The organism is Streptomyces shenzhenensis, from assembly GCF_021462265.1.
Lineage (GTDB): Bacteria > Actinomycetota > Actinomycetes > Streptomycetales > Streptomycetaceae > Streptomyces > Streptomyces shenzhenensis.
On sequence record NZ_JAJONF010000054.1, the window covers coordinates 1 to 54,916 of the forward strand.

Annotated in this window: 52 protein-coding genes and 6 pseudogenes (1 of these 58 cut by a window edge); 36 read left to right on the forward strand and 22 right to left on the reverse strand. The window is 70.2% G+C overall.

Annotated elements, in window-relative coordinates:
* Window positions 1-482, reverse strand: a pseudogene (locus LQ326_RS40510) (amino acid transporter); the annotation flags it as partial.
* A gap of 619 nt (window positions 483-1,101) precedes the next feature.
* On the opposite strand from LQ326_RS40510, the gene LQ326_RS40515 reads away from it, so the two are divergent.
* From LQ326_RS40515 to LQ326_RS40540, 6 genes are all read left to right on the forward strand, one after another.
* Complete coding sequence (locus tag LQ326_RS40515; protein WP_234544080.1) at window positions 1,102-2,904, forward strand: potassium channel family protein; 1,803 nt, start codon at window positions 1,102-1,104, stop codon at window positions 2,902-2,904.
* 175 nt (window positions 2,905-3,079) lie between these two features.
* Window positions 3,080-4,594, forward strand: a complete 1,515-nt coding sequence (locus LQ326_RS40520) for a glycoside hydrolase family 43 protein (protein WP_234544081.1) — start codon at window positions 3,080-3,082, stop codon at window positions 4,592-4,594.
* Window positions 4,595-4,742: 148 nt separating this feature from the next.
* Window positions 4,743-6,041: an extracellular solute-binding protein gene (locus tag LQ326_RS40525; protein ID WP_234544082.1), complete on the forward strand. Its 1,299-nt coding sequence runs from the start codon at window positions 4,743-4,745 to the stop codon at window positions 6,039-6,041.
* Between the two features lie 8 nt (window positions 6,042-6,049).
* A complete protein-coding gene (locus tag LQ326_RS40530) occupies window positions 6,050-7,045 on the forward strand; it encodes a carbohydrate ABC transporter permease (protein WP_234544083.1) in 996 nt (331 codons plus the stop codon).
* Entirely contained in the window at window positions 7,042-7,887 is an 846-nt protein-coding gene (locus LQ326_RS40535; RefSeq protein WP_181807332.1) for a carbohydrate ABC transporter permease, read from the forward strand. The genes LQ326_RS40530 and LQ326_RS40535 overlap by 4 nt, the downstream gene beginning before the upstream one ends.
* A 63-nt stretch (window positions 7,888-7,950) precedes the next feature.
* Window positions 7,951-9,003, forward strand: a complete 1,053-nt coding sequence (locus LQ326_RS40540; protein ID WP_234544084.1) for an endo-1,4-beta-xylanase — start codon at window positions 7,951-7,953, stop codon at window positions 9,001-9,003.
* 108 nt (window positions 9,004-9,111) lie between these two features.
* On the opposite strand, the gene LQ326_RS40545 is transcribed toward LQ326_RS40540, so the two are convergent.
* Window positions 9,112-9,318 carry a DUF5999 family protein gene (locus LQ326_RS40545; RefSeq protein ID WP_181807334.1) on the reverse strand — a complete coding sequence of 69 codons (207 nt, stop codon included), beginning with the start codon at window positions 9,316-9,318 and terminating at the stop codon, window positions 9,112-9,114.
* Window positions 9,319-9,665: 347 nt separating this feature from the next.
* Entirely contained in the window at window positions 9,666-10,250 is a 585-nt protein-coding gene (locus LQ326_RS40550) for a hypothetical protein (protein ID WP_234544085.1), read from the reverse strand.
* A 557-nt stretch (window positions 10,251-10,807) separates the two neighbouring features.
* Here LQ326_RS40550 and LQ326_RS40555 point away from each other — a divergent pair.
* On the forward strand, window positions 10,808-12,328 hold the full coding sequence (locus LQ326_RS40555) for a glutamate-cysteine ligase family protein (RefSeq protein WP_234544086.1): 1,521 nt from the start codon (window positions 10,808-10,810) through the stop codon (window positions 12,326-12,328).
* A gap of 195 nt (window positions 12,329-12,523) precedes the next feature.
* Window positions 12,524-13,324, forward strand: coding sequence for a CPBP family intramembrane glutamic endopeptidase (locus LQ326_RS40560; protein ID WP_234544087.1), 801 nt, complete (start codon window positions 12,524-12,526; stop codon window positions 13,322-13,324).
* On the opposite strand, the gene LQ326_RS40565 is transcribed toward LQ326_RS40560, so the two are convergent.
* Together LQ326_RS40565 and argG are read right to left on the reverse strand one after the other, a co-directional pair.
* Window positions 13,314-14,126 carry a PhzF family phenazine biosynthesis protein gene (locus LQ326_RS40565; protein ID WP_234544088.1) on the reverse strand — a complete coding sequence of 271 codons (813 nt, stop codon included), beginning with the start codon at window positions 14,124-14,126 and terminating at the stop codon, window positions 13,314-13,316. The genes LQ326_RS40560 and LQ326_RS40565 overlap by 11 nt on opposite strands.
* A gap of 447 nt (window positions 14,127-14,573) precedes the next feature.
* Window positions 14,574-16,022, reverse strand: coding sequence for an argininosuccinate synthase (gene argG, locus LQ326_RS40570; protein ID WP_234544089.1), 1,449 nt, complete (start codon window positions 16,020-16,022; stop codon window positions 14,574-14,576).
* 157 nt (window positions 16,023-16,179) lie between these two features.
* Between argG and LQ326_RS40575 the strand changes: the two genes are divergently transcribed.
* Window positions 16,180-16,815: a PadR family transcriptional regulator gene (locus LQ326_RS40575; RefSeq protein ID WP_234544090.1), complete on the forward strand. Its 636-nt coding sequence runs from the start codon at window positions 16,180-16,182 to the stop codon at window positions 16,813-16,815.
* A gap of 84 nt (window positions 16,816-16,899) precedes the next feature.
* On the opposite strand, the gene LQ326_RS40580 is transcribed toward LQ326_RS40575, so the two are convergent.
* Window positions 16,900-17,328, reverse strand: coding sequence for a type II toxin-antitoxin system Rv0910 family toxin (locus LQ326_RS40580; RefSeq protein ID WP_234544091.1), 429 nt, complete (start codon window positions 17,326-17,328; stop codon window positions 16,900-16,902).
* A gap of 288 nt (window positions 17,329-17,616) precedes the next feature.
* Between LQ326_RS40580 and LQ326_RS40585 the strand changes: the two genes are divergently transcribed.
* Both LQ326_RS40585 and LQ326_RS40590 read left to right on the forward strand, forming a co-directional pair.
* Window positions 17,617-18,231, forward strand: a complete 615-nt coding sequence (locus tag LQ326_RS40585; RefSeq protein WP_234544092.1) for a Clp protease N-terminal domain-containing protein — start codon at window positions 17,617-17,619, stop codon at window positions 18,229-18,231.
* A 10-nt stretch (window positions 18,232-18,241) separates the two neighbouring features.
* On the forward strand, window positions 18,242-19,252 hold the full coding sequence (locus LQ326_RS40590) for an EamA family transporter (RefSeq protein ID WP_234544093.1): 1,011 nt from the start codon (window positions 18,242-18,244) through the stop codon (window positions 19,250-19,252).
* Between the two features lie 94 nt (window positions 19,253-19,346).
* Here LQ326_RS40590 and LQ326_RS40595 read toward each other — a convergent pair whose 3' ends face one another.
* Window positions 19,347-20,045 carry a pyridoxamine 5'-phosphate oxidase family protein gene (locus LQ326_RS40595; protein WP_234544094.1) on the reverse strand — a complete coding sequence of 233 codons (699 nt, stop codon included), beginning with the start codon at window positions 20,043-20,045 and terminating at the stop codon, window positions 19,347-19,349.
* 36 nt (window positions 20,046-20,081) lie between these two features.
* Between LQ326_RS40595 and LQ326_RS40600 the strand changes: the two genes are divergently transcribed.
* A complete protein-coding gene (locus LQ326_RS40600) occupies window positions 20,082-21,416 on the forward strand; it encodes an aminotransferase class I/II-fold pyridoxal phosphate-dependent enzyme (protein WP_234544095.1) in 1,335 nt (444 codons plus the stop codon).
* 14 nt (window positions 21,417-21,430) lie between these two features.
* Here the strand turns inward: LQ326_RS40600 and LQ326_RS40605 are convergent.
* Window positions 21,431-22,386, reverse strand: a pseudogene (locus LQ326_RS40605) (DMT family transporter).
* 74 nt (window positions 22,387-22,460) lie between these two features.
* Between LQ326_RS40605 and LQ326_RS40610 the strand changes: the two are divergent.
* Window positions 22,461-23,363 carry a LysR family transcriptional regulator gene (locus tag LQ326_RS40610; RefSeq protein ID WP_234544096.1) on the forward strand — a complete coding sequence of 301 codons (903 nt, stop codon included), beginning with the start codon at window positions 22,461-22,463 and terminating at the stop codon, window positions 23,361-23,363.
* 6 nt (window positions 23,364-23,369) lie between these two features.
* Here LQ326_RS40610 and LQ326_RS40615 read toward each other — a convergent pair whose 3' ends face one another.
* Window positions 23,370-23,837 (reverse strand): pyridoxamine 5'-phosphate oxidase family protein, encoded by a 468-nt coding sequence (locus LQ326_RS40615; RefSeq protein WP_181807690.1) that lies wholly within the window; start codon window positions 23,835-23,837, stop codon window positions 23,370-23,372.
* Between the two features lie 81 nt (window positions 23,838-23,918).
* Between LQ326_RS40615 and LQ326_RS40620 the strand changes: the two genes are divergently transcribed.
* Window positions 23,919-24,566 (forward strand): cysteine hydrolase family protein, encoded by a 648-nt coding sequence (locus tag LQ326_RS40620; RefSeq protein WP_234544097.1) that lies wholly within the window; start codon window positions 23,919-23,921, stop codon window positions 24,564-24,566.
* 3 nt (window positions 24,567-24,569) lie between these two features.
* On the opposite strand, the gene LQ326_RS40625 is transcribed toward LQ326_RS40620, so the two are convergent.
* Window positions 24,570-25,049, reverse strand: a complete 480-nt coding sequence (locus tag LQ326_RS40625) for a Rieske (2Fe-2S) protein (protein WP_234544098.1) — start codon at window positions 25,047-25,049, stop codon at window positions 24,570-24,572.
* 200 nt (window positions 25,050-25,249) lie between these two features.
* On the opposite strand from LQ326_RS40625, the pseudogene LQ326_RS49185 reads away from it, so the two are divergent.
* Window positions 25,250-25,336, forward strand: a pseudogene (locus tag LQ326_RS49185) (HipA family kinase); the annotation flags it as partial.
* Between the two features lie 59 nt (window positions 25,337-25,395).
* Here LQ326_RS49185 and LQ326_RS40630 read toward each other — a convergent pair.
* Window positions 25,396-26,151, reverse strand: a complete 756-nt coding sequence (locus LQ326_RS40630; protein ID WP_372497079.1) for an EamA family transporter — start codon at window positions 26,149-26,151, stop codon at window positions 25,396-25,398.
* Between the two features lie 286 nt (window positions 26,152-26,437).
* Here LQ326_RS40630 and LQ326_RS40635 point away from each other — a divergent pair, with 286 nt between their 5' ends.
* From LQ326_RS40635 to LQ326_RS40665, 7 genes are all read left to right on the forward strand, one after another.
* Window positions 26,438-27,202: a HipA family kinase gene (locus tag LQ326_RS40635; protein ID WP_234544100.1), complete on the forward strand. Its 765-nt coding sequence runs from the start codon at window positions 26,438-26,440 to the stop codon at window positions 27,200-27,202.
* 29 nt (window positions 27,203-27,231) lie between these two features.
* Window positions 27,232-27,648 carry a DUF3037 domain-containing protein gene (locus LQ326_RS40640; protein ID WP_234544135.1) on the forward strand — a complete coding sequence of 139 codons (417 nt, stop codon included), beginning with the start codon at window positions 27,232-27,234 and terminating at the stop codon, window positions 27,646-27,648.
* Window positions 27,649-28,275: 627 nt separating this feature from the next.
* The gene (gene fabG, locus LQ326_RS40645; protein ID WP_234544101.1) at window positions 28,276-29,037 is read left to right on the forward strand and encodes a 3-oxoacyl-ACP reductase FabG; all 762 of its coding nucleotides are present in this window, start codon (window positions 28,276-28,278) and stop codon (window positions 29,035-29,037) included.
* A gap of 22 nt (window positions 29,038-29,059) precedes the next feature.
* Entirely contained in the window at window positions 29,060-29,821 is a 762-nt protein-coding gene (locus LQ326_RS40650; RefSeq protein ID WP_234544102.1) for an SDR family oxidoreductase, read from the forward strand.
* Window positions 29,822-30,050: 229 nt separating this feature from the next.
* Window positions 30,051-31,625: an ABC transporter substrate-binding protein gene (locus LQ326_RS40655; RefSeq protein ID WP_234544103.1), complete on the forward strand. Its 1,575-nt coding sequence runs from the start codon at window positions 30,051-30,053 to the stop codon at window positions 31,623-31,625.
* A gap of 93 nt (window positions 31,626-31,718) precedes the next feature.
* Complete coding sequence (gene ung, locus LQ326_RS40660) at window positions 31,719-32,405, forward strand: uracil-DNA glycosylase (protein ID WP_234544104.1); 687 nt, start codon at window positions 31,719-31,721, stop codon at window positions 32,403-32,405.
* A 228-nt stretch (window positions 32,406-32,633) separates the two neighbouring features.
* A complete protein-coding gene (locus tag LQ326_RS40665; protein WP_234544105.1) occupies window positions 32,634-33,179 on the forward strand; it encodes a hypothetical protein in 546 nt (181 codons plus the stop codon).
* 15 nt (window positions 33,180-33,194) lie between these two features.
* On the opposite strand, the gene LQ326_RS40670 is transcribed toward LQ326_RS40665, so the two are convergent.
* On the reverse strand, window positions 33,195-33,677 hold the full coding sequence (locus LQ326_RS40670; RefSeq protein ID WP_234544106.1) for a hypothetical protein: 483 nt from the start codon (window positions 33,675-33,677) through the stop codon (window positions 33,195-33,197).
* A 112-nt stretch (window positions 33,678-33,789) separates the two neighbouring features.
* The gene (locus LQ326_RS40675) at window positions 33,790-34,302 is read right to left on the reverse strand and encodes a DinB family protein (protein ID WP_234544107.1); all 513 of its coding nucleotides are present in this window, start codon (window positions 34,300-34,302) and stop codon (window positions 33,790-33,792) included.
* A 110-nt stretch (window positions 34,303-34,412) separates the two neighbouring features.
* Here LQ326_RS40675 and LQ326_RS40680 point away from each other — a divergent pair, with 110 nt between their 5' ends.
* Complete coding sequence (locus LQ326_RS40680; RefSeq protein ID WP_234544108.1) at window positions 34,413-35,324, forward strand: Gfo/Idh/MocA family protein; 912 nt, start codon at window positions 34,413-34,415, stop codon at window positions 35,322-35,324.
* Here LQ326_RS40680 and lnt read toward each other — a convergent pair.
* Both lnt and LQ326_RS40690 read right to left on the reverse strand, forming a co-directional pair.
* Entirely contained in the window at window positions 35,242-36,816 is a 1,575-nt protein-coding gene (gene lnt, locus LQ326_RS40685) for an apolipoprotein N-acyltransferase (protein WP_234544109.1), read from the reverse strand. The genes LQ326_RS40680 and lnt overlap by 83 nt on opposite strands.
* 76 nt (window positions 36,817-36,892) lie before the next feature.
* The gene (locus tag LQ326_RS40690; RefSeq protein WP_234544110.1) at window positions 36,893-37,378 is read right to left on the reverse strand and encodes a nuclear transport factor 2 family protein; all 486 of its coding nucleotides are present in this window, start codon (window positions 37,376-37,378) and stop codon (window positions 36,893-36,895) included.
* A 158-nt stretch (window positions 37,379-37,536) separates the two neighbouring features.
* Between LQ326_RS40690 and LQ326_RS40695 the strand changes: the two genes are divergently transcribed.
* Window positions 37,537-38,745 carry an RNA-guided endonuclease InsQ/TnpB family protein gene (locus LQ326_RS40695; protein ID WP_234544111.1) on the forward strand — a complete coding sequence of 403 codons (1,209 nt, stop codon included), beginning with the start codon at window positions 37,537-37,539 and terminating at the stop codon, window positions 38,743-38,745.
* A 106-nt stretch (window positions 38,746-38,851) separates the two neighbouring features.
* A pseudogene (locus LQ326_RS40700) lies at window positions 38,852-39,013 on the forward strand (DUF4291 family protein); the annotation flags it as partial.
* 64 nt (window positions 39,014-39,077) lie between these two features.
* Here LQ326_RS40700 and LQ326_RS40705 read toward each other — a convergent pair.
* Window positions 39,078-39,767 carry an HAD family hydrolase gene (locus LQ326_RS40705; RefSeq protein WP_234544112.1) on the reverse strand — a complete coding sequence of 230 codons (690 nt, stop codon included), beginning with the start codon at window positions 39,765-39,767 and terminating at the stop codon, window positions 39,078-39,080.
* A gap of 276 nt (window positions 39,768-40,043) precedes the next feature.
* Between LQ326_RS40705 and LQ326_RS40710 the strand changes: the two are divergent.
* Window positions 40,044-40,694, forward strand: a pseudogene (locus tag LQ326_RS40710) (hypothetical protein).
* 647 nt (window positions 40,695-41,341) lie between these two features.
* Here LQ326_RS40710 and LQ326_RS40715 read toward each other — a convergent pair.
* Complete coding sequence (locus LQ326_RS40715) at window positions 41,342-41,935, reverse strand: DUF4291 domain-containing protein (RefSeq protein ID WP_234544113.1); 594 nt, start codon at window positions 41,933-41,935, stop codon at window positions 41,342-41,344.
* A gap of 434 nt (window positions 41,936-42,369) precedes the next feature.
* On the reverse strand, window positions 42,370-43,233 hold the full coding sequence (locus LQ326_RS40720) for an NAD(P)H-binding protein (protein ID WP_234544114.1): 864 nt from the start codon (window positions 43,231-43,233) through the stop codon (window positions 42,370-42,372).
* 136 nt (window positions 43,234-43,369) lie between these two features.
* Here LQ326_RS40720 and LQ326_RS40725 point away from each other — a divergent pair, with 136 nt between their 5' ends.
* Both LQ326_RS40725 and LQ326_RS40730 read left to right on the forward strand, forming a co-directional pair.
* Entirely contained in the window at window positions 43,370-43,813 is a 444-nt protein-coding gene (locus LQ326_RS40725) for a MarR family winged helix-turn-helix transcriptional regulator (protein ID WP_234544115.1), read from the forward strand.
* 418 nt (window positions 43,814-44,231) lie between these two features.
* A complete protein-coding gene (locus tag LQ326_RS40730; protein WP_234544116.1) occupies window positions 44,232-45,848 on the forward strand; it encodes a M48 family metallopeptidase in 1,617 nt (538 codons plus the stop codon).
* Window positions 45,849-46,219: 371 nt separating this feature from the next.
* On the opposite strand, the gene LQ326_RS40735 is transcribed toward LQ326_RS40730, so the two are convergent.
* Both LQ326_RS40735 and LQ326_RS40740 read right to left on the reverse strand, forming a co-directional pair.
* Window positions 46,220-46,864: a class I SAM-dependent DNA methyltransferase gene (locus tag LQ326_RS40735; protein WP_234544136.1), complete on the reverse strand. Its 645-nt coding sequence runs from the start codon at window positions 46,862-46,864 to the stop codon at window positions 46,220-46,222.
* 113 nt (window positions 46,865-46,977) lie between these two features.
* Window positions 46,978-47,265, reverse strand: coding sequence for a hypothetical protein (locus tag LQ326_RS40740; RefSeq protein WP_234544117.1), 288 nt, complete (start codon window positions 47,263-47,265; stop codon window positions 46,978-46,980).
* Window positions 47,266-47,375: 110 nt separating this feature from the next.
* Between LQ326_RS40740 and LQ326_RS40745 the strand changes: the two genes are divergently transcribed.
* From LQ326_RS40745 to LQ326_RS40760, 4 genes are all read left to right on the forward strand, one after another.
* Window positions 47,376-47,522 carry a hypothetical protein gene (locus tag LQ326_RS40745; protein ID WP_234544118.1) on the forward strand — a complete coding sequence of 49 codons (147 nt, stop codon included), beginning with the start codon at window positions 47,376-47,378 and terminating at the stop codon, window positions 47,520-47,522.
* A gap of 198 nt (window positions 47,523-47,720) precedes the next feature.
* Window positions 47,721-48,029, forward strand: a complete 309-nt coding sequence (locus tag LQ326_RS40750; protein ID WP_234544119.1) for an immunity protein CdiI family protein — start codon at window positions 47,721-47,723, stop codon at window positions 48,027-48,029.
* Between the two features lie 291 nt (window positions 48,030-48,320).
* Window positions 48,321-48,947 (forward strand): hypothetical protein, encoded by a 627-nt coding sequence (locus tag LQ326_RS40755; RefSeq protein WP_234544120.1) that lies wholly within the window; start codon window positions 48,321-48,323, stop codon window positions 48,945-48,947.
* Between the two features lie 171 nt (window positions 48,948-49,118).
* Entirely contained in the window at window positions 49,119-49,775 is a 657-nt protein-coding gene (locus tag LQ326_RS40760; protein ID WP_234544121.1) for a hypothetical protein, read from the forward strand.
* Between the two features lie 86 nt (window positions 49,776-49,861).
* On the opposite strand, the gene LQ326_RS40765 is transcribed toward LQ326_RS40760, so the two are convergent.
* Window positions 49,862-50,314: a hypothetical protein gene (locus LQ326_RS40765; RefSeq protein WP_234544122.1), complete on the reverse strand. Its 453-nt coding sequence runs from the start codon at window positions 50,312-50,314 to the stop codon at window positions 49,862-49,864.
* Here LQ326_RS40765 and LQ326_RS40770 point away from each other — a divergent pair.
* The 3 genes and pseudogenes from LQ326_RS40770 to LQ326_RS40780 all read left to right on the forward strand — a co-directional run bounded on the left by LQ326_RS40770 (window position 50,289) and on the right by LQ326_RS40780 (window position 53,430).
* Window positions 50,289-50,875 (forward strand): annotated as a pseudogene (locus LQ326_RS40770) (DUF4291 domain-containing protein). The gene LQ326_RS40765 and the pseudogene LQ326_RS40770 sit on opposite strands and share 26 nt — an antisense overlap.
* Window positions 50,876-51,212: 337 nt before the next feature.
* Window positions 51,213-51,767 (forward strand): L,D-transpeptidase family protein, encoded by a 555-nt coding sequence (locus LQ326_RS40775; RefSeq protein WP_308402141.1) that lies wholly within the window; start codon window positions 51,213-51,215, stop codon window positions 51,765-51,767.
* A gap of 865 nt (window positions 51,768-52,632) precedes the next feature.
* Window positions 52,633-53,430: a hypothetical protein gene (locus tag LQ326_RS40780; protein WP_234544124.1), complete on the forward strand. Its 798-nt coding sequence runs from the start codon at window positions 52,633-52,635 to the stop codon at window positions 53,428-53,430.
* Between the two features lie 175 nt (window positions 53,431-53,605).
* Here the strand turns inward: LQ326_RS40780 and LQ326_RS40785 are convergent, their stop codons facing one another.
* Entirely contained in the window at window positions 53,606-53,959 is a 354-nt protein-coding gene (locus LQ326_RS40785) for a hypothetical protein (protein ID WP_234544125.1), read from the reverse strand.
* Between the two features lie 302 nt (window positions 53,960-54,261).
* Here LQ326_RS40785 and LQ326_RS40790 point away from each other — a divergent pair, with 302 nt between their 5' ends.
* Window positions 54,262-54,916 carry the 5' portion of an SDR family oxidoreductase gene (locus tag LQ326_RS40790; protein WP_234544126.1) on the forward strand. It continues 152 nt past the right edge of the window, so only the first 655 of its 807 coding nucleotides appear in the window; its start codon is at window positions 54,262-54,264; the stop codon falls past the right edge of the window.

The window sequence follows — 54,916 nt, forward strand, 5'->3', positions numbered from 1 at the left end:
TGCAGGAAGTCGGTCAGGTGCGGGTTCTCGACCAGGTGGGTGGAGGCGTCCGCGGCCGACAGGGTGATGGTGATCAGGAAGTCGGTGGCGGCGAAGCCGAGCAGGGTCAGCACGAAGAGCTTGCCCTGCCAGAAGGAGAGCAGCCGCTCCAGCATGGCGATGGAGCCCTCGCCGTGCGGGCTCTCCTCGGCGACGCGGCGGTAGACCGGCAGGGCGCCGGCCAGGGTGACGACGACGAGCACGATGGTCGCGACCGGCGACAGCAGGCCGGCGGCGAGCGCCGCGATGCCCGGCTGGTAGCCGAGGGTCGAGAAGTAGTCGACACCGGTCAGGCACATCACCCGCCACCAGCGCTGGCCCTGGTGCGCGGGCTCGGGCTGCGCGTGGGGTCCGGTGTGGCCGCCGCTCCTGCCCATGTCGGACAGCCCCTCCAGCATCCAGGCGCGCAGGCGACTGGAAGGGGGGTGCTCGGTCGTGGCCATGGGGTCGGCTCCTGGTGTCCGGCGCGGTGTGGTGCGGCGCAGTTCGATTCCGGCCATCACGCGGACGGCGGCACCAGCGTATGCAGAGAGTGACGTGTGGGCCCATGGATCAGCGGGCTCTGGGCGTCAAGCTTGCGTTAAGAATGCCCTGGCCGGGCTGGGGTCGCACGTCAGGTAACGGTGGTCCGGAGACCGCGGGGGAGCTTGCGCTGTACGGGGGACGGCGGGCGGACGCGGGAGATCGGACACCGAGCGTTATCCCGCACGGCGCCCCTACGACATCCGCCCCGCGGCCGGGACCGGGAGCCGGGCGACGCGGCGGGCCCGGTTCGGCCGGACCACCGGACGGGCGCCGTGCGACCGCCTGAACGGTCGTCAGGAGCGCACGACTGCTGTCGGCCGGAGGCGGTCGGGGGCTGTTCTCCAGCAGGAACACCACCGTGCGCGTGCGACCGCAGCCTGATCCGGACGTCGGACCCCCGCCCTTGACATGCTCTTGACGGAATTTTGAACGGTGGGCAGCGGCCCGGCCGGAACCGGCGTCATGGCCGGTGCCGTTCAGGCTGATGTGACGTCGACCCTTCCTGTACCAGCGGCTTCCGGTGAGAGAACCGGGCACATGGTGATCTGCGGCGACGACGGCCTCGCCCACCGGCTCGCCGTCGAACTGGACGCCGTGTGCGGTGAGGTCGTCACCGTGGTCCTGCCGTCCGCCGACGACGAGCACGGCGCCCGGGTCGGCGCCCTGCACCGCGATCCGACGTCCGCCGTCCACCTGCACATCTCGGCCCGCCCGGACGAGGCCACCCTGCGCGCGGCCGGTGTGGCACGGGCCGCCGCGCTCGCCCTGACCTACCGCGACGACCAGGTCAACGTCACCGCGGCGCTGCTCGCCCGCACCGTCAACCCCTCCGTGCGGCTGGTCGTGCGGATGTTCAACCGGGAGCGCGGCAGTCATCTCGAACGGCTCCTGGACCGGGCGGCGGGCCTGTGCGACGCTCCCGCACCGGACACCTCCACCACCGTGCTCTCCGACGCCGACACCGCCGTACCGGAGCTGGTCGCGGCAGCCGCCGTGGGCCACGGCCACACCCTCCAGGTCGAGGGCAAGGTCTTCCGCGGTGTCGTACGGCCCGCGGGCACCCCCTCGCACGCCACCGACCTCGCCACCCTGGCCGTGCTCTCCGGCGCCCACGAGGACGACCCGGCCAGCCAGGACAGCGCCGAGACGGCCGGCGAGGACGGCACCCAGCTGCTGCCCGACGACCGGACGGCGTACCACCGGCAGTTCACGCACGGGCGGCTGATGCTGGAGGAGGTCGTCCACCTCGACGCGGCCGAACCGGCCCGCCGGGTCCGGCGGCTGCGGCCGGTGCGCTGGGCGCGGGCCCGGTTCGCCCATCTGCCCTGGCGGGTCTTCCGCTCCCGGCAACTGGCCGCGGTCTACGGCTCGTTGGCAGCCGTCGTGGTCGCCCTGTCCACCGCCACCGCGCTCTTCGCGGACGAGCATCCCTGGTGGAAGAACTTCTATCTGCCGCTGCTGGACATCTTCACGATGGGGGATCCGGCGACCGAGGAGTCCCCGGCCCGCCGCATACTCCAGCTCCTCGCCGGCTTCGTCGGGCTCGCCGTGCTGCCGCTCGTGGTCGCCGCGACCATGAACGCCACCGAGGCGTTCCGCACCGCCTCCGTGAACCATCCGCCCGACGACGACGTCAGCGGCCACATCGTCCTGGTCGGCCTCGGGATGGTCGGCACCCGGGTGCTCGACCGGCTGCGCACCACCGGCCACCAGGTGGTGGCCATCGAGCGGGACCCAGGCGCCCGGGGTGTCGCGCTCGCCCGGGAACTCGGCGTCCCGCTGGTCCTGGAAGACGCCGGCGCCCCCGGCGTCCTCGAACTCGCCCGGGTCCGGCAGTGCGGCTCCCTGCTCGTCCTCACCCGCGACGACGGCCAGAACCTCGACATCGTCATGGCCGTCCGGGAGGCCAACCCCGAGGTACGGGTGGTCACACGGCTGTACGACGACGCCTTCGCCGCGACCGTCCAGCGCACGTTGCGCGCGTCGTATCCGGACGCGCTCACCCGGAGCAGGAGCGTTTCAGCGCTGGCCGCGCCCTCTTTCGCGGCGGCGATGATGGGGCGGCACGTGCTGGGGGTGATGCCGGTGGAGCGGGGGTCGCTGCTGTTCACCTGCGTGGATGTGGCCGGGCATCCGGAACTGGAGGGGCGCTCGGTGCACCAGGCGTTCAGGCGCCGGGAGTGGCGGGTGCTGGCGGTGGGGCCGGTCGGCGGGAGCGCCTCGGGACAGGCGGCCTTCGACTGGCGGCCGGCGCAGGGGCGGGTGCTGGAGGCGGGGGACCGGGTGGTGATGGTCACCACCCGGCGCGGGCTCGACGTGCTGATGGCGGGGGTTCGGTGAGGCTGAGACCGGGGTCGGGGGATCCTCCGGAATCACGTCGTGGTGTGTGTGCTGCCGTACCGGTTGAAGCCGTAACGGCTGCCTTGTCCGGCCCCCAGCGGGCTTCTACAGTGCGCTCCGTAATGTTCGCCGACCTCGCCGAAACTTTCGGCGCGGCTTGGGGAGGGACACGCACATGCGGACGTACGACAACCCGGTCATCCCCGGCTTCCATCCCGACCCGAGCGTGTGCCGGGTCGGGGAGGACTACTACCTCGTCTGTTCCAGCTTCGAGTACTTCCCCGGCGTCCCGCTCTTCCACAGCCGGGACCTGGTGCACTGGCGGCAACTCGGCAACGTCCTCGACCGGCCGGGGCAGTTGACGCTGCCGGACGACACCCCGGCCTCTGGTGGCGTGTACGCGCCGACCATCCGGCACCACGACGGACTCTTCCACGTCATCACCACCAACGTCAGCGGTGGCGGCAACTTCCTCGTCACCGCCGAGCGGCCCGAGGGGCCCTGGTCCGACCCGGTGTGGATCGACGTACCCGGCATCGACCCGGACCTCGCCTGGGACGAGAACGGTGACTGCTGGTGTGCCGTCGCGGGGGTCGCGGTCGCCCGGATCGACACCCGGAGCGGGAAGGTGCTGGAGGGGCCGCTGCCGACGTGGTCGGGGACGGGGCTGCGGGACCCCGAGGCGCCGCACCTCTACCGGATCGGCGAGTGGTGGTACCTGCTGCTCGCCGAGGGCGGCACAGCGCTCGGGCACGGGGTCTCCGTGGCCCGCGCCCGTTCGCCGCGCGGCCCGTGGCAGCCCGCCCCCGGCAATCCGCTGGTCTCGCACCGGGGCACCCGGGAGCCCGTCCAGTGCACCGGGCACGCCGACCTCGTCCGGGCGGCCGACGGCAGCTGGTGGGCGGTGCTGCTCGGCACCCGGCCGCGCGGCTGGTTCCCCGAGTTCCACGTGCTCGGGCGGGAGACCTTCCTGGCCCCGGTGGAATGGGCGGACGGCTGGCCGCGCATGGGCCCGGTGCGGGAGCGGCACGAGGCGCCGGCCGCCTGGCACCCGGCCGAACAGCCGCCCGTACGGGACGACTTCACGGCGCCCGCCCTCGCGCCGTACTGGATCTCCCCGCGCAGCCGGCCGGACGGGTCCTGGTCACTGGCCGAGCGGCCCGGATGGCTGACGCTCACGGCCACCGGGGACAGCCTCGACCGCGCCGGGCACACCTTCGTCGGCCGCCGCCAGCAGCACGCCGACTGCCGGGCCGCCGCCCTGCTCGACCCCGGCCCGGGCCGCGCGGGCCTGTCGGTGCGCATCGACGAGGCCCACCACTACGACCTGGAGGTGAGCGGGGGAGTGGTGAGCGCGGTCGCCCGGATCGGTCCGCTTCGCCAACGGCTCGCCGAACGCGCGGTGCCGCCCGGTCCGTTGACCCTCGTGGTGGAGATCCGCACGACCCGGGTGCCGCCGCCCACCGGCACCGCACCGGGGCAGCACGACACGACCGGCGTCCGCCCCGCCGGCCCCGATGCCGTGACCCTTTCGGTGGAAACGCCCGACGGTGTCGTTCGGCTGGCCGAACTCGACGGCCGCTATCTCTCCACCGAGGTGGCCGGCGGGTTCACCGGCCGGGTCATCGGCATGTACGTCACCGAGGGGCGGGCCGCCTTCGACTGGTTCGCATACATGCCCAATACCTGATGCGCGACACCTTGACGCTCCTGATCCGCCTTCCTAGAGTCGCCGTTCGGAACGTTCGATGAATTTATCGAATGTTTCGAAGGCGGTGGCCTCAGAGCACCACCGAACCAGGACGGCGTCGGTCGTCCCGTACCCCAAGGAGCGCATCATGGGCGACCCGGCACTGTCCCGTCGCGGTTTCCTGGCGGCCACCGCGGCCGCCGGTCTGGGCATGACCGCCCTCAGCGGCTGCGGCTCAGGCTCGGACGGAGGGTCCTCGTCGTCGGGGAAGGTCACCGTCGAGTGGTGGAACATCTCCACCACCCAGCCGACGAAGAACGTCTGGGCCGGCCTGGCCAGGAAGTTCGAGGCCCAGAACCCGCATGTGAAGCTGAAGATCGTGCAGTTGGAGAACGACGCCTACAAATCCAAGATGACGGCGCTCATAGCCTCCGGCAAGCTCCCGGACATCTTCCACACCTGGGGCGGCGGCGTCCTCAAGCAGCAGGTCGACGCCGGCCTCGTCGAGGACCTCACCGACGCCACCAAGCCCTGGGCGGACGGGATGCTGTCGGTCGCCAAGCAGCCGTACCTCATCGACCAGAAGCTCTACGGCATTCCGTTCGACATCGGCATGATCGGCTTCTGGTACAACAAGGCACTCTTCAAGAAGGCGGGGATCAGCGAGCCTCCCACCACGTGGAGCGGCTTCCTCGACGCGGTGCAGAAGCTCAAGACCGCCGGCATCACCCCGCTCGCCCTCGCGGGCAAGGAGAGCTGGACGGGCATGTACTACTGGGCGTACCTGGCGATGCGCACGGCCGGGCTCGACGCCCTCCAGAAGGCCGACGACGACAAGGACTTCACCGGCAGCGGGTTCGTCCAGGCCGGACAGCATCTGAAGGACCTGGTCGCCCTCCAGCCGTTCCAGAAGGGCTTCCTCGGCGCCGCCTACTCCGCGCCCACCGGCCAGGCGGCCGCCGTCGGCAACGGCAAGGCGGCCATGGAACTGATGGGGCAGTGGGCCCCGGTGGTGGAGGCGGACGCGGGCAAGGGCCTCGGCTCGGACCTGGGCTTCTTCCCCTTCCCCGCGGTCGAGGGCGGCAAGGGTGCCATCACCGAGGTCTTCGGCGGTGGCGGCGGGCACGCCCTGCGCAAGGGCGCCCCCAAGGAAGCCGTCGACTTCCTGAAGTTCTTCGCCTCCGAGACCACCGACCTGGTGCTCGTGGAGAAGACCAACACCCTCCCGGTGGTCCCCGGTGCGGAGAAGGCGTTGAGCGACCCCAACACCAAGGCCGTACAGGCGCAGTTGAAGGCCGCCACCGGCTTCCAGCTCTACCTCGACCAGGCCTACGCGCCCGCCGTCGGCCAGCAGATCAACGACAGCGTCGCCGGGCTGATCGCCGGGTCCAAGTCGCCCGCGGACGTCACCCAGGCGGTCACCAAGACCGCGAAGGAAGAGCAGTAGGCCGCCCGATGACCTCGACCTACCTGCCCGGCACCCGGTCGGGACCGGAGGCCGCGCCACCGCCGCTGCCGGCCGCGGGCCGGGCGCGGCGGTGGCGCCGGCTGCTGCACTGGCTCACCGCGATGAGCTTCCAGCTGCCCGCGCTGGCGCTGTTCGGTGTCCTCGTCCTGCTGCCGATCCTGTTCGCGCTGTACGCCTCGTTCTTCCGCTGGGGCGGCTTCGGCATGCCCTCCGACTACACCGGCACTGACAACTTCACCCGGCTCTTCCAGGACGACGTCTTCCTCGGCGACCTGTGGCGCTGCCTGCTCCTCGTCGTGCTGTCGCTGGCACTGCAACTGCCGTTCGCGCTCGCCATGGCGGTCCTGCTCAACCAGCGGATCCGCGGCCGGGCCGTCTACCGGATGCTGTTCTTCGCGCCCTACGTGCTCTCCGAGGCGATCACCGGCGTGTTGTTCGGCATGATCTTCGCGCCCGACGACGGGCTCGCCGACCATCTCCTGAGCGACATCGGCCTCGGCGTGCTCGGCGGGAAGTGGTTCTCCGACCCCTCCACCGTCATGGCCACCCTCTTCCTGGTCATGACCTGGAAGTACTTCGGCTTCCACATGATGCTCTACCTGGCCGGACTCCAGTCCATCCCGGCCGAGTTGACGGAGGCCGCCACCGTCGACGGCGCCTCCCCCTGGCAGCGCTTCCGCCACGTCACCCTGCCGCTGCTCGCGCCCACCCTGCGCATCAGCGTCTTCCTGTCGGTGATCGGCTCCATCCAGCTCTTCGACCTGGTGTGGGTGGTCACCGCGGGCGGCCCCGACCACCACTCGGAGACCATGGCCGTGACCATGTTCCAGTACGGCTTCAAGCGCTACCAGGTCGGCTACGCCAGCGCGATCAGCGTGGCCATGTTCGCCATCAGCCTCGTCTTCGCCCTCGCCTACCAGCGGTTCGTGCTCCGCCGCGACCTGGAGGGCGCCACCACGAACATGAGGGGAGACGGCGCATGAGCGGCACGAACAGCCGCAGGACGACGGCCGTACGGAACCTGCCGCTGCACGTCATCCTGATCGTGGTCGGCGCGGTGATGGTCGTACCCCTGCTGTACGCCCTGCTGTCCGGGTTCAAGACGACCGACGAGCTGTCCCGCAACCCGGTCGGGCTGCCCGAGTCCTGGGTCACCTCCAACTACACCGGCATCCTCGGCTCCGGCACGTTCTGGCGGCTGGTCGGCAACAGCACGCTGATCGCGGTGGCCACCACCGTGCTCGTGGTCGCGGTGTCGGCGCTGGCGGCCTTCTCCTTCGCGCGGTTCGCGTTCCGCGGCCGGGAAGTCCTGTTCACCGTGTTCACGATGGGCCTGATGTTCCCCTTCGCGGTGGCCGCCCTGCCCCTCTTCCTGCTGCTGCGCTCGATGAACCTGCTGGACAACCCGCTGGGCGTGATCCTGCCGCAGGCCGCGTTCGGGCTGCCGATGACCATCATCATCCTGCGCGGCTTCTTCCGGGAGATCCCCGGTGAGCTGGAGGAGGCGGCCACGCTCGACGGCTGCGGTGCGTTCGGCTTCTTCTGGCGGATCCTGCTGCCCATGGCCCGGCCGGCGCTCGGCACGGTCTCGGTGCTCGCGGTCGTCACCAGCTGGAACAACTTCTTCCTGCCGCTGCTGGTGTTCACCGACTCCACCTGGTGGACGGTCCCCATCGGTGTCCAGCAGTTCCAGGGCCAGTACTCCGCCGACACCGCCCGGGTCTTCGCCTATCTGGTCCTCGCCATGGTTCCCGCCCTGGCCTTCTACTCGGTCGCCGAGCGCCAGCTGGTCGGCGGCCTGACCGCCGGCGCCACCAAGGGCTGATCCCGCACCGGTCGTCCCGCTGGTCATCCCCCGCTGGTCATCCCAACTGATCGGAGTCGCACGATGTCCCGCACACGTCTCGGACTCGCCGGTGCCCTCGCGGCCGTACTCGTGGCCGCCGGGGTCGCCACCGGCCCCGCCGCCCAGGCCCACGGCCGGCAGCCCACCCTCGCCGAACTGGCCCAGCGGCACGGCCGCTACTTCGGCAGCGCCACCGACAACCCCGAACTCACCGACACCGCCTACACCAGGCTGCTCGGCACCGAGTTCGACATGATCACGCCCGGCAACGGTATGAAGTGGTACGCCACCGAACCCCAGCAGGGCGTGTTCGACTGGACCGACGGCGACCAGATCGTGAACCTGGCGCGCAGGAACCACCAGCGGGTCCGCGCCCACACCCTGGTCTGGCACAGCCAGCTGCCCGACTGGCTCACCGCACGCGACTGGACGGCCACCGAGCTCCGGGCGGTACTCAAGAAGCACATCCAGACCGAGGTACGGCACTACCGGGGCAAGGTCTACTCCTGGGACGTCGTCAACGAGGCCTTCAACGAGGACGGCAGCTACCGCGAAACCCTCTGGTACAAGACGCTCGGCCCCGGCTACATCGCGGACGCGCTGCGCTGGGCCCACCAGGCCGACCCGCACGCCAGGCTCTACCTGAACGACTACAACATCGAGGGCCTCGGCGCGAAGAGCGACGCCTACTACGCGCTCGCCCGGCAACTGAAGGCCGAGGGCGTCCCGCTGGACGGCATCGGCCTCCAGGCCCACCTCGCCCTCCAGTACGGCTATCCGTCCACCCTGGAGGACAACCTCCGCCGCTTCTCCCGCCTCGGCCTGGACACCGCGCTCACCGAGGTGGACGTGCGGATGCAACTGCCCGCCACCGACGGGAAGCTGGCCGAGCAGGCCACCTGGTACGCCGATCTGACCAAGGCCTGCCTGGCGGTACGGCACTGCGTGGGCATCACGGTCTGGGACTACACGGACAAGTACTCGTGGATCCCGGCGTTCTTCCCCGGCGAGGGCGCGGCCCTGCCCTGGGACGAGCAACTCGCTCCCAAACCAGCCTACTTCGCGCTGCGCACAGCGCTCGGCTACCAAGGGTGACCGACCCCGGACACACGTCGGGGCCGGTGCGCACCAGGGGTGTGCGTCCGGCCCCTGCGGGTCACCGGGCGGAGCGACGGGGCCGCCCGGGGTGATGCGGCAGGTCTGTCAGGCGGCGGTCACCACGCGGCCGGCACCGAGCGGGCGGTGCGGCGCGATGATCTGGCCGTCGGGCAGGAGCTCACCGGTGTCCTCGAAGAGCAGAACGCCGTTGCACAGCAGGCTCCATCCCTGCTCCGGGTGGTGCGCCATGAGGCGGGCGGACTCCCGGTCGGCGGATTCGGCTGTCGGACACGGCGGCTGGTGCTGGCACATGGATAGGGTCTCTCGCTCGGTCGTGGTCATGTCGGTCCCCCGTGCTGATGAGTCGGTCGGAAACCAGTGTTGCCTTCCGGGCGTTGCTCCGCAGGGATTTCGCTGCACCGCTTCTCACAGGTTGGAGACGCGTCACCCGCGCGGACGGTTCATCCCGACAGGGCCGCCGATTCGGATGGTTTCACATGGCCGGATGGGGCTAGTCCGAACGGCGGGCCGGCGCAGGGCCAGGGCTGTTCCGGCTCTGGGGAGCGGCGAATTGCTCGGACGAGCGGAACGGGAAGAACAACGCGCGTACCCCGCCACTGACCGGGAGCGGCGGGGTACGGCGCGGTGGGGCGGCGGTGTCAGGCGGGCGTGATGAGCAGGGGCGCCGGGGTGATCCGGCCGGTCAGCACCGGGAGCAGTTCGGCGACCGGGTGCGGCCGGTGGGCCGCGACACCGGGCGGGGCGGGTGCCAGCGGCACGAGCAGGTCGGTGGCGGCGGGGTACCCCTCGGCGCCGTCGGCCGTGTGGTCGCCGTGCAGCCACAGGGCCAGCATGTACAGGCCGGGCAGGGACAACAGGCGGGGCTGGTAAGCCTGTTGGAGAGTCTCGGCCTGGTGCAGTGCCTGCTGGGTGGAGGCGATGTAGGGGCCCTCGAAGAAGTGCGAGAACGCCCAGCCGTCGGGGGTGAGCATCGTGTCGGCCGCGGCCACCGCCCGGTCGCCGCAGCGGATCAGGAAACGCCACCCGGCCAGCCGGGTGGCGGACCCGCCTTCCGGGGTGATCCGGTCCAGTACGTGCACGGGAAGCGGGAGTTCGGGGGTCACGGGTCCCTGCGCGGCGCGCAGGGAGGGGGTCCGGGCCTCACGGACCGCGGTGGGGGAACCCAGAGCGGTGAGGACGGAACGCAGTGCGGGCGCGGGGGCAGGAGGGACATGCAGCGGCATGGTGGCTCGCCTCTCATTCGACAGGCGCGGTGGCGCGAGGGCGGGGGGCGGACAGCGCTGTCAGCTCACAGGAGGTCAGAGAGGCGGGGCCCGGTGCGGTGAGGAGAGGTGCGGGCGTTGCCTGCCGCACGTCACTCGGGCGGCAGGAACCAGGACCGTGGGCGCCAGCCTTCTGCCTTGTTTGCGGAGTTTATACGACGCCTGTTCAGGTGGTGTTTCACCGGCCCGTTTCAGAGAACAGAACAAGGGGCAATTCGGTCGTTGATTTGCGTGGAATCCTCCCGTTTTCCTGCCCATCAGAACCCCGCTGACCTCGGATTACGAGGCTGTCGCGGTCGGCCGGATGCAGTCGGCGTTTTTCACGAGGGGAACGGGGAACCCGAAGTTGCGTGCGGCGCCATGCCTCGTGAATGTGCCGCGGGACACATTCCAACAGAGTAGCGGGTGCCGGTGCCGCGCGCGACGTTATCGATCGCGTCCGCTGGGCATCATCCCACCTGGACTCGGGACACCGGCGGCCGGAAGCCCGGCCCGCCCATTCGAGGAGGGACGCTTCGATGGGGGAGAAGGTCGTGGCGGGCCGGTTCGACCTGTCCGATCGCCGGCGCTACCGTGAAAAGCTCCGCGACTGTCTGACGGGGCTGGAGCGGCTGCTGGTGGAGAAGCGGTTCGACCGCCCCAAGAACCTCATGGGCGTCGAGATCGAATTGAATCTGGCCGGCGCCGACGGCATGCCGAAAATGCTGAACGGACAGGTTCTGGAACGTATCGCGAGCCGCGATTTCCAAACAGAACTCGCCATGTTCAATCTGGAAGTGAACATAGCCCCACACCGGCTGGAAGGCCGGGTTTTCGACCGGCTGGCCGAGGAACTGCGCACCTCCCTGGCGTACGCCGACCGCAAGGCGGGCGAGGTGGACGCCGGGATCGTGATGACGGGCATCCTGCCCACCCTGGAGCGCGACGACCTGGTCTCCGCGAACCTCTCCGAGGTGGACCGGTACACCTTGCTCAACGACCAGATCGTGGCAGCCCGGGGCGAGGACTTCCTGCTCGACATCGAGGGCGTCGAGCACCTCGTGTGCACGTCGAAGTCGATCGTTCCGGAGGCCGCCTGCACGTCCGTGCAGCTGCACCTGCAGATCACGCCGGCACGCTTCGCCGACGTGTGGAACGCGGCGCAGGCGGCGGTCGCCGCGCAGATCGCCGTGGGCGCGAACTCCCCGTTCCTCTTCGGCCGCGAACTGTGGCGCGAGTCCCGCCCCCCGCTCTTCCTCCAGGCCACCGACACCCGCCCACCGGAGCTCCAGGCGCAGGGCGTCCGGCCGCGCACCTGGTTCGGCGAACGCTGGATCAACTCGGCGTACGAGCTGTTCGAGGAGAACCTGCGCTTCTTCCCCGCCCTCCTGCCGATCTGCGACGAGGAGGACCCGCTGGCCGTGCTCGACGCGGGCGGGGTGCCGAAGCTCGCGGAACTCGTCCTGCACAACGGCACGGTGTACCGCTGGAACCGGCCGGTCTACGGCATCGCCGACGGCGTTCCCCATCTGCGCGTCGAGAACCGCGTACTGCCGGCCGGGCCCACCGTCACCGACGTCATCGCCAACGCGGCGTTCTACTACGGGCTGGTCCGTGCCCTCGCGGAGGAGTCCCGCCCGGTGTGGACACGGCTGCCGTTCGCCGCGGCAGAGGCGAACTTCGACGCGGCGTGCCGGGACGGCATCGACGCGCGTCTGGTCTGGCCGAGGCGGGCGCGCTACGGCGGCGGCACGGCGGAAGTGGACGCGGTCACCCTCGTCCGCGACGAGCTGCTGCCGCTGGCGGAGGCCGGGCTGGACGCGTGGGGCGTCGACACCGCCGACCGGGACTTGTATCTCGGCGTGATCGAGGAGCGCTGCCGGCGCCGGGTCAACGGGGCGTCCTGGCAGGCGGCGACCTTCCACCGGGCACGGGAACAGGGGCTGCCGAGGGACGCGGCGCTGGCGGCGATGACGCGGCGGTACGCGGAACTGATGAACGAGGGCGATCCGGTGCATACCTGGCCGGTGGGGTTACTGGAGCCGGTGCCGCTGGGGTGAGGCCGACGGGGCGCCGTGGGGGGTGGGGGGTGCGGTGGGGTGTCGGGTGCGGCGCCGTTGGGGCTGGTCGCGCAGTTCCCCGCGCCCCTTTCGGGGCGCGGTAGCGGGGGTCGGCTGCGTCTGCTTCGGGTCGATCGGGCAAGCTGTGGTGTCCCATGGGCATGGGGCGACGGGATTGCCCGACCGGAGGCAGGAGTGCAGGTGGAGGCGGAGCAGGTGGCCGGTGCTTACCCACTGGAGCGGCCCTCGCGGCGCGTGTTCAGGGACGAGACGCTGCTCGTTCTGGGGCTTTCGCTCGGTGCGAGTGGAGTGTCCGCCCTGATCAGCTTCATCGGATCGGTCACCAAACCGGGCGGCCTCAAGGACCAGGCGGCGACGATGAACGCCTCGGCCGCGCCGGGCCGCCCCTGGCTTGATCTCGCCTGGCAGCTCTTCGACATCGCGGCGGCACTCGTCCCCGTCCTCCTCGTCGCCCACCTGCTTCTCCGCGAGGGCGCGAGCCTGCGCTCGCTCGGGTTCGACCGCAGCCGCCCCTGGCCCGACCTCGGGCGCGGTGCGGCGATCGCCTCGGTGATCGGCAGCGCCGGAATCGCCTTCTACCTGGCCGCACGCGGCCTCGGCTTCAACCTCACGGTGGTCCCGGAGGCGCTGCCCGACGTGTGGTGGAAGTACCCCGTGCTGATCCTCTCCGCCATGCAGAACGCGATCCTCGAAGAGGTCATCGTGGTCGGCTATCTGCTGCGCCGGCTGGACCAGTTGGGGTGGAGCGCGGGGACGGCGCTGGTGGCCAGTTCCGTCCTGCGCGGCTCGTACCACCTTTACCAGGGGATCGGCGGCTTCGTCGGCAACATGGTGATGGGCGTGGTCTTCGTCTACCTGTACCGGCGGTGGGGCCGGGTCGGTCCCCTGGTGGTGGCGCACTCCCTGCTCGACATCGGCGCGTTCGTCGGGTACGCCCTGCTGGCCGGCAAGGTGGGCTGGCTGCCTACGGCGTGAGCAGCTCGCCGTCGATGACGGTGACCGCGCGCCCGGCCAGCAGGACGCGGTCACCGCGCAGCGAGGTCCGGACCAGCCCGGTACGCCGGGAGGCCTGCAGCCCGGTGAGATCGGGCTCGCCGAGCCGGCCGGCCCAGTGCGGCGCGAGAGCGGTGTGCGCACTCCCGGTCACCGGGTCCTCATCGATGCCGACGTTCGGGAAGAAGCAACGGGAGACGTAGTCGTACCCCTTGGCCGGGTCCTCAGCGCGGGCGGTGGCGATGATTCCGCGCGTGGAGTAGGCGGCGAGGGCCTTGTGGTCGGGGAAGAGGCCGAGCACGGTCTTCTCGTCGGCGAGTTCCAGGAGCAGGTCACCGACGTCCGGGCCGGTGTCGAAGCCGGCGACGGGTTCGGCGCCGAGCGCCTCGGCGACCCCGCCGGGCACGTCGACCCGGGAGAGCGGGGCGGTGGGAAAGTCGAGCGTGATCATCCCCTCCCCTCCGGGCGTCGCGACCAGCACCCCGCTCCGGCTGGCGAACCGCACGGGTCCCGCGTGTGCTCCGGTGGTGTGCAGCACATGAGCCGTGGCGAGGGTGGCATGCCCGCACATCGCGACCTCCGTGACCGGCGTGAACCACCGCAAGGCCCAGTCCGCGTCCCCGCCCTCGGGCAGGGGGTGCGCGAACGCGGTCTCGGCATGGTTCACCTCCATGGCGACGTTCTGCATCCACCCGTCGTCCGGAAAAGAGTCGAGCAGCACGACCCCGGCCGGATTCCCGGAGAACGCCCGCTCGGCAAAGGCATCGACGATTCGAATCCGCATGAACCAGAAGCTAGGCCCTGCGCCCCCCGCCCGCCCAAGGCCAATCCCAGAGCCCTGGCCCGATTTCCACCCCCCGAGGAGCCCGAAGACACCACGCCCCACCACCGACACGAACACCCCCAACGCTGCGGCACGGGCTCGCGGACGGTGTTCGGGGCGGCGCTCCTGCTTAGGGGCGCGGGGAACTGCGCGAAGTACCACGACGGTGCGGCGGTGGCTCGCGGACGATGGTCGTTAGGGGCGCGGGGAACTGCGCGAACAACCACGACGGCGCGGCACGGGCTCATCGACGGTGGTCGCGACGGCGCTCCCTCTCAGGGGCGCGAAGAACCACGACGGTGCGGGACTGGCCGGCCCACCGGACGTTCCCACGGCGCCATGCCCACCCGCCCCCCGGCAACGAAGAGGGCCGACCCGCCATCGAGTCGGCCCCCTTGAGCGGAACGCTCAGTCCGTGCCCAGTTCCATCGCCGCCCGGTCCAGCAGTTCGTCGGCGTCCGGCGCAGCCTCCCCGCGGGACGCGATCGCCTCGGCGCCCCCCTCCGGCATGTTGCCGATCAGACCGGTCGCCGCCGCCTGCGCCGCACCGATCGCCGGGTTGGCGGAGCCGATCAGCCCCAGCCCCGCGTACTGCTCCAGCTTCGCCCGCGAGTCGGCGATGTCGAGGTTGCGCATGGTGAGCTGCCCGATCCGGTCCACCGGACCGAACGCCGCGTCCTCGGTGCGCTCCATCGACAGCTTGTCGGGGTGGTAGCTGAAGGCGGGACCGGTCGTGTCGAGGATGGAGTAGTCCTCGCCGCGCCGCAGCCGCAGCGTCACCTCACCGGTGACGGCCGCGCCGACCCACCGCTGCAGGGACTCGCGGATCATCAGCGCCTGCGGGTCCAGCCACCGGCCCTCGTACATGAGACGGCCAAGACGCCGCCCCTCGTTGTGGTACTGGGCGACCGTGTCCTCGTTGTGGATCGCGTTGACCAGCCGCTCGTACGCGGCGTGCAGCAGCGCCATGCCCGGCGCCTCGTAGATGCCCCGGCTCTTGGCCTCGATGATCCGGTTCTCGATCTGGTCGGACATGCCGAGCCCGTGCCGGCCGCCGATCGCGTTGGCCTCCATGACCAGCTCGACGGCGGTCCCGAACTCCTTGCCGTTGACGGTCACCGGCCGGCCCTGGTCGAAGCCGATCGTCACGTCCTCGGGCAGGATCTCGACCTCGGGGTCCCAGAACCGCACGCCCATGATCGGCTCGACGGTCTCGATGCCGTTGTCCAGGTGCTCCAGGGTCTTCGCCTCGTGCGTGGCACCCCAGATGTTGGCGTCGGTGGAGTACGCCTTCTCCGTGCTGTCCCGGTACGGCAGCCCGTGGGCCACCAGCCACTCGGACATCTCCTTGCGGCCGCCGAGCTCGGTCACGAAGTCCGCGTCCAGCCAGGGCTTGTAGATCCGCAGGTGCGGGTTGGCGAGCAGGCCGTACCGGTAGAACCGCTCGATGTCGTTGCCCTTGAAGGTCGACCCGTCGCCCCAGATCTGGACGTCGTCCTCCAGCATGGCCCGCACCAGCAGCGTGCCGGTGACGGCACGGCCGAGCGGCGTGGTGTTGAAGTACGCCCTGCCGCCCGAGCGGATGTGGAACGCGCCGCAGGTGAGCGCGGCCAGGCCCTCCTCGACCAGCGCGGCCCGGCAGTCGACCAGGCGCGCGATCTCGGCACCGTAGGTGTGCGCACGGCCGGGCACCGAGGCGATGTCGGGCTCGTCGTACTGGCCGATGTCGGCGGTGTAGGTGCACGGGACGGCGCCCTTGTCGCGCATCCACGCGACCGCGACCGAGGTGTCGAGCCCGCCGGAGAAGGCGATGCCGACGCGCTCGCCGGCGGGAAGGGAGGTGAGGACCTTGGACATAGGAAGATTATGCATCAGACCGCATGGTCATGCAACGTCGCCGCGGGGTCGTCTTGCGCCGTCGACGGGAGGGTCTTGTCATGCGAACTCTTCCGATATATCGTTGAGGCATCGCGACAGATACGCGACAGATCAACGATGGAATGGAGTGATTGCCATGCGTTCCCACGGATTCGAGCGTGGACATGGTCAGGGCGGCCCCCACTCGCACGGGCGGGGCGGCTTCGGTGGGCGTGACGGCCGGCGTGCGGCGTTCGGGCCCTTCGGCCCGGGTGGCCCCGGCTTCGGTCCCGGCGGGCCCGGTTTCGGACCGGGGCACTGGGGGCCGCGAGGGCGCGGTGGTCCCAGGGGAAGGGCGCGGCGTGGTGACGTACGGGCCTCGATCCTGGCCCTGCTGAAGGACCGGCCGATGCACGGTTACGAGATGATCCAGGAGATCGCCGAGCGCAGTGGCGGTGCGTGGAAGCCCAGCCCCGGCTCGGTCTACCCCACCCTCCAGCTGCTGGAGGACGAGGGCCTGATCGTCAGCGAGAGCGAGGGCGGCAAGAAGCTGTTCTCCCTCACCGACAGTGGTCGCACCGCCGCCGACGCCGGGCCGGACGCCCCCTGGGAAGAGGCCTCCCGCGGGGTCGACTTCGAGGCCCTGGGCGAGATCCGCCAGGCCGGCTTCGGTCTGATGGAGGCCTTCGGGCAGGTCTGGAAGACCGGCAGCAAGGAGCAGCGCGAGAAGGCGCTGGCCGTCATCAACGAGACCCGCAAGAAGCTGTACCTCATCCTCGCCGACGAGGACTGACCCTCGACGGGTGCGAGGTGAGACACCGAGCGCCCCGCGGACCTGTCCGCGGGGCGCTCTGCCGTGTCCGCGGGGCGGGGCGGCTCAGGCCACCAGTGCGCCCAGCTTGCGCAGCGACTCGTTCAGGGCCGCCGTCGCCGAGTCCTTGAGCTTGCCCGCCATCAGTGACACGGCCGCGCCCGTGAACTCCCCGTCGATCCGCACCGTCGTCGCGTCCCCGTCCGGGGTCAGCGTGTAGCGCGTGGCGACCGTCACCGCCATCGGGCCCTTGCCGCGGATCGCCAGCACCCGCGCCGGCTCCAGCTCCTCGATGGTCCACTCGACCTCCGCCGGGAAGCCCATCAGCTTCATGTTCTCCTGGAAGGTGCCGCCCACCGCCAGGGTCTCGGGGCCGCCCTTGGGAAAGTTGGTGTGGGTCGCGTTCCACTCGCCGTACGCCGACCAGTCGGTGAGCTGTGCCCACACCTTCTCGGCCGGTGCCTGGATGCGTGTCTCCGCGCTGACTTCGGCCATCGGGCCACCCCTTCGTGTCGGGCTACGGTGTCGCGGAACGTAGCCGCAGGGCCTCGAACATTCAATACTGATGAACCGTCAGGAAATGTGCGGATCCGGGGACCGCCCCCTCGGCGGCCGGTCCCGCCCCCGGCCGCTCGGCAAGACGGCGCGCACCCGGTGGCCGGAATCGGTCTGATCTCATCCGTAAGGAGGAGATTCCGGCCATCCGTGTCCACTCTGCGTGGGACACGAGAATGCTTCCCCTCGCCGATGACTCCGGCCCCTGGGATTGATGGGGTAGAGGACGTGCAACCCCGTATTCCCCGCCAGCCCGCCCAGGACCAGGGCGGTATCCACGCGGACGACGATGCCTGGCTCGGTGCCGAGCTGGCAGCGGTGGTCGCCGGTGCCCGCCGCCGGGCCGTAAGGGACGGGGACCGTCAGGTCGACACCGCCCATCTGCTGCACTCGCTGATCGAGTACGACCCCGAGGTGCGCGCCGCCATCGGTGACCCGCCGCAACTCGCGCGCCTGCTCGGCTACCTCGTGCAGCGCAGCATCGGCTACGGCCTGCGCTGGCAGGGCGGGGTCGAGGACTCCGGCGCGCTGCCGGCCCTTGGGCAGGGCGGGGGCAGAGCCGAGGGCAGGAGCGAGGGCGCCTGGTCGCCGGTGGCCGCCGCCGCCCTGGAGTACGCGCGCGTCCGATCCCGGCGCCGCGGCGAGGCCCGTGCCGACGGCATCGACCTGCTCGCGGGCCTGGTCCTCGACCCGGAGTCACGGGCCGTGGAGGTGCTTGAGCGCGCCGGGGTGGCTGCCCGCGAGCTGGCCGTGCGGATAGACGGCGACGGGGCGGTCGGATCGGCCGGGGCGGCCGGATCGGCCCGGGACGCGGAGGCGGAGCGTCGCACGTCCAGCCGTTGAGACAGGTGCCATGGAGGGTGACGCTCATGTCGCCCGCTGGCATCATGTCCCGGTGCGCACCACTGACACCAGCCATGGCAAGGGCCTCGGGCTCTCCCTCGCCCTCGGGTCGGCGCTCGCCTTCGGTGGCTCGGGCGTCGCGGCCAAGCCCCTGATCGAGGCCGGGCTCGCGCCGCTGCACGTGGTGTGGCTGCGGGTGGCGGCCGCCGCCCTGGTGATGCTTCCGCTCGCCGTCCGCCACCGCGACCTGCCGCGCCGCCGGCCCGCGCTGCTCGCCGGGTTCGGACTGCTGGCCGTGGCAGGCGTCCAGGCCTGCTACTTCGCCGCGATCTCCCGGATACCGGTGGGAGTGGCGCTGCTCGTGGAGTACCTCGCTCCCGCCCTCGTGCTCGGCTGGGTCCGGTTCGTGCAGCGGCGGCCGGTCACCCGCGCCGCCGCGCTCGGTGTCGTTCTCGCGGCGGGCGGCCTCGCGTGTGTGGTGGAGGTGTGGTCGGGGCTGCGGTTCGACGCGCTGGGGCTGGTACTGGCACTGGGGGCGGCATGCTGCCAGGTGGGGTACTTCGTGCTCGCCGACCACGGTGGGGGCGAGGGGGCGGATCCGCTGGGAGTGATCGCGTACGGGCTGCTGGTCGGGGCCGTCCTGCTGACCGTGGTCGCCCGGCCGTGGGAGATGGACTGGTCGGTGCTGGGCGGCTCGGCGCGGATGAACGGGGCGGCCGTGCCGGCGGCGGTCCTGCTGGGATGGATCGTGCTGGTCGCGACGGTCGTCGCGTACGTCACGGGTGTGATGTCGGTACGGCGGTTGTCCCCGCAGGTGGCGGGGGTGGTGGCCTGTCTGGAGGCGGTGGTGGCGACCGTGCTGGCGTGGGTGCTGCTGGGGGAGCGGCTGGGTGCGCCGCAGGTGGTGGGCGGGGTCGTGGTACTGGCCGGGGCGTTCATCGCACAGTCCTCTGCGCCTGCCAAGGGCTCCGCCGAGCCCTTGGCGCGTGGCGAGGGTGTGGTGCGGGAGCCGGCCGTCTGAGCGCTGTCGGCCGCCGGCCGGTGCTGGCGGGTCGCGCCCGCGCGGCGGGGCCGCACATCAGATGCGGTCCCGCGCCCCCGAGGGGGCATGCGCGTCAGCGGGTCTTCAAGTACTGCGGCACCCGAACGTCCGCGGCCAGGTCCCCGTTCGCGATCGGCGCGTCGTGCCCCTTCCGCAGCGGCAGCACACCCGCCCAGTAGGGCAGGTCCAGGTCCTCCGGCTCGTCGTTCGCGTCGCCCGTGCGGGTCTTGGCGGAGACCTCCTTCAGGTCGAGCCGGATCACCGCGGTCGCGGCCAGCTCCTTCTTGTCGGCGGGGCGGGAGTCGGCCGCCCGGCCCGGCACCACGTGGTCGACCAGGGCGTCCAGCGCGCGGCGCTTCTCCTCGGGGTCGGTGACCTGGTGGGCGATGCCGTGCACCACCACGGAGCGGTAGTTGACCGAGTGGTGGAAGGCCGAGCGGGCCAGCACGAGGCCGTCGACATGGGTGACCGTCACGCACACCGCGAGTCCGGGGTCGGCCTGGCCGGTCATGCGCAGCGGACGGGAGCCCGTCGAGCCGTGCAGGTACAGGACCTCGCCGACCCGGCCGTACAGCGTCGGCAGCACCACCGGCGCGCCGTCGCGGACGAAGCCGAGGTGGCAGAGGTAGCCCTCGTCGAGGATGGCGTGCACCAGTTCCCTGTCGTACGACGCCCGCTCGGCGGAGCGGGTGGGAACGGTGCGGTCGGTCTTGGCGTAGGCGGCGGGCCGTGCGGGCTGGGCCGGCACTGTCCCCTGCGCGGCTGTCTCCATTGCGCTCCCTCATTGCACTAGTGCATAATAGGTTTTGTGCTAGGAGAATATCCGATCGAAGGGCGCGGCGCAGCGGAGATCGCGGCCAGCGTCGAACGCGCGGTGGGCTCCGGAGGGCTGGAGCCGGGGCAACTGCTGCCCCCCATGCGGGAGCTGGCGACCAGGCTCGGGGTGAATCCCAATACGGTCGCGGCCGCCTACCGCACCCTGCGCGAGCGCGGGGTCATCGAGACCGCCGGCCGGCGAGGCAGCCGTGTCCGGCCGAAACCGGCCACCACCGGGCGGGACCAGCTCCCCGTCGACGTCCCGCCCGGGGTGCGCGACCTGTCCTCCGGCAACCCCGACCCCGCCCTGCTCCCCGCCCTCGCACCGGCCCTGGCGGTGGTGGCGGCCGAGTGCGACCGGGCGCCGGTCCTCTACGGCGCCGACTCGGTCGAGCCGGCCCTGGAGCGGATGGCACGCGCCGAACTGGCCGCCGACGGCGTGCCCGACGGACCGCTCACCGTCACCTCCGGCTCTCTGGACGCCGCCGAACGCGTCCTGCTGGCCCACCTCAGGCCCGGCGACGCGGTCGCCGTCGAGGACCCCGGCTGGGGCCGCACCCTCGACCTGATCCCGGCGCTGGGGCTGCGTGCGGTCCCGGTGGCCGTCGACGACGAGGGGCCGCGTGCCGACGCCCTGCGCCGGGCCCTGGAGTCCGGCGCGCGCGCCCTGATCGTCACGGCCCGGGCGCACAACCCCACCGGCGCCGCGGTGAGCGCCGCACGCGCGCGTGCCCTGCGGTCCGTCCTGCGCGCCCACCCGCACACCCTGCTGGTCGAGGACGACCACGGCCACGGCATCGTCGACATCCCGCTGCATCCCCTGGCGGGCGTCACTCGGCACTGGGCCTTCGTCCGCTCGGTCGCCAAGGCCTACGGCCCCGACCTGCGCCTGGCCACCCTGACCGGTGACGAGGTCACGGTCGACCGGGTGCGCGGGCGGCAGCGCCTGGGCCCGGGCTGGGTGAGCCGGCTGCTGCAGCGCACCGTGGTCCGGATGTGGGCCGACGGCGCGGTGAACGGCCCGGCGGTGGCGGCGGCGTACCGGGCCCGCCGTGAACTCCTCCTCGACGCGCTCGCCGACCACGGCGTCGCGGCCCACGGCCGCAGCGGCATGAACCTGTGGGTCCCGGTCCCGGACGAGACGGGCACGGTGTCCCGGCTGCTCCACCAGGGCTGGGCGGTGGCCCCGGGCGCCCGGTACCGCCTGGCGACCCCGCCGGGCATCCGCATCACCGTCTCGACGCTGACGCCGGAAGAGGCCGGCCCCCTGGCGGCGGCGGTGTCGGCGGCGGTGACACCCCCGAAGGGCGGCCGGATCCAGGCCTAGCGCACGCGGGGGCCTCAGGCGCGGCCGGCGCCCTCGCGGGGGCGTCGTCTCACCTGGGTGAGGGCCGCTCCCGCGAGCACGATCACCGCTCCCACCGGGGTGCTCCACCGCAGCGACTCGCCCAGCACCGCGACCCCCGCCGCGGCGGCGATGACCGGGATGAAGTACGTGACCATCTGCGCGGTGGTCGGCCCCACCTCCGCCACCAGCCCGTACTGGACGAGCACCGCGAGCCCCGTCCCCAGCACGCCCAGCGCGGCGACCGCCAGCAGCGGAAGCAGGGCGAAGTGCGCCGGGAGGGACGTGAACAGCGGTGTCACCACGGCCAGTTGCACAGTCGCGAGCAACAGTTGCGCCCCGGTCATCGCCAGATGGGAGTCACCCGTCCCGGCCAGCGTCCGCCGGACGTAGATCCAGCCCACCGGGTAGCTCAGCGAGGCCAGCAGCGCCATCGCGGTCCCCGTGACGTCCAGGCCGTGGAACCCCTGCCAGGCGCCCAGCACCGTCAGCACACCGATGAACCCCAGGCCCAGACCGGCGAAGCGGACCCGGGTCGGCCGGTCCTCCGACAGGCCCACAGCGACAGCACCATCCCCCACAGCGGTGAGGTCGCGTTGCAGATCCCGGCCAGCGTGGACGGGATGGTCAGCTCCGCGTAGGCGAAGAGGGAGAACGGCAGCGCGTTGAGCAGGAACGCGGCGACCGCCAGATGCCCCCAGGTGCGGGTCCCGCGCGGCAGCCGCTGCCGCTTCACGGCCATCGCCGCCGCCAGGACCGCGGTACCGAACACCAGCCGGCCCAGGGTGACCTGGAAGGGCGCGTAGGCCTGCGTCCCCACCTTGATGAAGAGGAAGCTGAAACCCCAGATCAGCGCTAGGGCGCCGAAGCGCAGGCGCCAGTCGAGGCGGGGGCGGGAAGGGCCGGCGGCAAGCGCCGGCTCGCTGGTCGCGGGGGTGGTCACGGTGCTCATGACCTCCACCCTGCGGGAGCCGACGTCTTAGCACAATCGAGAATTCCCGCCCGGTATATCTTAGGATCGCTTACATGTTGAACCTGGAGCGCCTGCGCACCCTGGACGCCCTCGCCCGGCACGGCTCGGTCAGCGGCGCCGCCGAGGCCCTGCACGTCACGACGTCGGCGGTGTCACAGCAGATGGGCAAGCTGGAGCGCGAGGTGGACCAGCAGCTCCTGGCGAAGAACGGCCGGGGCATCCGGCTCACCGACGCCGGCCGGCTGCTCGCCGAGCACGCGGCCCGGATCCTCTCCCAGGTCGAGCTGGCCCAGTCCGACCTGGAGGCGCACCGCGGCCAGGTCGTCGGCGAGCTCCGGCTGTCCGCGTTCCCGACGGCCGCCCGCGGCCTGTTCCCGACCGCGCTGGCCGCCCTGCGCGCCCGGCACCCGGCGCTGCGCGTCCGCTCCAGCGAGCTGGAACCGGAGAACGGCATCGCCGGCGTCGTCCGCGGCGACCTCGATCTCGCGGTCGTCCTGGACTGGTACAACAAGCCGATGCCCGTACCCGACGGGCTGGTCAAGGCACCCCTGCTGGACGACCCCGCCGAGGTGGCGCTGCCGACCGGGCACCGGCTCGCCGACCGCGACGAGGTGGACCTGGGGGAGTTCGCCGAGGACGAGTGGATCACCTGGGGCGAGGGCGAGTTCTGCCACGAATGGCTGATGTTCACGCTGCGCTCGCGCGGCATCGAGCCCATCGTCGGACACCGCGCGGCCGAGACACACACCCAACTCAACCTGGTAGCGGCCGGGTTGGGCGTCTGCATCGCCCCGGTGCTGGGCCGTCACCCGGTGCCGGAGGGTGTGGTCATGGTGCCGCTGAAGCAGCGGGTGCGCCGCCACGTGTACGTCGTCTGGCGGGCCGACGCCGACCGCCGCCCCTCGATCCGGGCAGCGGTGCAGGCCCTGCGCGGCGCGGCCGCGGCGATCGCCTGAACTTCCCTACGCCGAGCCCAGCTTGCGGAAGTCCCAGGAGGCGATCTTGGTCGGGGTGAGCCGCGCCCAGGCATGCCGGCCGTCGTGCGGCATCTCGTCCAGGCCGAAGTTCTTGCGGGCGAACACCGTCTCGATGTAGTCGAGTTCGGCGACCAGCTCACCGGTGCGCGGAACCTCGCCCACGAACTCGACGGTCCCTCTCAGCTCGACGCCACGCAACTGGTCGTACTCCTCACCGGAGTCGACCACGACCGCCACGCGCGGGTCGCGGCTGAGGTCCTTCCAGCGCTGGCTGCGCACCACCGAGTAGAGCCACAGGGACGTTCCGTCCCAGGCGAACCACAGGGCGCTCACGTGCGGAGCGCCGGACGCCGAGACGGTCGCGACCCGGCAGGTGCGCTGTGTGGTGAGGAAATCGTCCAGCTCACCGGGTGTCATCATGATCTTGCGGCCCCGGCGCTGAGTGACGGTCATGCGGCCCCCTCTTGTCTTCTTCCGTTCCCGCGCGATGGCGGTTAGTGTCACCCGCCCCGTACCAAGGTGGAAGGGGGCGTCATGCCGTCGTCGCACGAACGGCTCGCGGAACTCCTCGACCCGGCGAGCACCGTGCTGCTGACCGTCGAGTGCCAGCAGGGCGTGGTGGGCCCGCAGAGCGCGCTGCCCGAACTCGCCCGCGAGGCACGGGCATCGGGCGCTCTCGACAACATCGCCCGGCTGGTCGCCGCCGCGCATGACACCGGTGTCCAGGTGATCCACGCGATCGCGGAACGCCGCCCGGACGGCCGCGGCGCGAACCGCAACGCCCGCCTGTTCCGCGCCGCCGAACGGCTGCCCGTCCAGCAGCTCCCCGGCACCACGGCGGTCCGCGTCGCGCCCCCCATCGAGGTCGCGGACGAGGACCTCGTCGTACGACGGCTGCACGGCCTGTCGCCGATCCAGGGCACCGACGTCGACCCGCTGCTGCGCAACCTCGGCTGCCGCACCCTGATCGTCACCGGCGTCTCGGCCAACGTGGCCATACCGAACGCGGTGTTCGACGCGGTCAACCGGGGGTACACCGCCGTCGTCCCGGCCGACGCCGTCGCGGGGGTGCCCTCCGAGTACACCCCCGCGATGATCCGCAACACCCTCGCGCTGGTCGCCACGGTCGTGACCACGGACGAGGTGCTCGGCTGCCTCGGACCCCCGCGCCGGCGGTCCTGAGGCTCAGGCCAGCGAGATCTGGTCGCCGGAGACCGTGATGTCGGCCGCCGTCAGACCCGTGGTCGCCGGGCCATGCTTCACGCTGCCGTCCGCGATGGCGAACTTGCTGCCGTGGCAGGGACAGACGATCTCGCCGTTGGCGATGCTGGTCACCGCGCAGCCGGCGTGCGGGCACTTCGTCGAGAACGCCTTGAACGTGCCCGACGCCGGCTGGGTGACGACCACCGCCTGGTCCTTGTAGATCGTGCCGCCGCCCTCGGGGATGTCCGTGGTCTTGGCGAGCGCGGTGCCGCCGGCCGAGCCGTTGCTGTTCTGCGTGGTGGAGCCACCGCCCGCGTTGCCGTTCGTGGTGGTCGTGCCCGACGAGTCGTCGTCGGACGATCCGCAGGCGGTCAGCGCGGCGGCGAGCCCCGCCGCTCCGGCCGCCACCATGACGGTACGGCGAGCCGGACTGGCCGAGGGGTTGAGCGGTGCGCTGGTCATGTGAGGGGTTCCCTTCCGCGAAGCGTCTCGTTGATCCGTCCAGGGGTACGGTCCTCGGGCACCACCTGTTCAGACGGCATCCGATAGTGACCCCCTGAACATGAGGCTGCGGTAAGCAGCGCTGTCGGTTCGCTGTCGGCCTGGACGGCCCGGCCAGGCCGGTGGCCGGGCCGTCGCAGGACCCCCGGTAACCAGGGGTGTTGCTCAAGGAAGTCACCGCGACCCGCTATATCACACCTCGGTGTGAAAACGGCTCGTCGCCGGGGCTCGTCGAGTCCGACGACTTGGTGAGCTGCCTGGGAACGAAGCCCCGCCCCCGGCCTCAGGCGGCGGCGGGCCACCGGGCTCAGCGCAGCGCGAGGAGCCCGACGGCGAAGGCCGCACAGGTCAGGCCGGCGGCCTGACGGCAGTTCAGGCGTTCCTTGAGGACCACCAGCGCGAGGAGCACGGGAATCGCGGGATAGAGAGCGGAGAGCACGGTGGCGACGGTCATGAGCTGCTGTCCGGTGGCCTCCAGGTACAGCACGATCGCGAGCGTGCCCAGGGCACCCGCCGCCACGGTCGCCGCCCATGGGCTTCCCGACAGCCTCCAGCCGGCGCCGTAGGATCCCAGGACCGCGGCGATGACCGCGACGGAGACCACCCGGCTCAGCGCCACCGGCCACAGGCCGCTGCCCGCGCCCACCTGCGCCATGGCCAGGAACTGCACACCGAAACCCATGCCGGCGACCAGGGCACTGGGCACCCCCGCGGACACCGATCCACGCTGTCCGCCGTCCGGGTCCGGTGAGCTCTGCGAGACCAGCCACAGCGCCGGAAGGACGGCGGCGATCCCCACCCAGGCGGGGGCGGCCGGCCGTTCCCCGAGGAAACGCACCCCCACCAGGACCGGAAGGGTCACCGCTCCCACGTCGCTGACCGGGACGACCACGCTCATCGCACCCTGCGACATCGCGCGGTACAGGAAAGCCACACCCGCTCCGGTCCCCACCCCCGACATCGCCCCCCACCCGTAGTCCGCGAGCGCGGCGGAACCGGCGTCCAGGAACAGGGCCAGGAGCAACCCGAGCACGGTGCCGCCCAGTTGGGCGTGGAGTGCCACGGCCAGGCCGTTGCGTCTGCGGGCAAGGGGGAGTTCCCGCCGGCGTTGCTCGCTCGGCAACGCAGACGCGGTGATTCGGGGTCATCCCGCCGCCAGCCGACGGAGCGAAACCCCGGCAGTGGACGGCGGCCCCGAGGGACGGCCTTCGTGTGATTCGGGCACTCCTCGCTCGCGATCACCCTCGGTTACTATGCTCATTTCATGCCGGAGGCGGGAAACGTGGGGCTTACCCCCTCCGAAATGCGTTCGTGGATTTCAAGGCTAGAGAGACAGGCGGCCTGGGAAAATGCTGAAAGAGGTCATCGCGACCCGCTATATCACGCCCCTGCGTGAAGGTGGATCGTTGCCGGGGCTCGTCGAGGCCGACGACTTCGGGACCTATGTCATGAAGTTCACGGGCGCGGGGCAGGGCCGCAAGACGCTGGTCGCCGAGGTCGTCTGCGGTGAACTCGCCCGCCGGCTCGGGTTCCGGATGCCCCGGCTGGTCACCGTCGAACTGGATCCGGTACTGGGGCTCGGCGAACCCGAGCAGCAGGTGCAGGACCTGCTGCGGGGCAGCGGCGGCACCAACCTCGGCATGGACTTCCTCTCCGGCGCCCTCGGCTTCGACCCGCTCGCCTTCGCGGTGAGCCCCGAGGAGGCCGGGCGGATCGTCTGGTTCGACGCGCTGATCAACAACGTCGACCGCTCCTGGCGCAACCCCAACCTGCTGATCCACCACGGCGACCTGTGGCTCATCGACCACGGCGCCACCATGATCTGGCAGCACAACTGGCCGTCCGCACAGGCGTCCGCCGCCCGTCCGTACGACGCCTCCGACCACGCGCTCGGCGGGTTCGCCCCCGATGTCCGGGCGGCCGCCGCCGACTTGGCGCCCCTGGTCACCGAGGACCTGCTCGCCGAGGTCACCGCCGAGATCCCGGACGTCTGGCTCACCGCCGAGCCCGGCTTCGACACCCCCGACGACCTGCGGCGTACCTACACGCGGCCGTTGCTCGCCCGGGCCGCCGTCATTCACGAGCGCATCACCGGCATCGAGGGGGCCCAGTGAGCGAGACCCATGTCAACGTCGCCGGACACATGACCGAGCGCCACTTCACCCGGGCCGGTCAGGGCGGCGACCGGGACGTCTTCGAGTACGCCCTGCTGCGCGTCGTACCCCGCGTGGAACGCGGCGAGCGCATCAACGCCGGCGTGATCGTGTACTGCCGGGCCAAGGCGTACGTCGGCGCCCGCACCCATCTCGACGAGGCCCGGCTGCTGGCCCTGGACCCCGACGCGGACGTGGCCGGGGTACGGGCCGCGCTCGGAGCGGTGGAGGGCGTCTGCGCGGGCGGGGCGGCGGCGGGGCGCGCGGCCGGCGACGACCCGGGGCGGCGCTTCCGCTGGCTGGTCGCGCCCCGCTCCGCCGTCGTACAGCCGGGGCCGGTGCACACCGGGCTCACCCTCGACCCGGCCGCCGAGACGGAGCGGTTGCTGGACCTCCTGGTGAGGTGACGGACCATGCGGCGCCCGGAGGGCCGCGGTCGCCGTGGCCACCGGGACGACCGGCCCTTCCGGAAGGGCCGTTGCCTGCTCGGGCGGCAGTGGCCGGCAGCCGAGTGCCGGCCTTGATCGGGGCGCCGCGGATGTCGACACCGCGCGCCCCGGCGTGCCCGGCAGCGGCGGTCGCACCAGGGATCGGCGTGCCCGTGCTCCTGCGTACCCACGCCCTGCCGCACTGCGCCGACCGCGTGAAAACCCTCCCGGGCGCGGGCGGCGCGGACGGCCCGTCCACCTCCTGGGAACCGGCCCGCTCGGGCGGAGGACGCTGTGCCCCCGTGGCGATCCCGAGCCCGGCGTGCCGCCTCATGGCTGCTGGTCAGCGCCGGTTCGGCCCGCCGTCTGAGTACCAGGTCCGGCGCCGGTGCCGTCCGGGGGAGCGGTGCCGGCGCCGTAGGGCCTGCCACCCGCCGTCGCCCCGGCACCGGCCGGGGTGATCAAGATAATGGCGCCTTGAAGCGGTGTGACGTTGACACCGCGTGCCAGGGCTTCTAGCGTCACGTCTGTTGAAGGTACTAAGCGGTCGCTCACCATCCGGCCGGGTTCTCGATCAGGTGTTCTCAAGGGCGAGGAGAAACAGCAATGTCCAGCACTGAGCAGCGGGTGGCCGTCGTCACCGGTGCCGCGCGCGGCATCGGCGCCGCCACCGCCGTACGACTGGCCGCCGAGGGCCGCGCGGTCGCCGTGATCGACCTCGACGAGGCCGCCTGCAAGGACACCGTCGAGAAGATCACCGCGGCCGGCGGCAAGGCCGTCGCGGTCGGCGCCGACGTCTCCGACGAGGCCCAGGTCGCCGCGGCGATCGCGCGGGTCGTCGAGGAGCTGGGCGCTCCGACCATCCTGGTCAACAACGCCGGCGTGCTCCGCGACAACCTGCTGTTCAAGATGTCCGCGTCCGACTGGGACACGGTCCTCAACGTGCACCTGCGCGGCTCCTTCCTGATGACCAAGGCCGTCCAGCAGCACATGGTCGAGGCCGGCTGGGGCCGGGTCGTCAACCTGTCCTCCTCCTCGGCGCTCGGCAACCGCGGCCAGGCCAACTACTCCGCCGCCAAGGCCGGTCTGCAGGGCTTCACCAAGACCCTCGCCATCGAGCTCGGCAAGTTCGGCATCACCGCCAACGCCGTGGCCCCCGGCTTCATCGCCACCGAGATGACCAAGGCCACCGCCGAGCGCGTCAAGATGGGCTTCGAGGAGTTCAAGGCCGCCGCGGCCACCCAGATCCCCGTGCAGCGCGTCGGCGAGCCCGAGGACATCGCCAACGCCATCGCCTTCTTCACGAACGAGGCCGCCGGCTTCGTCTCCGGCCAGGTGCTGTACGTGGCCGGCGGACCGCTCGACTAGAAGATCACTGGGGAACACCGACATGACTGAACTGCCTGAACTGTCCGGCAAGGTCGCCGTCATCACCGGCGCGAGCCGCGGTATCGGCTACGGCATCGCCGAGGCGCTGATCGCCCGCGGTGACCGCGTCGCCATCACCGGCCGCAACGAGGACGCCCTCAAGGAAGCCGTCGAGAGCCTCGGCTCCGAGCGCGTCATCGGCATCGCGGGCAAGGCGCACGACCTGGCCCACCAGAGCGAGGTCGTGGAGCGCACCATGGCGGCCTTCGGCCGCGTCGACTACCTGGTCAACAACGCCGGTACCAACCCGGTGTTCGGCCCGATCGCCGACGTCGACCTGGACGTCGCCCGCAAGGTGTTCGAGACCAACGTGGTCTCCGCCCTCGGCTTCGCCCAGAAGACCTGGCACGCCTGGCAGAAGGACAACGGCGGCGCCATCGTCAACATCGCGTCCGTCGCCGGCCTGTCGGCCTCGCCGTTCATCGGCGCGTACGGCATCAGCAAGGCCGCGATGATCAACCTGACCCAGCAGTTGGCGCACGAGTTCGCCCCCGGCGTCCGGGTCAACGCGATCGCTCCCGCGGTCATCAAGACCAAGTTCGCGGAGGCCCTGTACGAGGGCCGGGAGGCGGAGGCGTCCGCGGCCTACCCGCTCAAGCGGCTCGGCGTGCCCTCCGACATCGGCGGCGCCGCCGCCTTCCTCACCTCGGAGCAGTCCGACTGGATCACCGGCCAGACGCTCGTCGTCGACGGCGGCGTCTTCCTGAACGCCGGCATAGCCTGACCGCCGGCACGGCCTGATCGACCGTCAGGCGTCGTTTTCGTCACGGATATTCTGCCGCAAATGTGAGGAAAACGGCGCCCAGGCGCTCGTGCGAGATCCGCTCGGCCGCATGACAACGTCGTCATAGCACATTCGGTCAACGCCCGTGTTTCCGGGGTGCTTCAAGGCGCGCAACGCTGCGGTATGGTCTGCCGCCGACCCCTGGTATGGCGGATCGAGGAGCGTGCGCGTGTTCAACCGGAACCGAGGCCTGCGAAGAGTTGCCGCGGTCGCGTCCATATCCCTGGTGGCCGGGTGCGGCGTCCTCTCCGGCGGCACCGGCGACAGCGGGCCGATCGTCGTCGGAACCACCAGCGCTCCCAGCACCCTCGACCCTGCGGGATCGTGGGACGGCTCCTGGGAGCTGTTCCGGAACATCTACCAGACACTGCTCGCCTACCCCGACGGGGCCACCACCCCCCAGCCCGATGCCGCGCACGCCTGCGCCTTCACGGACTCGAGCGACCGCACCTACCGCTGCGAGCTGCGCTCCGGCCTGAAGTTCGCCGACGGGGACAGACTTGACGCCCACGCCGTCAAGTACTCCATCGACCGGATCCGGGCCGTCAACGCGCCCAGCGGCCCGGCGGGCCTGCTCGGCAGCCTCGACCGGGTGCAGGCGATCGGCGACCGCGAGGTGGTCTTCCACCTCAACAAGGCCGACGCCACCTTCCCCTTCGTGCTCGCCACCCCGGCCATGTCGATCGTCGACCCCGACGACTACCCCGCCCACTCGCTGCGCAAGGACGACTCCGTGCACGGCTCCGGGCCGTACACCCTGAAGTCCTACGACGAGGGCAAGCGGGCCGAGCTGGTCCGCAACGACAACTACCAGGGCTTCGCCGAGCGGCAGAACGACGCCGTGACCATCCGCTACTTCCAGGACTCGGCCACCATGGTCAAGGCCCTCAGGTCCGGGGACATCGACGTCACCTACCGCGGTCTCGCCGCCTCCGACATCGTCGCCCTGGAGGCGCACAGCAACACCGACCTGCAGCTGATCGACGGCACCGGCACGGACATCAGCTACCTGGTGTTCAACCCCAGGGACCCGTGGGCCAGGCTGCCCGCCGTGCGCAAGGCCGTCGCCCAGCTCGTCGACCGCGCCGCGATCGCCCACACGGTCTACAAGGACACCGTCGACCCGCTGTACTCCATGGTCCCGGCAGGCCTGACCGGCCACACCACCGACTTCTTCGACGACTACGGCGACCCCAGCACGTCCAAGGCCCGCAAGATCCTCGCCGACGCCGGCATCACCCAGCGCGTCCCGCTGACCTTCTGGTACACCACCGACCGCTACGGCTCCGAGACCGCCCAGATGTTCAAGGAACTCAAGCAGCAGCTGGACGACTCCGGGCTGTTCACCGTCACGCTCAGGAGCCGTCCCTGGAAGACCTACGTCGTCGGCTACCAGAAGGGCGAGTACCCGGTCTTCGGCCGCGGCTGGTTCCCGGACTTCCCCGACCCCGACAACTTCATCGCGCCCTTCGTCGGCGAGCAGAACGCCCTCGGCACGCCCTACCCGGCACCCGTGATCACCGGCAGGCTGCTGCCCGAGTCACGCAGCGAGACCGACCGCGGCGAAGTCGTCAAGGAGTTCGAGGAAGCCCAGCGGATCCTCGTCGACGACGCCCGGCTGATCCCGCTGTGGCAGGGGCGGCAGTACGTCGCGGCCAGCGACGACATCTCCGGCGGGGAAAAGGCCCTCGACCCGTCCACGATCATGATGATGTGGGAGCTGCACCGCAAGACCAGCTGGTGAAACGGCCGTCCGGCACCGGTTGTCAGTGGTCGCCTGTAGGTTTTTCGGTATCGGCAGGATCTGCAAGTGACCGCAATTCGTGAGGACGTTGACGTGACCGACATCGCCATGCTGCCCGAGTCCTGGCGCGGGGTTCTGGGTGACGAGCTGCAGCAGCCCTACTTCAAGGAGCTGACCGAGTTCGTCGAGGAGGAGCGGGCGAAGGGCCCCGTCTACCCGCCGCGCGAGGAGGTCTTCGCCGCGCTGGAGGCGACGCCGTACGACCAGGTCAAGGTGCTCATCCTCGGCCAGGACCCGTACCACGGCGAGGGCCAGGGCCACGGCCTGTGCTTCTCGGTCCGGCCCGGGGTGCGGATCCCGCCGTCCCTGCGGAACATCTACAAGGAGATGAAGGAAGAGCTGGGCTGGGAGCAGACGCCGGACAACGGCTGTCTGACGCCGTGGGCCCGGCAGGGCGTACTGCTGCTCAACGCGGTCCTCACGGTCCGCGCCGGTGAAGCCAACTCGCACAAGAACAAGGGCTGGGAGAAGTTCACGGACGCGGTGATCCGCGCGGTGGCCGAGCGGCCCGACCCGGCGGTCTTCGTCCTCTGGGGCGGCTACGCGCAGAAGAAGCTCCGGCTGATCGACGAGAGCCGGCACGTGGTGATCCAGAGCGCGCACCCGTCCCCGCTCTCCGCCGCGAAGTTCTTCGGCACCCGCCCCTTCACCAAGATCAACGAGGCGGTGGCGGCCCAGGGCCACGAGGCGATCGACTGGCGGATTCCGAACCTGGGCTGAGCACGTGCACGGGGCCTGGAAGCCGACCTGGGGCAACCCCCTGGGGGGTGGGGTGCGGGGCGGGGTGCTGGGTCCCCACGCAGCTCCGCCGCGTGGGCGCGACCAGCCCCACCGGCCCGTCCGGCCGACCACCGGACCGCGGTCCAACGGCGCCGCCTGCCGGTGAAAACCGGCGGCGCCGTTTAGCGTCGGCAGCACACAACGGTTCACAGCTGCCCGGAGGGCCCCGTGGCGGAGCGACAGGAGCGTACGGCGCCCGATACCGTGCTCACACGGATCGGGCAGGTCGTGATGCTGCACCACGCCGGCGACCGTGAGGAGGCCCGCCGGCGCCTGCTCGACCTCTGGGCGGAGATCGGCGAGCACGGCGAGCCGCTGCACCGCTGCACCCTGGCCCACTACCTGGCCGACACCCAGGACGACCCGTCCGACGAACTCGCCTGGGACCTGAGGGCGTTGTCGGCGGCGGACGAGGCGGACGAGGCGGACGAGGCGGACGAAGCGGACGAGGCGGACGGGGCGCGGGGAGCGGTGGGGTTGCGCGGCTTCTACCCCTCCCTGCACCTGAACCTCGCCGCCGACTACGTGAAACTCGGTCGCACCGAGGCCGCCCGCAGCCATCTGCACCGGGCCCGCGGCGCGGCCACCGCACTCGGCGACGACGGCTACGGCGACGGGGTCCGGGCCGCGATCAGGCGCCTGGAACTGCGGCTGGAGAACGACGGCGACCCGGGCTCCGGCTCCTGGAGCCCGCCGCGGCAGCGGCCGGAGTAGGGCCGCGCCGGCGTCTCACCGCCCGTACGTCTGCTCGCAGATCCGCGCCTGGGGGCTGTCCGCGATCCAGCCGCCGTACTGCCTGCCGAGGGCGCACACGTCCGGGGCCTTCGGGACGGAGCGGGGGAGGCCGGGGAAGTCGGCCCGCGGGCTGTGCGACCGGTGTGCCGGCGGGTGGGAGTGGGGGTGCCGGCTGGTGGCGCGCGGCGGCGCCGGGGGGCTGTGGTGGGCCGGGGGAGCGGGCGCGGGAGCGCGTGGGGCGGCAGGTGCGGCCCGGCGGGCCGGACGGGACGGGCCGACCAGCTCCAGGGCCTCCTTGACCGGCGCCTGCACCACCCTCGGCACGGCGCTGCCGTCCGGGCGGGGCAGCGACGGAAGCGAGGGTGCCGTACCCCGAGGCGGTCCGGGCGCCGCCGGACCCCGGACCGTCACACAGCCGGAGAGGGCCGAGACGGTCACGGTGACCAGGAGCGCTGCGGTGGTCGTCGTTCGATGCACCCTCGCAACTCTGCTGGACCGGCGCGGGAGTTGACACCGTCGACAGCGCTTCGGTGCCCCGCACGGGTGATCTCGTGCCCGGTACGGGGGACAGGCGGGTGCGAGGCTGACGTCAGTCGCCGGTCGCGCCGTCGATCCGCTCCCGGATCAGGTCGGCGTGGCCGTTGTGCCGGGCGTACTCCTCGATCATGTGGGTGTGGATCCAGCGCAGGCTGATCTGCTGCCCGGTGCGGCGGTGGCGGCCCTTGGAGAGGTCGTCCAGACCGAAGCCGGCCGCGGCCTGCCGGGCGGCCTCGATCTCGGCCTGCCAGGCCGGATACGCCTCCTGCCAGGTGTCCGCCTCGCCGAGACGGAACTCGCCGTCGGGATCCTCGTCGCTGAAGTAGAGCGGCGGCGCGTCCTCGCCGACGAGGACCCTGCGGTACCAGGACCGCTCCACGTCGGCCATGTGCCGCACCAGCCCCATCAGGGACAACGGGGACGGCTCCACGGAGGCGGTCCTGAGCTGGGCGTCGGTCAGGCCCTCGCACTTCACGGCGAGGGTCCGCCGGTGGAACTCCAGCCAGCCCTCCAGCATGGCGCGTTCACCGGCGTCGACTGCGGGCATACGGCGTTCGGTCGTCATACCCGGCATCCTGGCCCACCCCGGCCGATCCCACCACGGATTATCGGCCCGTATGCTTCCGCTCAGACAGACGTGGGCAACCGCTACGGGCAATGGCTAGGGGAGCGTCAGTGAAGGTCGGCTGCATCGGGCTCGGCGACATCGCGCAGAAGGCCTATCTGCCGGTGCTGGCCACGCAGCCGGGGCTCGAGATCCACCTCCAGACCCGCACCCCCGCCACCCTCGACCGGGTCGCCGACAGCCTCCGCCTGCCCGCCGGCCGCCGCCACGCGACCCTCGACAGTCTCCTCGCCCAGGACCTGGACGCCGCCTTCGTGCACGCGGCCACCGTCGCCCACCCCGAGATCGTCACCCGGCTGCTGGAGGCGGGCGTACCGACCTACGTCGACAAGCCCCTCGCCTACCGGCTCGCCGACTCCGAGCGCCTTGTGACGCTCGCCGAGACACGGAACGTGTCGCTGTCCGTCGGCTTCAACCGCCGCCACGCCCCCGGCTACGTGCAGTGCGCCGACCATCCGCGCGAGCTGATCCTGATGCAGAAGAACCGCATCGGGCTGCCCGAGGAGCCCCGCACGATGATCCTCGACGACTTCATCCACGTCGTCGACACCCTGCGCTTCCTCGCCCCGGGGCCGGTCGAGGACGTGACCGTCCGGGCCCGGGTCGCCGACGGCCTGCTGCACCACGTGGTGCTTCAGCTCGCCGGGGACGGCTTCACCGCGCTCGGCGTGATGAACAGGCTCAGCGGCTCGGCGGAGGAGATCCTGGAGGTCTCCGGGCAGGACACCAAGCGCCAGGTGCTCAACCTCGCCGAGGTGATCGACCACAAGGGCCAGCCGACGGTCCGGCGGCGCGGCGACTGGGTGCCGGTCGCCCGGCAGCGCGGCATCGAGCAGGCCGTTCTCGCCTTCCTCGACGCCGTCCGCGCGAGGAAGGTGCTCAGCGCCCGGGACGCACTGGCGACTCATGAGCTGTGCGAGCGGGTGGTACGAGAGGTTCGGCGGCACCCCGGCGCAGCCTGACCGTCCGCAGCCCCTCGGCCAGGCAGCAGGCCGCCAGCACCAGCAGCGCGCCGTCCACCGGCCAGTCGCCGTACCGCGTGAACGGGGTGACACCGCGGGCGATCGGCACCTCGTAGACCCGCGCGGTGCTCGCGTCGGTGCCGAGCCAGGGACCGATGCGCTCACCGCCCGGGCCGTAGACGGCGGAGACCCCGGTGAGTGTGGCGTGCACCATGGTCCGGCTGGTCTCGGCGGCCCGCAGGGCGGCCAGCGAGGCGTGCTGCTCGGGCGCCCAGCTGCCCTGGAAGGACGAGGTCGACGACTGGCCGATCAGCACCTGCGCACCGTCCCGCGCGAGATGCCGGCTCATGTCGGGGAACGCCGTCTCGAAGCAGATCATCGGGCCGACCCGCAGGCCGTGGCCCACGTTCATCACCACCTGCTCGGTGCCGCGCCGCCGGTCCTCGCCGGCCGCCTTGCCGACCGAGGTGGCCCAGCCGAGCAGGGAACGGGCCGGTATGTACTCGCCGAACGGAACAAGGCGCATCTTGTCGTACCGGTCGCCGGTCGGGCCGCCGGCACCCACCAGGATGGAACTCTTGTAGATGCCGGGCCGGTCGGAGCGCCGGGCGTCGACGTTGACCAGGATGTCCGCGCCGGTCTCCCGGGAGAGGGCGGCGATCCGCCGGGTGAGATCGGGCCGGTCCCCCAGGTCGTACCCGACACTGCTCTCGCCCCAGACGATCAGATCGGGATGCCGTCCGGCCAGCTGCCGGGTCAGCCGCTCCTCCCGGTCGAACCGCCGGTCGCCGCTGTCGGTGCCGTCGACGATGCCGGGCTGTACGACGGCGATCCGGACGTGACCGGCGACGTCCGGGCGGGGTGACCACACCCAGGCCGCCGAGGTCGCGGCGGCCGTGGCCACCAGCGAGGCCACCGCGGGCACACGTGCCTCCCGCACGGATATGAGCACGGTGACCGCGACGTTGACGGCCACCACCAGGAAGCTCAGCAGCCACACCCCGCCCACCGAGGCCAGCCGCAGCGCCGGCGTCACCTGCCACTGGGTCGCGCCGAGCATCCCCCACGGCCCGCCGAGGCCCTGCCAGGACCGCACCAGCTCCACCATCAGCCAGCCCGACGGCAGCACCAGCACCGCCACCGCGGCCCGCCCCGGCGACGGCACCCCGCCCAGCAGCCGGCGTGTCACCCAGCCCCAGGGCGCCCAGAGCACGCTGAGCAGACCGGCGATCAGGAAGATGAAGACGTGCAGGCTCGGCAGCAGCCAGTGGTGCACGGCGACCATGAACCCGAACCCGCCGCACCAGCCGTCGTACGCCGCCCGCCGTCCGGTCGGCGCCGAGCGCGCCAGCAGCAGCCACGGGACCAGCGCGACATAGGCGAACCACCACAGCGACGGCGCCGGAAAGGCCAGCACCGGCAGGGCGCCCGCCAGCGTCGCGACGCAGCAGCGCCGCCACGGGGAGGTGAGCCAGCGCTCGACGGTCCTCATCCATCGCCTCCTGCCTGCGGGTCCTTCCAGTGTGCGGGACCGGGCGGGATCTTTGACAGGGGGCGTGGACGCGGGCTCAGTCGGACACGGCCACCGCACGCGGGTCGGGCAGCCTGCGCCACTTCTCCTCGACGACCACCTGGCGCAGCCGCCAGCCGTCCCGGGTACGCAGGAACGTGAAGGAGTAACGGCCGCCGCACACGAAGTCCGGGGCGGTGGAGGCGCCGTCGCCGCCGGCGAAGCGCATCGGGTTGACGTAGTCGGCCCGCAGGTGGGCGGTGTCGCCGGTGTCGTGGTCCAGATTCCCGAACCGCACCAGGCGGTTGACGATCAGATGCTGGCGCATCGAGAAGAGGGTCAGATTGTCCGCGAGCCATCCGGCCACCTGCCCGGCATCGCCCTCGATCCCACCGGCGGAGCGGTAGTCGGCCCGCCCGTCCGCCGTGAACAGCCTCCGGTACGCCGTCCAGTCACCGTCGTCGACGGCCGCCGCGTACTCGGTGACCATCTCGTCCACCGCCAGCCGGTCCATCACGGTCGCGAGCTCCACACGCTGCGTCATCGGGATTCCTTCACGGATACTCCGGCCTTCAGGCCGGGGAGGAAACGAGGTCTCTGCGGAGCAGGGAAGGGAGAGGTGAATCGTCTCCAGGGCGATTCGGCGTCGGCGGCCACCGGCCGACTCTTGCTGCTCACACGGGAGCTGATCAAATGTGAGACGTGGCGCAGCAGGTCAAGCGGGCTTTCAAGTACCGCTTCTACCCCACGGACGAGCAGGCAGCCGAGCTGTCCCGCACGTTCGGCTGCGTCCGCCTCGTCTACAACAAGGCGCTGGAGGAACGCACTCGGGCCTGGTACGGCGAACAGCGCCGGATCTCCTACGCACAGTCGTCCGCCGCGCTGACGGAGTGGAAGAAGACCGAGGAACTCGCCTTCCTGACGGAGGTGTCCTCCGTCCCGCTCCAGCAAGCGCTCCGCCACCTTCAGACGGCGTTCGGGAGTTTTTTCGCCAAGCGGGCCAAGTACCCCCGGTACAAGAACCGGAAGAAGTCCCGCGCCTCGGCCGAGTACACCCGCTCCGCCTTCAAGTGGCGCGACGGGCGGCTGACGCTGGCCAAGATGGCTGAGTCTCTGGACATCCGCTGGTCGCGTCCGCTGCCTGAAGGGACGGAGCCGACCACGGCGACCGTGTCCCGTGACGCGGCGGGCCGCTGGTTCGTGTCCCTGCTGTGCGAGGACACCATCGCCCCGGCTCCCGCCACCACGAACGCGGTCGGCATGGACGCCGGGATCACCTCCCTGGTGACCCTGTCCACCGGGGAGAAAATCGCCAACCCCCGGCACGGGTGGCGCGACCGCGCCCGGCTGGTCCGCGCGCAGCGGGAGTTGTCGCGGAAGGCGAAGGGCTCGGCGAACCGGGAGAAGGCGCGGCGCAGGGTCGCCAAGGTTCACGCGCGGATCGCCGACCGGCGCCGCGATTTCCTGCACAAGCTGTCGACTCGTGTCCTCCGTGAGAACCAAACGGTCGTGATCGAGGACCTCACCGTCCGCAACCTGCTGGAGAACGGCAAGCTCGCGCGTGCCATCTCCGACGCTGCCTGGACGGACCTGCGCACGATGCTGGAGTACAAGTGCGCCTGGTACGGGCGCGCCTTCGTTGTGATCGACCGCTGGTTTCCCAGCTCGAAGTTGTGCGGGACCTGCGGCACGATCACCGAGAAGCTGCCGCTCAACGTTCGGGAGTGGACGTGCGACTGCGGCACCGTGCATGACCGCGACGTGAACGCGGCGCGCAACATTCTGGCCGCCGGGCTGGCGGTGTCTGCCTGTGGAGACGGTGTAAGACCTCAACGGGAGTCCTCCCGGACGGGGCAGTCGTCGGCGAAGCAGGAAACCCAGCGGGCGACCGCTGGAATCCCCCGCCCTTAGGCGGGAGAGGAAGTCAACGGGTCAGTGTTGGGCACGGGACGGGCGGAGCCAAGGGGCATGGACGATATTCGGGGGTGTTCCAACCGAAACACCCCCGACCGGGCACATGAACGGCCAGTTAGCCGAACAAGAACCCAAGGTCCGCATCCGCGCCCGCCACACCGGCGCCATGCTCACCGTCTACCAGGCCTACCGCTCGGAGACCGGCGGCGCGGCCGCCCGCACAGGGGGCTTTCCGACCAGTTGGAAGCGGGACCCGATGACGTGGTCCATCAAGCCGCTTACACAGCCCTGGAAGGCATACGGTCGAAGGTCGCCCCGGTCGGGCCACGTCAGAGGAGCTGGAGCACCTCGATCAGCGCGCCGGGACGCCGGTCGACGGGCAAGGGATCGACCAGGTGGACCCGGCACCCCAGCGTCGCCGCGCCGACGTCCGCAACAGGCTCGTCTCCCACCATGAGCGCATCGCCGGGCGCCACTCCGAGCTTGTCGCACGCCATCTGGAAGATCCGGGGATCGGGCTTCTTCACCCCGCGCTCGAAGGAGAGGAAGTAGGCGTCCACGAAGGCATCGACACCGTGGTCGCGGAATACGGGGCGCATGTCCCAGCCGATGTTGCTGACGACAGCGACCGGGATCCCTTGCCCGCGCAGGGCGCGGAGCGTTTCCTCGGTGTCGGGATAAGGCAGCCATGCCCCGGACACCTGGGAACGTTCGTACAGGGCCTCGGCCAGGTCAGTTGCAGGCAGCTTGGCCTCCCGGGCAAGGGCTGTGAAGGCAGCCCGGTGTCGCTCGGCGGTCAGATCGCGCTCCCGCCACAGTGGCTCCAGATGGGGCGGCACTGTGCGCGGAGGAACCCCTCCGGGCTGAGCTCCGAACTCCTCCAGCCGGCTGACCCACGCGTCGAGTTCACCCTCGGGCACGTCCAGACCGGCCTTTGTTACCACCGCCCGCAGCCACTGCGCGGCCGATTCGATCCGGAAGAGAGTCCCGGAGAAGTCGAACATCACACCCTTGATCATGCAGCCGATCCTGGCGGCGCCGACGAGCCGGCCGCAAGGCCACGACGATCACCAGCCGCACCATCGCCGGCTCTCGTCCAGTCACCGCGGTCACCGGGCGGTCCGCGACCGGAGTCGAGCCGGGTCGGCAATCCTCCACGCACCTGTCGGGGCCGCGCAGGCGGAGGTCCACCGAGGCTTCACAACTGCCGCAAACGCCCAACGCCGGTCGGCGGAACCACCCGATCCTGTATCAACTCCGTTGGGCGAACCGGAGGAAGTAGGGATCATGGCTGCATGACGAAGTGGTCGAGCGAGCCCCCGGTCGAGCAGCCGGTCGTTGAGCCGGAGCTTTCCGCGTACCAGCAAGCGATGCGGAAGAGGTTCCTCGCGGCCCCCCGTAGTAGCGACGCCCGAGCCGTGGCTGCGCGTCGCGTACACCCCAGTAGGCGGACTGCTCGGGATCGGCTTCGCGTCGCACCCCAACAGCGGTCATGACCTGGTGATGGTCGTCTCGGGCGATGGCCACGGACTTTTCGACGCCGCCACGGGCGAGAAGATCGCACGAGACCGCGACCCCGATGACGGCACCCCGATGCGACCGCCGACCCGTCCTGCCCCGGGCTGGGTCCCATCATCGGAAGCAGGGTGCACATCGCCGGGCTCTTCGGTGGAGGACTTCACACCACCACCGGGGACGGCTGGGCTCTACAAGTCGTCGCCCCGGACTGGCCCCGTGATCGCGTCCTGCTTTCCCGTGGAAGCGGCTCGCCCCACTCCGGTCCGTACGGAGAGCGATGGTGGCACATCTCGCATGCCAACTACTCCGAATTCCGAGCAGCCGGTTTCTCGCCCTCTGGGCTGACCCTCGCCGTAGCGACGAGCAGTGATCTGTCCCTGTGGACTCGCAGGACCGGCCACAGTTGCAGTGGGAGTGTGCGAACCTGACCGGGCATCACCGGCTGGGGCAAGGGGATCGACCTTGGTCCTCGCCTCTGGCGGTCAGTCGGTGTATGTGACGCGCTGTTCCTCGGTCGAGACGGTGAAACCTTCCTGTCGGCACACGTCGAGTACCACTTGCGTCCGACCGGTCCAAAAGTAGAAGCGGCGCCCGTCCTCGGTGCGGAACCCCACGCCTGGTGTACCGAACACCCCACGGCAGGGGAATACGTCGGCGATGTCCTGGACCGAGCACTCCAAAGGCGTGACACCGAACAACGTCGCGAAGGGCCGTAGGACACGGGCCCGAAGGATGAGCCTGCCGTCGTCTACCGTGAGCACGCCGAACGGTCGCGTTGCGTTGATCCGCCCTGCCCGCGTGCTCGGCACGTTGGCGCCACCTACGAATCTCATAACGTAGATCATGCACCTCGGCTCTGACATCGTTCGCGTCGAGGGCAGGCGCTGGGCGATGTCCCCGTTATTGGGCTTGCGATTTCGCAGAGGACCCCACGGAGGCACCTGCCTCCGGGCGGCTTACGTGAATGGGAAAAGGTCTTCGAACGAGGCTTGACCTGGATCATCAAGCAGCGTTCACAGACCTCTGCCGCCGTGTGACCCGTGGGTGGCGCCGGCGGTTGTGCCCTGATTGCCGGTCAGGAACATAGGTGGGCCAGGAGCTCTTCGCCGGCGGGGTATCCCTGCTCCTGGGGGAGCAGTCCGGTGGCTGAGTCCAGTTCACCGTTCCTGACGAGTGCGTGGATCTCGTTGGCGAGCGGAGTCACGTCGTTGATGGACACGATCCACTCGTCCGCGTAGCGCGACGATGCCTCACCCGAGAGCCCCAGTTGCAGCGAGCGGTGGAGCAGGGGACGCAGGTGCAGATCGCGTTCGGGATCCCACTGGGCACGGGCCGGTGCGCGCTTGAGGTCACGCTGCCAGGTGCTGCGATCGGAATGCAGTCCGCGGACGTAGTTCGACAGGCACGCGTTGCGCAGCGCCCAGTCGAAGCCGTCGCGAGTGATCTCGACGGCGAGGACGGTCTCCTGCCCCTCCTTCGTGCCCCAGCCGGAGCGGTACATCATCCACATGAAACTGGGTTTGATCCACGTCATGCGGTCAGGCTTCCACGCTGCCGGAAAACGGCCGTCTCGGACGGCGGGCAGTCCGATCTCACGGGAGTACGCCTGGTAGACGGTGATCGTGGACGCCGTGTGGAGCGCGCGAATCCTGCGGAGCGGATCTTCCATGGCGTACAGCGTGGGTTCGGTCAGCTCAGGTGACCACCGATTTTCGACCCGTTGCCCGATCCGACGGAGCACGTCGGCCGCAAACGGCAGGCAGTTGCCCGTGCGGGCCACGTAGCGTCCGGCACATGGCGCGACATCTCAGCAAAGCCGTACTCGGTGGACTGACGCGTCGGGCACGGTCGTTCATCACCGCGCACAGCATCAGGATCCACGTGCCGCCGGTCGGTCTCGCGGGCGATGCGCGCGTTGGAACTCCCGTGAGCCGCGTGCAGGACCACCTGGGCGCGTACTCGCAGTCAGTGCGCAGTCTTGTGACCGTAGGCAGCCTTCTTCAGCCGTGCGTGTTCGGAGGCGGTCAGGCTTATCGGGTGAGCGGCGCCGGCCGGTATGGCGGGCGGACCGATCAGCAAGGGGTGGCGTGGTCGTCCATCGGCTCAGGCGGTTTCTGGCCGTTGGAACGCGTCGGCGTTACGCGTGCACCAGTCCGCGAAAGTCCGCGGGCTGCGTCCGAGCAGCCGCTGCACGGTGTCCGTCCGGAACCCGACGGTGTCGGTGCGCATGAGGGTGAGGCCCTCCGTGAGGGCGTCGGCGAGTGCCTGGGGTGCCCCGTTGGGGAAGCGGAAGCGTACGGCCTCGGCCGGTGTGGCCGTTTCCCGGACTTCGATGTCGCGGCCGATCGTCTCGGAGATGACCCGGACCTGCTCGGTGACGGTGAACATCTCGTGGCCGGTGAGGACGTACTCCTTGTCCTGGTGACCGGCCTCGGTCAGGGCGAGGGCGGCGACCGCGGCGATGTCCGCGGGGTCGATCGGAGCGTAGCGGCCCGGGCCGACCGGGTCGAGGACGTAGTTTCCCTCGCGGATGGTGGGCAGCCAGTCGAGGGCGTTGGTCATGAAGCCGCCGGGTCGCAGGAAGGTCGCGGATATGCCGGAGGCGCGGATGATCTTCTCCCGTTCGTGGTGCCAGCGTCCCATGGCGGGTATCGGGTCGAAGGTGACGTGGAAAGAGGACAGGTGCACGATGTGGTGCACCCCGGCGGCCTCAGCGGCGGCAATGGCGGCGGCGGTGTATTCGGTGCCGATGCCCTGTGTGAGCAGGAAGAGTTTGTCGACGCCGGCGAAGGCGGGAGGCAGTGTCGCGGGTTCCCCCAGGTCGCCGACGGCGCGCTCGGCACGCTCGGGCAGATCGGCGGCGCGGGCGGGGTCGCGGACGAGGAGACGTAACGTCGCGCCTTTCGCGTCGAGTTCGCGGGTGAGTTCGCGGCCGATGTTCCCGGTGGCTCCGGTGACCAGTATCATCGTGGCTCCCCAAAGTCGTTTGCCGTCTAATGAGTCCGAAAGGACGTTAGTCGGTGAATGATTAGCCGTCAATCGACATGCGTGCGGCTCGGGCGTCCGGACCGCACATCACCGAAAGGCCGCGATGCCAGAGTTCTTGGACCTGCACGGCAGAACGTCGAAGGTGCTCCGGGCCCTGGCCGACGCAGCCATGCGACGACATGGGCTGCACGTCGGGCAGAACTACCTGCTCGCCGTGTTGTGGGAGCGGGACGGCAGCACGCCCGGCGAAGCGGCCGCCGCGCTGAACGTCACGACGCCCACCGTCGTCAAGATGGCCGACCGGATGACCGCAGCCGGACTGCTCACCCGTCGCCGTGACGACCGGGACAACCGCCTCGTCCGGCTCTGGCTCACCGACGCGGGGCGCGCGCTACAGAGACCCGTCGAGACGGAACGGCGGTTGATTGAGGAGAAGGTCACCGCGGATCTCACCGAGACCGAACGCGAAGCCCTCTTGAACGCCCTGGCGAAGGTCCACCAGGCGGCGAGCGAGCTGTTGAGTGAGCCCATCGATCACGACGGCTCGGCCATCATCTGACACTCCCACGCCCCCCGTCCGACCAGACCGACAAGCACGAAGACGGCTGCCTGCCCGACGATTTCCTCGATTCTCGAGGATGTTTTGGACTGCGCGTCCGGCCGCTGCCCCGCCATCCCGAGAACCCGGCTGCAGTCTGGCTCGCGTCACCCCTCGAAGGACTTCCGGAGCCGACCACTTAGTCGAAGGCCACGACCAGGCGGACGCTGTCGTCACCGAAGCGGTCGGCAAGAGCCTTCATGACGGCGAAGACGTGTGGCCGGTGCGACTGTGGGCTCAGGACGCCACCGGCGGTCAGTGGTTCATAAGCGCAGATCAAGAAAGCCCAACCCGACGCGGCTCGGAAGGCCGCAGGTAGTATCCGCGAGCGCTCATGGCCTGTTCGGGCCGTTGAATCATGTGGGTGGGGGACTTCTCGATGTCGTTTCGGCTGCGCGCTGTCCGCGCGTTCGCTTTGCTGGCCGGCTTCTTTTTGATGGGCGCGGTGCTGCTGTCGGCCATGGCGGTGCTCGACTGGCTGCTGATGACACGGCTGTTCACCGCGCGAGCGGCATGGGCCGAGGGCACGATCCTGACCGTCACCGTCCTGCTGGCGGCGGCGATCGTGCGGGGTATGTTCGCCTTTCTGCGAGCGGGACGTCTGGGCCCGGTGCCGGACGCGGTGGCGGTCACTCCTCAGGACCAGCCCGAGCTGTGGGAACAGGTACGAGTCGCTGCCGAAGTGACGGGGCAGCGGCCGCCGGATGAGCTCTACCTGGTCGCTGAGGTCAACGCGGGGGTTGCCGAACAAAGCCGCCTGCTGGGGCTGCTTCCCGGGCGACGCCGTATGCTCCTCGGTCTCCCGCTGCTCGCCGGGCTGACCGTCCCCCAGTTGCGTGCCGTCCTCGCCCACGAGTTCGGGCACTACGCGAACCTCGACACCCGGCTCGGCGGTGTCACGATGCGCGGCCGGGAAGCCGTGGTCCACACGGTGGAGGCCTTCCAGAAGGGCAGCACTCGGCTGCACTACGTGCTCGGCGCCCTGTACGTCGGCTACGCCCGGATGTTCCTGCGCACCTCGCAGTCCGTCGCCCGCCACCAGGAATTCGCCGCCGACCAGATCGCCGCCCGGCACGCGGGCCGTGAGGCGACGGCCGCTGCCCTCCGCATCCTTCCGGTGCTCGACGGCGCGTACACCCACTACCTGGAGACGTACGCGGCGATGGGCAGGCCGTTGGGAGCGCTACCGCCTGTGGGCGAGGTGCACGGCGGTTTCCTCCGGTTGCTCGCTGCCCGAACGGGAGAGCGACTCGCCGAGCTCTCCGCCGGACGGCGTCCGCCGCGTCCGCACCGGTACGATTCGCACCCGCCGACAGCCGAACGCATCGCCCTGATCGAGAAGCTGTCCGCCGACGACCGGCCCTCCGAGCCGGCCGGCGGGCCGACCGGGCTGAGCCTGCTGCACGACCCGGGCCGCGTGTTCGCCGCGCTGGAGGCACGCACCTTGTCGCAGGAGGCGGCGCACCTGCGGCGGACGAGTTGGGACGACCTCGCCATGGCCCGCGCGGTCGCCGACGCCGAGGGCTGGTCCCGACCGCTGCGGGTCGCCGTGGCCAGAGCGCTTCGCTCGTCGGCGCAAGGCGCAGAGGGCACGGTGCCCGCACGCCGAGATGCCACGGCCGAGGAGGTGGCGGGCGACAGCGACCTCTTGCCCGGCTTGGAGGAGATACTCGACGCGTTCGACCGCGGCCTGTTGTGGATGGATATCGCCGACCGCATGCCCAAGCCGCATCAGGCGTCGCGACTGGTCGGGCCGTCCGCCCGCAACTTCATTCGGCCCAAGATCTTCGACGGGCTCGCGGGTATGGTCCACCTGCGCCTCGCCGAGTCCGGTCACGCCACACCGGACATCGCCTGGTCGGGCCGGCCTGGACTCTTTCTGCCCGAGTCGTGGGAGGAGGGCATGGATGACGCCATCGACGCGGCCATTGCCGACACGCCCGACACCGCTCCACTGCGCGCCCTGCTTGTCGGCCCCCACGGCGTGCCCTCATAGCGGCCGCACGATCGGGCGGCAGGTCACGATCGGCGGTCACCAAGGCGAGCCACGTCCGCTTCCACTCGGCAAAGGGTTTGTGGAAGCGGTTTGACATGGGTCGTCAAGCCGCGTTCACGGACCCTTTCGTGGCAGTGGTGGCACGCAAGGGCTCGCTCGCTGGGTTGCGGGGAGGCTCTGCGCAGTTGTCCCGTCTTGAATTATCTGGTTCCGAGTCGGGCCGCTGACCTGTGGCGGCCAGTTCAGTTGAGACGTGGGAAAGCCGGGAAGCTCAAGAGATGTGGTCCCGGGCGAGCGGATGCCGCAGGCTGTCTCATTTGCTGTGATGAGACTTCGCTGTGTCGTCTGCCGCAACCGGACCGCTGACATGGCTAGGAATTACGGCGTGCGAAGAGGACTGCACCTGGAACGTTCTCGTCGGGGTCGATCAGCATGTGGGCCTCGACGGTGAACCCGGCATTGCGTAGGCAGGCCGCCACTTGCTCAGGACGGCGGCGGTGAACGTGGACGTTCATCGGGTGGCCGCCGTAGCCCTGCGTCTTCAGCCTCGCCCCGTCGCCGACGTGAAAGCCGAGCAGCAGTGGTCCGCCGGGACGCAACACGCGCCGGAAGTGGCCGAAGACGGCGGGCACTGCTTCGTCGGGGACGTGAATCAACGACCAAAATGCGAGCAGGCCGACCACTGAAGCATCGGCGAGGTCGAGGTCCGTCATCGAGCCCACCTCGAACCGCAGGCGGGGGTGGTCACGTCGAGCCACGTCGATCATTCCGGATGACAGGTCGATACCGAAAGCGTCCAAACCCAGCTTGTGCAGGTGAGCGGTGACGTGCCCAGGTCCGCAGCCCACGTCCGCCACCGGCCCACCGCCAGCGGTGTGCACCAAGTCGGCGAACAGGGCCAGAGCCGCCCGAAGATACGGCGCCCCAGCCAGAGCCTCGCGTAGTTGGTCGGCATAACTGACCGCGACCGTGTCGTAGGAGGTCCGGGTGTCTGCCAACCAGCGGTCCGCATGCATGGCTCGATAGAGTAGTGCAGTGATCAGGATCGCGAACCAGATCAAGTGAGATCAACGAAGCGTCAAATCAAGCCACTTGAGATGGGACCGGATCCTTCGAGAAAGGACGGCAGTCAGTCGAACGCCACGACCGAGCGGACTCCGTCGTCACCGAATCGGCCGGCCAGAGCCTTCATCACAGCGAAGACGTGCGTCCACTGAGTCTCCGGACCCAAGACAGCGCTCGCGGTCAGTGGCTCGTAGACACAGACCAGATCGTCGGTGGACCACTCAACACGTTCTGAAGGGTTGCGACACTCCAGAGGCGGCACGCCCACCAGGGACACGAACTCCGACGGCCACTGATGGGATACCGGCTGGCGGTGCAGTGTCGACGGCAGCGACTTCTTGTACCAGGTCACGCGGCCGACGAAATGCTCGGGCCCGGTCGCGAGATCGAGGGAAGCAAGTGCGCACCCAGCTACCTGCGGCTGAGGAAACCCTTGTTCTGACCGGGGTCAGGAGGCGCGACGTGGTCGAGCGAATCCACGCATGGATGACCGGCTCGGGCGACGATACCGATCACGACGCCGACGAATTGCTCGACGGTCCCCTGCGCGTCCTTCACCACGCCATCAGCACAGGCCAGGGCGCGGCCGGCCAGGTCCGCTGGTACTGACGGAGTGAGCAGCCCAGAGCGGGCCGGCATTGCAACGTACGCCTGCGCACAGTCGGCGCCACCTGGCCGAAGAAGTGTGTGAGCGAGGCTTGACGTGGGTCGTCAAGCCGTGCTCGTAGACCTCAACCACGCTGCTGGTGCGGTTCGGTGAACACGGTTGACCGGGTAGGAAGGGGAAGTTCCGTGAGAAGGTACGGCATGACCCACTATCTGCGGTTCTTCTTCGAGGCCGGCGTGGACACCCCGCTCTGGCCGGAGGACATGGCCAGTCCGTACGGCTATCCGTGCGATCTGGCGCGCCTCCCGATCAAGCCGGAGACACGGGCCGAGCTGGCCAGGTTGAGCGAGTGGTACCAGTCGTCGATCGACTGGGAGTATCCGCCGGATCCGTCGCCGTGGTCCGACGAAGAGCTCCAACAGTTCAGGCAGCAGGCAATCAGCGCACTGGAAGTGTTGCGTCGAGAGCTGGGTGCGGGCTGGGTCGTCCGGGACGAGAGCCTGCTCTGAGACCTGAGCGGATGTCAGAGGCGCCGTCAGAGGCACGGGGCCTGAGCTGCTACCGCGAGGCGTGCCCAGTCCCACCATCGGTTCGGCGACGCGACCTGACCTGGTCCGTCAGGCGGCTTTCGCAGACCCCGTCCGTACCAGCCGTCCGGTGGTGTGCCTGGAGGAGTTCTCCGTCTCCGAAGTGGCCTGCCAGAAACTTCGTTTGCCTACCCTGGCAGTACACGTCCGCTTCGGCCGACACATGTTTGGGCAGAGGTATCGGGACGTGGGGCACGCAGGGAGAGTCGGGGAATGAGTGGCGAATGGTCTGCTCTGTTCGTTGCCCTCGTCGGAGTCGGTGGCACACTGGGCGCGGCGATTCTTACGCAGAGCAGGGCAGACCGCACGAAGCGCATGGAAATCGAGGCGGTCCTGGCACAGAGCAGAGAGGAGCGCCGGCACGCCGAGGAGCTTCGGCAAGCAGAGCGCTCCGAGCAGAAGACGCAGGCCCTCGTCGAGCTGCGTCGGTCCTGCTACGTATCGCTGAACACGGCATCGAGGCAGTACATGACGGCTCAGGTCAACCTCCTGCATGCGCTGCAGACGGGCTCGGGCGTCGACCTTTGCCTGGAGCAACTCGAAGCCAGTCGCACCGCCCAGCGGGACAGCTACGCCGAGGCCGAGATGGTGGTGCCTGACGAGGTGCTCGCGGCTGCCGCGGCTGCCGGCCACCGACTCAACGCAGGCTATGGACAGCTGAAGCGCATGTCCGCGACCGCCCCGTACGACCAGGAGGAACTGAGCGCCTTCGCGGCGGACATCAATGACTGTTGGAGTCAGTTGGCCGTGATGCAACAACGGATGCGTCTGGACTTGGGCGTCGACAGTAGTACGCGGGTCGCGGGTGCCGACCCACCCGGCAACGGGTTCAGTGGCTGAAGGAGTCGGCTCGGACCCGGTTCAGCTCACGAAGGGGCTGTGAACAGGGCTTGATGTGGGTCGACAAGCGTGGTTCGCGGACTCCCGGACTCAAGGGGAGCCTCTCCTGAGTTGCCCGAAACCCGTATGAACACAGTTGGGCGCATCCGTCGAAGTATGGATCATGGGTGCGTGACGAAGTGGACGAAGAACGCGTCTCCGGTCGACCAGCCAGTTCCTGAGCCGGAGCTTTCCGCGTACCAGCAGGCGATGCGGGAGAGGATCCTCGCGGCTCCCGTGGTGCCGGCGCCCGAGCCCTGGCGGCGCATCGCGTACACCTCGGTCGGCGGCCTTCTCGGGATCGGCTTCGCCTCGCGGCCCGACACCGGCGGGGACTTGGTGATGGTCGTGTCGCACGACGGCCACGGGCTCTTCGACGCCGTCACGGGGGAGAAGAGCGCGCGGGATCGTGACCCGGACACCGAGGACGACAACCGTGGCGCGGATCCCGCTCTGTGGTGTGCGGGGTTGGGACCGGTAGCGGGAAGCAGGGTACGCATCGCCGGGCTTTACGGAGGGGGGCTGCACACCGCCAGCGGAGACGGCTGGAAGCTGGAGGTCGTTGCCCCGGCCTGGCCGAACGAGCGTGTCCTGCTCTCTCGCGACGGTGGTCTGCCGCACTCCGGTCCGCATGGGGAGCGCTGGTGGCACATCTTCCACTCCCATTACTCCGAACTCCGCGCCGCTGGATTCTCGCCCTCCGGGCAGACCCTTGCCGTGGCGACGAGCAGCGACCTGTCCCTGTGGACTCGCGGCGCCGGACACAGCCGCAGTGCCGGCGGCCGGTGATCAGCTGGGACCCGGGAGCCGAGGTCGTCGGCAACAGGGGGGCGCCCCGCTTGCTCTGCGAGCGCGTCCGCTTCCTCCGCCTTTTGCTATCCCTCGGTGAAGTAGTCGTACGGTGCCACCGAGACTGTTTCCGAGACCGCGCGTTCGTCATCCTCGTCGGCCTCAAGGCCGAGGTCACCTGCCCACAATGAGTGCATGGACCACACGGAGAAACCGACGTGGAAGTCGTGGCCGATGTCCGAGGGCGTACTCGTGTACCCCAGGGCATGGAGATCCGCGACGACGTCGTCCAGGAAGCGATGGGTCAATTGAACCCCGTCATAGTGCACTTCGGTATCGCTGCTTTCACCGCTGTAGCGGATCTCTACGACTTCGACCGTCTCGTCTGCCGCATAGGTGATCACCAGCATGGGTGAGGTGGGGTAGACGGTCCGCCGGCCGCCGGGACCGGGATACGGCGGACCGATGCGCTCATCGACCTGCGAGCGTTGATCGCCGATCTTGACGAGGTCGATGCCGACTCCCGGGATGATCTCCATGCCGGCCATCCTGCCAGGGAAGGCGAACCGTCGGCGATCCATCGGTTGGGCCAGCCGGATCAGCCCCTCGGCTGCTTGCCCTGCGAGGGTCTGTGAACAAGGTTTGACTTGGATCAAGCCGTCCTTCCTCTGGATGATGTACCGCTGTGGCTGGGGCACCAAGGCGGGGCAGGAGACCGTTCTCGCTGTCGAGATCACCCGCGACGGTTTCGAGTGGGCGCTGCGCCACGCGTGTCTGTCGAGTTATGTCCTCGGGGTGCACGCCGACCGAGCCACCTGGCAGCGTCAGTTGAAGCGCGCGCCCACCCGTGTGCAGTGGGACCCCGAGCGTGACCTGCGCCTGCGACCTTTCCGTGCCGGTCTCCGCACCTCGGCCTGTCGGGTGAGGCCGTACGACGTTACGCGGACGAGTGGACGGTCGCCATCCGCGACGTCACCCCGCTCGCCCGCGAGATCCACGCTCTCGTCAGCAGTGGGAGCCTGGACTCCGCCGCCCGGCTGCTGCCGCGGGAACACCCTTATCCCGTGGGCGACGAGATTCTTGCCCACCTGCGTGGATGACGGGCTGCTCCGCCCGGCAGCCGGCTCCGTCGCGCGGGTCCGGCCGTTAGGCCGGATGCCGTCTTCGGGGGTGCGTGCCGGGGCGGCCCGCCACAAGATCCTGATCATGCGGACATCAGCTGAGATACGGCCCTGTTCTTCCCCGGCGCGGCGCGGCGGTGCGCGGCATGCCATACCCGCGGCTCTTGCCTGCGGTGTGCTGCTGGCCGGCACCGCGGCGTGCGCCGGAGCCGACGGGCACAGGAGTCATGTCGGTGCCCCGGGTGTCAACAACCCGGTCGCGCCGGGATCCCTCGGCCCGGAAGCGGGCCCGCGCCTTCCGGGTGTCGGAAGCCGCATGGGCAAGCACGTACCGGCCGGCGCCCGGCAGGCCGTGGTGGTCTACGGCGACGACCGGGACTCCGCCGAGAGCACCGTCGTGCTCTACGAGAAACAGGGCACTGCCTGGAAACGCAACGGCAGCTGGCCCGCGCACAACGGCAGACTGGGATGGACGACCGACCATCGCATGGACGACGAGCGCAGTCCCGTCGGCGTGTTCTCCCTGACGGATGCGGGAGGGTCGCTCAAGGATCCGGGCAGCCGACTGCGGTACTGGTACGACGACAATGCCTTCGCCTCGATGATCGAGGACGGCGACGACCACGTCCACGACTTCGACTACGTCATCGCCATCGACTACAACCGGCTCAAGGGTGTCCCACCGTTCGACTGGAGCCGTCCTGACGGAGTGGAGAAGGGCGGCGGCATATGGCTGCACCTCGACCACGGCGACGGTACGTCCGCCTGTGTCACCGTTCCGGAGTCCGGCATGAAGACCCTGCTGCGCACCCTCGATCCACGCCTTCATCCGGTCGTGGTGATGGGTGACCGGGAGCGACTGAGCACCTGACGACCGCCCCCTGCCCCGGGCCGCTTGCCGCGTGCCGGTTCCCCGTGTCGCCCGCTTCGGACGATTCGCCGCGACGTACGCGTCGGCCAGAGCAAGCAGAGCCCGCGCGGCGCTCGCGATCAGTACGGTGCCGCCACGGAGCTGCCGTCCAGCCGTGCTCGGATCCCGCAGAGTGGACTCCAAGCCGACTTTGGTCAAAGGCGAATCGAGCCGTAGGGCGTATCCGGTGAGGATGTCTTCGGCGCAACCCGGGCTGCATACCGTTGTGGCCCGGGGCACGAATGCGGCCCCCGGATGCACGAGGCCGTCCGAGTTCCGCGCCCGCATCACCGCCTCAGGCGTCAGTGCCATCGGCGCCCGGGACGCGGCGGCACCATGTGTGTCACGGTGTCAGCGCATCTGAGCTCCCATTCCGCTTCTGAACAGGGCGGCGGCAGCGACCGATTCCGATGAGTCGGCCAGGAGCTGCGTCAGGTCGCGGGTCGGAAGCCGGGGACGGGTCGCGATCGCGCAGCGCGCCCGGTGATCGGAATCCGCGGCCAGGCGACGGACGAGCTCCAGCGGCAGGTCCAGGTCGCGCGGGGCCGGCAATCCCGATCTGCCGCCCCGACACATGCACCACATCCTCGCCTTGGCGGGCCTGTGACACCAGCGCGCGCTGAGCGGCCCCCGCACTGTCGGCGACGAGCGCGTGAACGTACCGTGACATTGAGGCCGGCTCTCCAGTAGCTGCAGGCCGACGAATAACTTCCGGCGCCATTTCAGGTGAGGGCCGGCGTCGAAGAGCGCGGACCGGAGGGCTCGTGGACGGACCTCGCCGCCCTGCCCGGCAACTGTCTCCGAGCGTGCATTAGTCTCTCGACCCATGCCTGACCTGCCGGATCACTCCAGTGCGACCATCGACGCGATAGTCGATCACGTCGGCCGCTCGACGCTTCCCTTCCAGCGAGCTCACCGGGAGGAACAACACGCGACGGCCTTCTGGTTCAACGAACTGGTGGAGACGACCTCCGAGGGAGAGGTCATCCGGCAGTACCTCGTGACCGCCAGTGAGCCGGCGCGAGTCGAACTGGCCGAGTTCACACTGCGCCCCGCGCTGTGCGCACCCATGATGAGCGCTCAGAAGCTGATGATGCTCGACTTCGCGGACGGGTGGACTCATCTCGACGACCTGGGGGTGGCGGTCATGCCCTCCGCCGGGCTGCACGCGCACGGTGCCCGCAAAGGCTGGCACTGGACGACCGACGAGGTCACCGACGGCATCGCAGCCACGGAACAGGACATCGCCGACCTCGGTGAGTCCCCGGTTCCGGCCTATCTGCTGGGACACGTCAACGACGGGGACGGTTCGCGAGAACAGGCTGTCGTGATCGGCTGGATCACGCACTCGGGCGACGGCGGCATCCGGTGGACCGGAGACCTGCCACAAGGGTGCGTGGGCGCACCGGTGTTCATCGGCGCACCGCTCGGCGAGGACAGTTTCAAGCTGGTGTGCGTCGGAGTGGCACTCCCCGGCGACGACCACCACACCATTGCCTCCTTCGACCGCATCCGCGCTGCCTTGAAGGCCTCCCCGCCGAAGAACACGTCAGCCCCTGATGGGGCCGGAACCGGTCCTCGGACAGTCGAGCAGAAGCGGCGCTGGTGGCGGCGGCGCGGCTGACGCCGCACGGAACCGCCGAGCCAGAACAGTCTGAACACCGCTGGGCGGAAAGGGTTTCGCCCTCGTCCGTGTCGGAGCCTGTTCCGAGCGCGGCCTCCTCGTCGAGCGTGTGGGCAGGTGCAGAGCGAGGCGGCGGACGGAGCGGGCCAGGCGGGCGGGCACGTTGATCAGGCGGTCACGCATGGTGGCGGTGGTCGCCCTGGCATGGAACGCGGAGGCCGGGGCGCCCCAGCGTGGACGGGGCCCGCACTCCGGCGAACAGGCGGCCCATCGCCCCGTGCCGCAGCCGGTCCATGTCGTCGATGCTGTCGGCGCCCGCGGCCATGCCGCCCACCAGCGACATCAGTTTCGCCGTAGAGAAGGCGCCGGTGCCGTCCTTCGAGGCGGGCAGCCGGACGTGCTCCCCGACCAGCATGGGCAGACCGCACCGCTCGGCCGGCCGCACCACCGGCTCCAGCCCGCCGTACGCGATCAGGTTCGGATCATCGGACGCGGATGACACCGCCGCCCCGGCACGGGACGACTGCATCTCGGAAGTGTCTTGCCGATCGTGCCTGATGTGGTCCTGGAGAAGCCCCATCACCGCAGGTCGCAAGGCACTTCTTCGTTTCTGGAAGAACCATCCACCGGCATCGAGCCGGTGGATCCGGGGGCAGCGCGCCAGGCAAGGGGGGCTCTCACAGTACCTGTATCACCCGGGTCTCCCAGACGTCCAAAGCGCCTGTCAACCTGGACACGCACTGCGGCTTTACCCTCATCAGTTCAATTCAGCTGCCCCGAATGCGCGACCGTGTCGGCGCATTTTTTCCACGACAGAAGGGACGGAGATCAATGGCGGACAACCAATTCACCACTCACACAGGACTTTTCGATCTGAGTGGGAAGTACGCCCTTGTCACTGGCGGCACCAGGGGAATCGGGATGATGATAGCGCGCGGCCTTCTCCAGGCGGGCGCCCGCGTGGTCATCAGCTCACGCAAGGCAGACGCGTGCGCGGAGGCACAGCATCTGCTGTCCGAATTCGGCGACGTTCAGGCAATCCCCGCCGACCTGTCCCGGCACGACGAGTGTCAGCGCCTCGCTGATCTTGTCATGGTCGACTCGGAACGCCTGGACATCCTTGTCAACAACGCGGGAGCGATGTGGCGCGAGCCGCTGGCGACGTTCCCGGACGAGGCCTGGGACGCAGTGCTCGACCTCAACCTCAAGTCGCCGTTCTGGCTGGTGCAGGCGCTGCTCCCGGCACTTCGCAGGGCGGCCACCGCCGATGATCCCGCGCGGATCATCAACATCGGCAGTATCGCTGCCATCCACGTCGCCCAGTCGCCCAATTACTCGTACGCCGGCAGCAAAGCGGCACTCCATCAACTCACCAGAGTGCTTGCCAGAGAGCTGGGCCCACAGCACGTCACGGTGAACGCGGTAGCACCGGGAGTGTTCCCGTCGCAGATGATGGCGGCCACGCTCGATGCCGTCGGCGACACGA

Excerpts from the sequence above, each read along its gene's own strand:
- LQ326_RS40580 (WP_234544091.1), bottom strand. The coding sequence starts at position 17,328 with ATGGCCGAAGTCAGCGCGGAGACACGCATCCAGGCACCGGCCGAGAAG.
- LQ326_RS40515 (WP_234544080.1), top strand. The coding sequence starts at position 1,102 with ATGGTGATCTGCGGCGACGACGGCCTCGCCCACCGGCTCGCCGTCGAA.
- LQ326_RS40690 (WP_234544110.1), bottom strand. The coding sequence starts at position 37,378 with ATGACGCAGCGTGTGGAGCTCGCGACCGTGATGGACCGGCTGGCGGTG.
- LQ326_RS40765 (WP_234544122.1), bottom strand. The coding sequence starts at position 50,314 with ATGGAGATCATCCCGGGAGTCGGCATCGACCTCGTCAAGATCGGCGAT.
- LQ326_RS40775 (WP_308402141.1), top strand. The coding sequence starts at position 51,213 with ATGGGCAAGCACGTACCGGCCGGCGCCCGGCAGGCCGTGGTGGTCTAC.
- LQ326_RS40535 (WP_181807332.1), top strand. The coding sequence starts at position 7,042 with ATGAGCGGCACGAACAGCCGCAGGACGACGGCCGTACGGAACCTGCCG.
- LQ326_RS40720 (WP_234544114.1), bottom strand. The coding sequence starts at position 43,233 with ATGATACTGGTCACCGGAGCCACCGGGAACATCGGCCGCGAACTCACC.
- LQ326_RS40715 (WP_234544113.1), bottom strand. The coding sequence starts at position 41,935 with ATGGAAGATCCGCTCCGCAGGATTCGCGCGCTCCACACGGCGTCCACG.
- LQ326_RS40550 (WP_234544085.1), bottom strand. The coding sequence starts at position 10,250 with ATGCCGCTGCATGTCCCTCCTGCCCCCGCGCCCGCACTGCGTTCCGTC.
- LQ326_RS40705 (WP_234544112.1), bottom strand. The coding sequence starts at position 39,767 with ATGATCAAGGGTGTGATGTTCGACTTCTCCGGGACTCTCTTCCGGATC.
- fabG (WP_234544101.1), top strand. The coding sequence starts at position 28,276 with ATGTCCAGCACTGAGCAGCGGGTGGCCGTCGTCACCGGTGCCGCGCGC.
- LQ326_RS40590 (WP_234544093.1), top strand. The coding sequence starts at position 18,242 with ATGGAGGGTGACGCTCATGTCGCCCGCTGGCATCATGTCCCGGTGCGC.
- LQ326_RS40575 (WP_234544090.1), top strand. The coding sequence starts at position 16,180 with ATGCGTTCCCACGGATTCGAGCGTGGACATGGTCAGGGCGGCCCCCAC.
- LQ326_RS40650 (WP_234544102.1), top strand. The coding sequence starts at position 29,060 with ATGACTGAACTGCCTGAACTGTCCGGCAAGGTCGCCGTCATCACCGGC.
- LQ326_RS40620 (WP_234544097.1), top strand. The coding sequence starts at position 23,919 with ATGCCGTCGTCGCACGAACGGCTCGCGGAACTCCTCGACCCGGCGAGC.
- LQ326_RS40635 (WP_234544100.1), top strand. The coding sequence starts at position 26,438 with ATGCTGAAAGAGGTCATCGCGACCCGCTATATCACGCCCCTGCGTGAA.
- LQ326_RS40555 (WP_234544086.1), top strand. The coding sequence starts at position 10,808 with ATGGGGGAGAAGGTCGTGGCGGGCCGGTTCGACCTGTCCGATCGCCGG.
- LQ326_RS40730 (WP_234544116.1), top strand. The coding sequence starts at position 44,232 with ATGTCGTTTCGGCTGCGCGCTGTCCGCGCGTTCGCTTTGCTGGCCGGC.
- LQ326_RS40675 (WP_234544107.1), bottom strand. The coding sequence starts at position 34,302 with ATGACGACCGAACGCCGTATGCCCGCAGTCGACGCCGGTGAACGCGCC.
- argG (WP_234544089.1), bottom strand. The coding sequence starts at position 16,022 with ATGTCCAAGGTCCTCACCTCCCTTCCCGCCGGCGAGCGCGTCGGCATC.
- LQ326_RS40785 (WP_234544125.1), bottom strand. The coding sequence starts at position 53,959 with ATGCAGTCGTCCCGTGCCGGGGCGGCGGTGTCATCCGCGTCCGATGAT.
- LQ326_RS40545 (WP_181807334.1), bottom strand. The coding sequence starts at position 9,318 with ATGTGCCAGCACCAGCCGCCGTGTCCGACAGCCGAATCCGCCGACCGG.
- LQ326_RS40525 (WP_234544082.1), top strand. The coding sequence starts at position 4,743 with ATGGGCGACCCGGCACTGTCCCGTCGCGGTTTCCTGGCGGCCACCGCG.
- LQ326_RS40640 (WP_234544135.1), top strand. The coding sequence starts at position 27,232 with ATGACCGAGCGCCACTTCACCCGGGCCGGTCAGGGCGGCGACCGGGAC.
- lnt (WP_234544109.1), bottom strand. The coding sequence starts at position 36,816 with ATGAGGACCGTCGAGCGCTGGCTCACCTCCCCGTGGCGGCGCTGCTGC.
- LQ326_RS40755 (WP_234544120.1), top strand. The coding sequence starts at position 48,321 with ATGAGTGGCGAATGGTCTGCTCTGTTCGTTGCCCTCGTCGGAGTCGGT.
- LQ326_RS40540 (WP_234544084.1), top strand. The coding sequence starts at position 7,951 with ATGTCCCGCACACGTCTCGGACTCGCCGGTGCCCTCGCGGCCGTACTC.
- LQ326_RS40625 (WP_234544098.1), bottom strand. The coding sequence starts at position 25,049 with ATGACCAGCGCACCGCTCAACCCCTCGGCCAGTCCGGCTCGCCGTACC.
- LQ326_RS40595 (WP_234544094.1), bottom strand. The coding sequence starts at position 20,045 with ATGGAGACAGCCGCGCAGGGGACAGTGCCGGCCCAGCCCGCACGGCCC.
- LQ326_RS40530 (WP_234544083.1), top strand. The coding sequence starts at position 6,050 with ATGACCTCGACCTACCTGCCCGGCACCCGGTCGGGACCGGAGGCCGCG.
- LQ326_RS40735 (WP_234544136.1), bottom strand. The coding sequence starts at position 46,864 with ATGCATGCGGACCGCTGGTTGGCAGACACCCGGACCTCCTACGACACG.
- LQ326_RS40750 (WP_234544119.1), top strand. The coding sequence starts at position 47,721 with ATGACCCACTATCTGCGGTTCTTCTTCGAGGCCGGCGTGGACACCCCG.
- LQ326_RS40565 (WP_234544088.1), bottom strand. The coding sequence starts at position 14,126 with ATGCGGATTCGAATCGTCGATGCCTTTGCCGAGCGGGCGTTCTCCGGG.
- LQ326_RS40520 (WP_234544081.1), top strand. The coding sequence starts at position 3,080 with ATGCGGACGTACGACAACCCGGTCATCCCCGGCTTCCATCCCGACCCG.
- LQ326_RS40615 (WP_181807690.1), bottom strand. The coding sequence starts at position 23,837 with ATGACCGTCACTCAGCGCCGGGGCCGCAAGATCATGATGACACCCGGT.
- LQ326_RS40780 (WP_234544124.1), top strand. The coding sequence starts at position 52,633 with ATGCCTGACCTGCCGGATCACTCCAGTGCGACCATCGACGCGATAGTC.
- LQ326_RS40610 (WP_234544096.1), top strand. The coding sequence starts at position 22,461 with ATGTTGAACCTGGAGCGCCTGCGCACCCTGGACGCCCTCGCCCGGCAC.